Below are 57,671 nucleotides of genomic sequence, written 5' to 3'. Positions count from 1 at the left end.
GCCGGCGCCACCTTGTGCCCAAGCAACTCGAAGAGCACGGGTTGAGCAAAGACGACATCGACATTCCCAAGAAAACGATGGCCGCCATCATCGACTCCTACACCCGCGAATCGGGCGTGCGCGAGCTCGACAAGAAAATCGCGAAGGTCATGCGTAAGGTGGCTCGTAGAAAAGCGGCCGACGAAGAGTGGGAACACGAGTTGCAGGTCGACAGCCTGACCGAATATCTCGGCATGAAAGAATACACTCGCGACCGCTACGAAGGGAACGATTATGCCGGAGTGGTCACGGGCCTGGCCTGGACGGCCGTGGGCGGAGAAATTCTCTACATCGAGTCGAGCCTCAGCCGCAGCAAAGGCGAGAAACTCACCCTCACGGGAAATCTGGGCGATGTCATGAAAGAGTCGGCCATTATCGCCCTGCAATATGTCAAGGCCCACGCCGACGAACTGGGCATCGACAGTCAGGTGTTCGACCACTGGAACCTGCACATACACGTCCCCGAAGGAGCCATACCCAAGGACGGCCCGTCGGCCGGCATCACCATGGTGACCTCCATCGCCTCGTCGTTTACCCAGCGCAAGGTGCGCGCCCACCTGGCCATGACGGGCGAAATCACCTTGCGGGGCCGGGTGCTGCCCGTGGGCGGTATCAAGGAAAAGATACTGGCCGCCAAACGTGCCGGTATCAAAGAAATCATTCTCTGCGACGAAAACCGCAAAGACATCGAGGACATCAAGCCCAGTTACCTCAAAGGATTGCAGTTCCACTATGTCCACGACATCAGAGAGGTGCTCGACATCGCCCTGCTCCCCGAAAAGGTCGCCCACCCCGTCGACCTGTCCGTCAAAACCAAGGAGAGCGAAGAGAAGGAGAACAAATAACAAGAACCGACTTCCGCCACTTTACCACGGCGTTGCCCCACAAAAGGCAACGCCGTTTTTTATTATTCCGAAGAGCCGTTGTAACCTTTTCGGTATCCGACACGTCAAACGACAAAACATTTATTCAACCGACCCATAAAGGATACCATGATACGATTCATACCGGCGTTTCTCTGCTGCATTTTTTTACTCACCTTTCCCCTCTCGGCCCAAGAGGCGAGCATCGAAATCGAAGGGCACCTGCAAGACGAAAAGCGCTACGACCTCATCGGGGCAACCATACGCTGCTACGAGGCCGACAGCCTACTCATCGCAAACACGACAACCGACAGCCAAGGCAATTTTACACTGGAACTGCCGGCAAAGAGACAGACACATCTCCTGCGCATCAATTACATCGGCTACAAAGAGATGACCCTCGTACTGAACCCGACCGACGAAAAGCTCATACGGCTCGGCGACATCACACTGAGCACAAACGCCATACTCATGCAAGAAGTTACCGTCGTGGGCAGCCAGACGGTAAGCACCGAGGAGAAGACCATGGTCTACCCCACCCGCGAACAAATGCGCCACGCCTACGACGGATACAGCGCCTTGGCCGCCCTCATGATACCGGGAGTGCGAACACAGACATTCCAGTCGGCCCCCACCTATATGGACCAAGACATCTTTTTCTGCATCAACGGCATGGAGGCGTCGGAAGAAGAAATCAACACGCTGAACCCGCGCGACATCAAACGGGTGGACTTCTACCCCAACGGTCTACCCGATTACCCCGAAGCCGATGTCGTACTCGACTATATATTGAAAGAGCGCGACTATGCCGGAGCTGTGGCCTTCAACGGGAAACAACAACTGAACCGTCCTTACGGCAGCGGTCGCGGAACGGCTCAATACTTCCAAGACAAATCGGAGTTTGCCCTCTCTGTTTCGGACCAATATACCCATGCGCGTAATCACAACGAAGACTACACGATAACCACCTACACATTTCCCGAGCGTGTCGTTGTAAATACGACCGAGGCTCTCCCGTCGGACGAGAACGCCAACGACCTCAGCAGCTATTTCAACTACCTCTACAAAGACAAGCAGCAGACCTTCTACTCCTCGCTCCGCATGAACCGGACGATGGAAGAGCGCGACACATGGAGTCGCGAAACGTTCAGCAACGACACAAAAAATTATACCCGACAGGAAAAGACCCACACACTCGACCTCCTGCCCGCCGTGAGAATGCGGTATAACCGTGTACTGAAAAACGAGCAGCAGGTGCGGTTGGAGTGGTATGGCAACCGGGGCACCAACCATTACAAACGCTGGTATGCCTACCGCACCGACGACGAGACATCATCGACCTACAACAATGCCACCGACGAGAAAAGCTGGCACACCAGTTTCAAGGCCAATTACAGTAAAACGTTCAAAAACCGCTCTTCGCTCAGTGTGGAAGGTTATCAGGACTTCACCCGCACCGACAGTCGCAACACTCGGGAAGGTAGCGCATCGAACGTCTTTCTGAGCCGGGGCTACACGCGGCTGTATGCCACCTATAACTACAAAATAAAAAACAAGTTGAGTTTGCAAGTCCGCCTGGCCGAACAGCTATCCTTCTCGCGCACAGAGAAGAGCACAACCGTCGAGCACCAGTTCATACCGTTTTTCCAACTCACCTATACCCGGAAAGCACACAACCTGAGGATAAAATCCACCTTCCGCAGCACACAACCCGATGTATCCGACATGACCACCCCCGAATACAAGGAAAATGAATACATGGTAAGAAGAGGAAATCCCGATTTAAAAAACGTCTGGTCATTCAAAAACCAGATCAGCTACACTTGGACACACGGGCGGTTATCGATAATGCCACACCTGCAAGTCCACGGATATTCCCATATCATTTATGACAAAGTCGATTTTATCGGAGAGCGACAAATTTTTATCAAACAAAAAGAGAACGGAAAAATTTCCGCGACACAACAATATGGACTGAATATACAATACGACATCATACCCCAACGATTTTCCGTAGGATTGGCTGGCGTGTACGGTCATTTAAACGTCTCATTATGGAAAAACTTCACACTCGACGTCGTGGCTGCGGGCGGATATTCGACATTTATGTATAAAGGATTCTCGGCCAGCGTGAATTGCGTCTGTCTGAGCAGGAATTTCGATCCCACAACGGCGGTCTACACATCGCGGGATTTTCAAATCAATATGCAAGTTGCATACGCTATCAATAGCTGGAACTTCATACTGTATGCCTACAATCCGTTTTTCAAAAATGCGTACGACATGGTATATGAACAATCGGAATACGAATACACATCGCACATAAGCCGTCCACGGGTCGAGACGGGAAACATATTCGGCCTCACCATCAATTACCGTTTCACGTTCGGAAACAAGAAGCACAAATTCCACGAAGAAGAATAATCGGGAGGGAAAGCACGACCACCACCGGCACTTCATCTCGGAAACAGGAAAGAATAGCGTCGAATTTGTACCGGCGTCATACAAAAAGTTCCGTCACGATTTTGTATATTTGCGCTCAAATTGCCAATCTATGAGCGACAACAAATTATTAGAGAAGTTAGACGGTTTGTCATTGCGTTTTCAGGAAGTAAGCACACTTATCACCGACCCCGAAGTCATCAACGACCGCAAACGCTTTGCCAAACTCACCAAAGAATACAGCGACCTCGAAAAAATAGACAACGCCCGCAAACGCTATGCCGGCCTGCTGAGAAACATCGATGAAGCCCGCGAAATACTCGACAGCGAAAGCGACCCCGAAATGCGGGAAATGGCCCGTGAAGAACTCGACGAGAGCCAAGCCCAGATACCGGCACTCGAAGAGGAGATAAAACTCCTGCTCGTGCCCGCCGACCCGCAGGACGACCGCAACGCCATACTCGAAATACGCGGCGGGACAGGCGGCGACGAAGCCGCCCTCTTTGCCGGCGACCTCTTCCGCATGTATGCCAAATATTGCGAAATGAAAGGGTGGAAACTCGAAATATCGAGCGCCAGCGAAGGCGCCGCAGGCGGCTTCAAAGAGGTCATCTGCTCAGTATCGGGACAAAAGGTGTATGGCACCCTCAAATACGAATCGGGCGTGCACCGCGTGCAGCGTGTCCCCGCCACCGAGACCCAAGGACGGGTACACACATCGGCCGCATCGGTAGCCGTACTGCCCGAAGCCGAAGAGTTCGACGTCGTCATCAACGAAGGCGAAATCAAGTGGGACACCTTCCGCAGCGGCGGCGCCGGCGGACAGAATGTCAACAAGGTGGAGTCGGGCGTGCGGCTGCGCTACAACTGGAAAAATCCCAACACGGGCGAAGTCGAAGAGATTCTCATCGAGTGTACCGAGACCCGCGACCAGCCCAAGAACAAGGAACGGGCCCTCTCCCGCCTCCGCACCTTCATCTACGACAAGGAACACCAGAAATACATCGACGACATCGCCAGCAAACGCAAGACGATGGTATCGACCGGCGACCGCTCGGCCAAGATACGCACCTACAACTATCCGCAAGGGCGCATCACCGACCACCGCATCAACTACACCATCTATAACCTCTCCGCCTTCATGGACGGTGACATACAGGACTGCATCGACCACCTCATCGTGGCCGAAAATGCCGAACGCCTGAAAGAAAGCGAACTCTAACCGACAGCATCTATAAACATTCTTCGCATATGAACAAGCAACAACTTTTTGAGAATATCCGCCGCAAGAAATCTTTCCTCTGCGTAGGTCTCGATACCGACATCAAGAAGATACCGCAACATCTCTTGACGGAAGAAGATCCCATCTTCGCCTTCAACAAGGCCATCATCGACGCCACGGCCGACTTTTGCGTGGCCTACAAGCCCAACCTCGCCTTCTACGAAAGCCTCGGCCTCGAAGGGTGGAAAGCCTTTGAGAAAACCGTCCGTTACCTCAAAGAGAATCACCCCGACCAGTTTATCATCGCCGACGCCAAACGCGGAGACATAGGCAATACCTCGGAAATGTATGCCCGCAGCTTCTTCGAGCACCTCGACATCGACGCCGTAACGGTGGCTCCCTACATGGGCGAAGACAGCGTGAAACCCTTTCTCAACTACGAGGGACACTGGGTCATCGTGCTGGGACTGACCTCGAACAAGGGGTCGCAAGACTTCCAGTTCACCACCGACGCACAAGGCGAACGCCTCTTTGAGAAGGTGCTGCGCGTCACGCAAACCTGGGCTACCGACGACCAGCTGATGTTTGTCGTGGGCGCCACGCAGGGCAAGCTCTTCACCGACGTGCGCCGCATCGCCCCCGACCACTTCCTGCTGGTTCCCGGCGTGGGAGCCCAAGGCGGCAGCCTGCAAGAGGTGGCCCAATATGGCATGAACGACCGGTGCGGTCTGCTGGTGAACTCCTCACGCGGCATCATCTACGCCGACAAGAGCGAGGCTTTTGCCGAGGCGGCACGCCGCGAAGCCGAAAAAATCAGCCGGGAAATGGAAACATTACTGGCTCAAAAAGGGTTATTGGATTAAGGTGCACGCCGAGGTGCTAAAATAGTTAAAATCAAGCCTCCGTTTTGCAACAAATTGATAACTCAAAACAAAAATATTTTATACTTTTGCAGCCGAAAAAGGAAAAAAGAGTCTCATTAAAAAGATAAGAATATGCAAACACTTGACAACTTCAATTTCGCCGGTAAAAAGGCGTTTGTTCGTGTCGATTTCAACGTACCTCTCGATGAGAACTTGAATATCACCGACGATACCCGTATGCGCGCAGCTCTGCCTACGCTGAAAAAAATCCTGGCCGATGGCGGCAGCATCATTATCGGCTCGCACCTGGGACGCCCAAAAAAAGGTCCGGAAGACAAATTCTCCCTCAAACACATCGTCAACCACCTTTCCGAACTGCTGGGACAACCCGTCAAATTTGTCAATGATTGCCAAGGCGACGCCGTAAAAGCCGCTGTTGCCGAACTGAAACCGGGTGAAGTGCTCGTTCTCGAAAACCTCCGCTTCTATGCCGAAGAAGAGGGTAAACCCAGAGGACTCGCCGAAGATGCCAGCGACGAAGAAAAAGCCGCTGCCAAGAAAGCCGTCAAAGAGAGCCAGAAGGTATTCACCAAAAACCTCGCCGACCTCGCCGACGTTTATGTGAACGACGCCTTCGGTACCGCCCACCGCGCTCACGCTTCGACAGCCCTCATCGCCGACTACTTCTCACCCGAGAACAAAATGTTCGGTTACCTGATGCAGAAAGAGGTTGAAGCCGTAGAGAAAGTGATGAAAAATCCCGTACACCCCGTAACCGCCATCATCGGTGGCTCGAAAGTCTCGTCGAAAATCACCATCATCGAGAACCTGCTGAGCAAAGTCGACAACCTCATCATCTGCGGTGGCATGGCCTACACCTTCGCCAAAGCCATGGGCGGAAAAATCGGTACTTCACTCTGCGAAGACGACATGCTCGAAACGGCTATCAGCATCATGAACAAAGCCAAAGAGTTGGGCGTAAATCTCGTATTGCCCACCGACTGCATCATCGCCGACAGCTTCTCGAACGATGCCCAAACCAAGGCTTGCAAAAACAGCGAAATACCCGATGACTGGATGGGCCTCGACCTCGGTCCCGAATCGGCCAAGAAACTTGCCGAAGTCATCAAATCGTCGAAGACCATTCTGTGGAACGGTCCTGCCGGCGTATTCGAGTTCCCCAACTTCGAAGCCGGTTCGCGTGCCATTGCACAAGCCATCGTCGATGCCACCGCGGCAGGAGCCTTCTCGCTCATCGGTGGTGGTGACTCGGTTGCCTGCATCAACAAATTCGGCATGGCCGACAAGGTAAGCTATGTATCGACCGGCGGCGGCGCCCTGCTCGAATGCATCGAGGGTCGCGAACTTCCCGGTATCAAAGCCATTCGCGGATAAGCAATCAACCCTTCTTATATGCGACAGGCCGTCCAAAAATGGACGGCCTGTCTTTTTGAATAGCGGAACAAACTCCTATCTCCCAATTTTTCACGCTACTCAATAACTCCACACACCCGAAATCATACGCAGGTTGTAATCGCCCATCGTATAAAGGGTTACCAACGGATTCCCCCTGAAATTGAGCGACATAAGATTGGGACAATACGAGACGTCGATGATACTCAGCTGGTTTTGGCTGCAATCTACATTCTGCAACATTTGGAGATTGCTCAAATCGATACGCGTCAGGTTGTTATTGGAGCAATTGACCGTCGTCAGATTGCTCGAACCCGAAAAATCGAGCGACGAAAGATTATTGTACGAACAATCCACCGTCGAGAGTGCTCCGCAGTTTGTCATTTTCAATACCGACATATTGTTGCCGCTGCACGAGAAATAATACAGGTTGGACTGGCCCGAGGCGTAGAATTGGGCAATGCTGTTGTTGTCCATGTTCAATGTTTCGAGAGCCGGGACATCGATGAGGTGCAACTCCGAAATGCGGTTGTATCCGCAATACAGATTTTTGAGTTGCGTGCAACTGTCGACCGAGAGCCATTCGAGATGACACCCCTGCACATTGAGCGAGGTCAACGAGTCGGCATGAGCCACCGAAAGTTCGACAAAAAGATTGTCGGCACAATTGAGCGACACGATGCCCATCGACGAGGAGAGGTCGATGTCGGAAAGGCGGTTCTTAAAACAATTCAATGTCCGCAAAGCCGTACAGCCCGAGAGGTTTATCCCGGTAAGTTTGTTGCGCCCCGCCTCAATGTTCGTCAATGCCTTGCAACCTGAGGCCGAAAGCGTGGTCAGTTGGTTTGCGGTCACATCGACCCGCTGTAATTGGGTGAAGTTGTCGAGCGAAAGGTCTCCGGCCAAGCCTCTTCCCCGCCAATCGATGACAGTCACATGACCATTCTCCCAAGTGACGCCTTCCCATGTCGAAGGGTCGTTGAGATTGGTACGTTTGAAGAGGGCATAGTTGGGCTTCTCTTTGGCCGACGGCTGATTGAGAAATTGTTGCAAACTCTTTACCTCTTTTTTGTTGTAATTCTGTGCCGGAAGCACTGCACAACAGGCCAAGAGCGATAGGGCCAAGATAAAAACACGTTTCATTTCTTTTCTTATTTAGGGGTTGTTCTTCCCAAACAAGAAAAGGGGTCGATAAGTTTAAAAAACAAGCAAGATTAGGGTTTTGCTCCACAACCGTAAAAAGCATACGCCCCGATGTGCGTCAGGGTACCTTCGACGACGAGTTGCCGCAACTGCGCACACCCGTAGAAAAGGCGGGGGCCTACCGTTGTCACGCCTTTACCCAAGGTCACCTGGGATAAAGTCTCCTTGCGGTAAAAGGGGGCATACCCCGAATAGATGGTTTCGGGATAGCGCAACTCGCGACCGAGGTAAAGCTCCCGAATGGGATTGTCATAAAAAAGGGCATGACCCACACCGGCCGGCTCATACAGGTCGCAACCCAACGACAATGGCGTGTCTCCATCGTTGAAAATCAGACGCGAAAGGCTATGGCACCCCTGGAAGGCACGATTTCCGATTGTCGCGACACGCCCTCCTATCGTGACAGTTTCGAGCTGGCTGCAACGGGCAAAGAGGTCATCGGGTATGGTGGTGACAGTCGCCCCCACCTCGACACGGCGCAATGTCTTCAACGATGAAAAAGGAGCCCCGCCATACTCGATACCGGAGAGAAACTGCACGTCTCGTCCCAAATAGAGAGTCTCGACCGCCGTGTCATGGAAAAGATTTTTCCCGCCGACTTGTGAAAAGTGGTTATATCCCAACGCCAACGGTTCGGTACCATCTTTGAACACCAGTTTCCGTAACGCCGTGCAACCCGAGAATGCCGAATGGCCGACAGCCGACACGCCGCCGGGAATGGAAAGTTCGGTGAGTGACGTACAATCGTAAAAAAGATTTTGCGGGAGGAGCGTAACACAATCGCCCAACGTCACCGACGAAAGAGCCGCCTGCTGATAGAAAGGCGAGAAACCATAGAAACGGCTCACGTTATAAGACAAGGTCCGCCCCAAATAAACCGTGTGCAACGGGCTGTCGGAGAAGAGCGGCTCCCCTATCCCATCGGAAGCGAATTTGTTATACCCCACATAGAGGGGCAACACCCCGTCTCGGAACACGACTTCGGTAAGAGCGGCACACTCCTTGAATACATAATTGGCAATGAACTCCACAGAGCCGCCCACCGTCACATGCGCCAACGAATGACACCCGAAAAAAAGACGGTCGCCCAACGACACGACATGCTCGCCCACGACAACCGACTGCAAGCGTTGTTGGTCGTAAAAGGGGGCATAGCCGTCGAAATAACTGGTCGAATAGTCGAGCGTGCGCCCGAGATAGAGGGTTTCGAGCGGACAATCGAAGAAGAGCCCTTCGCCCTTTCTCGATGTGGTATGGAGATTCACGCCCAGCAACAGGGTCGAATCGCCATCCTTGATAAAAAGTTCACGCAGAGATTTACAACCCGAAAAGGCATAATTGCCAATGCGCTCGACTCGGCTCCCCACCGTGAACGAAACAATGGAACGACACCCCTGGAAAGCCGAAGAGGGAATCTCTCTCACCGCCTCGCCTATCGTGACGGTGCGCAGCGTCTCTTTCTGAAAAAAGGGATTGTATATCTGCCCCACACTCTCGGGATATTGCAAGTCCCGTCCCAAATAAAGGACTTCCACCGGGGCGTCACTCAGGAAATTTTTACCCGTCCCGTTGGTGCCGATTTCAAGTGGGACCTCCCCCTCTTTTATCACCAGTTCTTTGAGCGACTTGCAGGCGTAAAAAGCGTAATTGCCTATCGAAGCCACCCGACCGCCCAGGGTTATCGAAGTCAAATCCTCACAACCGTAGAAAGCCCGGTTTTCCAACCGGCGCACGCCCTCGCCGATTATCACCAACGAGAGATGTCTTTTCTTGTAAAAGGGCGAATAGCCGTAAAAAAATCCACCTTCATACTGCAATTCTCTCCCGAGATAGAGGGTTTCGAGCGGACAATCGTTGAAGATGGCCTCTCCGGCCGCAATACCTTGATAACTGTTGCAGCCCACACGAAGCGGTTTGTCGCCATCTTCCAACACCAAATATTTGAGGGCGGAACAAGCAAAAAAGGCCGAATCGCCGATTTCAACCACAGAGGCCGGAACCGTAAGTGAGGCAAGTCGTGAACACCCTTGGAAAGCATGTCTGGCAATGGCTGTCACCGCATAGCTTTTTCCTTCGTACACAACCGAAGCCGGAATGACCACCTCTCCACTATATGCAGACTCGTGTGGAGGAATTGCAACCTCAACCTGCCTTGTATTCTTTATCGTATAATAAATGTCATCGCTCTCGAAATCATAGGCACAAACGTCCAACGCCTTCGATACATAAACAAGAACGAAAACAAGAGAGAATATGTTTCTTATCATAACCTATCGACCTAAATCGTTGGCAAAGATACGAAAAAGCCGAAGCAGAGACAAAGAGAAACTCAGTTTTCGACGCATGGATTCAGCAAAGCACATCGAAGACTTCCCTGTCGAAAAAGGAAACGACGGAACTCATTCCCGGGAACGGAATGCACGCACAAATCGCACAGGTATTCGAAGCCGAGTCCAATGGGAATAAAAGCTCAACTCGCAGAAAAGAATAGAGAGCTTCAACACCGGACAGAGAGGTATCATATCTTATAAAAGGATTCCCCATACGCCCGATGCTTTACCGATACCTCGAAAAATCTCTCCATCAGAAGGGTATAAAAAAGCAGTGTCGGTAATCATTGATGATTACCGACACTGCTTGCGGAGTGAGGGGGATTCGAACCCCCGAACCGGTTTTGCCGATTACACGCTTTCCAGGCGTGCCTCTTCAACCACTCGAGCATCACTCCAAAGTGGTTTTCTCAAAATCGAGTGCAAATATACGAATTTTATTTTTATCTGCGTTTCTCTTTGCCGTTTTTTATGGAAAATCTTGACACAGGCATTTGTCGCGCATCGGTACTCATTCGACATCAACGACTTATCTTTATCGAAAAAAATTCTCCGACACATTACGTCAGAGGTCGAGCAGTCCTTCGGGAATGTTCATGACCAACTTCTTCTCCTGCTCATCAGCCGAAACGACCCAATCATCGATAGCGGGAATCAACAATTCTCCGCCTTTCTCCCGCTCCACGACAAAGAGCACATTGGCCGTCGACATATCGACATCGACAATATGTCCCAAAAAGCCTTTCTCGGTATCATAAACCGAGAAGTGAAGGAAGAAATCTCCCGGTGCCGACAATCCGCCATCTTCATCGTTCGTGATATAAGCCTTTGGATAGTAAACATCGAGATTGGTAAAGGGGCGTGCCTCTTCTTCGCTATCGACATCTTCGAGTTTCATGAGGGCCGTTGTATCGCTCCTGAACCGATACTCTTCGATAAAGAAAGGCACGAATATCCCGTCGATTTCGCACACGACATAGGGCGATTCGCAACGGTCGAAAATGTCGTCGGTAAACGTGAAGGCCAACTCGCCTTGCACCCCGTGAGGCTTGTTGAAGGTGCCTATTTTGATAAGTTCGTCGCGTTGAATCATATTTTCAGGACTGACGGGTGATGGAAGCGCCTATGGCGTTGAGCCGCAGGTCGATGCGCTGGTATCCTCGGTCGATTTGGTCGATATTGTGTATCGTGCTGGTACCCTCGGCCGACATGGCGGCGATGAGCAGGGCAATGCCCGCACGAATGTCGGGCGACACCATGGAAGCAGCCCGCAAAGGATAGGCTTTGGCCTGGCCGATGACGGCCGCACGGTGCGGATCGCAGAGAATGATTTGTGCCCCCATGTCGATGAGTTTGTCGACAAAGAAAAGGCGGCTCTCGAACATCTTCTGGTGTATCAGCACGCTGCCCTTGGCCTGCGTGGCCACCACGAGGAACACACTGAGGAGGTCGGGCGTAAGACCCGGCCAGGGGGCATCGGCAAAGGTCATGATGGAGCCGTCGATGAAGGTTTCTATTTCGTAACTGTCTTGTTGCGGTATGTAAAGGTCATCGCCTTCTTGCTCGACACGAATGCCAAGTCGGCGGAAACTGTCGGGTATGATACCCAAATCCTTGACCGATACATTTTTGAGACGTATGTCGGAGCCGGTCATGGCTGCCATGCCGATGAAGGAACCTATCTCTATCATGTCGGGCAAGATGGTGTGTTTGCAACCGCCGAGCGACTCGACGCCTTCGATTTCGAGCAGATTCGAACCGATACCCGATATGTGGGCTCCCATGGCATTGAGCATCTTCGAGAGCTGTTGCAGGTAAGGCTCGCAAGCCGCATTGTATATTGTGGTCTTCCCTTTGGCCAGCACTGCCGCCATCAAGATATTGGCCGTGCCGGTGACCGATGCCTCATCGAGCAACATATAGGTACCGATGAGTTCCTTGGCCGATATTTCATAAATCTGTTTTTGGGGATTGTAAGAAAACTCGGCGCCCAATTTCTGAATTCCCAGGAAGTGGGTATCGAGACGCCGGCGACCGATTTTGTCTCCACCGGGTTTGGCAATTACGGCTTTCCCGAAACGGGCTACCAACGGGCCCACAATCATCACCGAACCGCGCAGCGAAGCGCTCTGTTTGAGGAACTGGGGCGTTTGCAGATAATTCAAGTCGATATTCTCGGCCTTGAAACGATAGGCTCCCTCCCCTATCTTGGTGGTCTCCACGCCCAAGTCCCGGAGAAGTTGTATGAGGTTGTTGACATCGAGAATGTCGGGCAGGTTATACACTTCTACGGCCTCGGGGGTGAGCAACGTAGCACACAATATCTGCAAGGCTTCGTTTTTAGCGCCTTGCGGTATCAGCTCGCCGTGCATGCGGCGGCCGCCTTCTATAACGAATGATGCCATGTGAGAGAATTTTTGCTCAATATACAAAAAAAGCGGTTATCGTCCCGCTTTTCTTCCGTTATTTTTATTTTTTCTCTGCACATTTTCCTTGGGTACCTCTTTGAGGTGAAGTTGTTCCAAGGTAAGCGGCACTTCATGGTGGGTATATTCCAAGATGTCTTTGAGGATTTTCTCATCATCGACGGCCTCCTTGTTCCACGAAGTGAGCGCTTTTTTCATGTGATTGGCCAAGTAGACGATCAACTGGTCTTTCTCCTCTCCCTCGGGCATTTCCTGCCACTTTTGCAGCATCAGTTCGAGCAACTTGCCGTAATGACGATAGCGCATGTTGCCGGTGGTGTATGGCACGTTCTCGGGCTTGTCGTGAAGCTTCTCCTGGCGAATAACCTCATAGGGATAATCGATGTCGAGTTTGAAATCGGACATGATGGCCAAGTGGTCCCACAACTTGTGCTTGAAATCGTCGATGTCGCGCAAATGGGGAAAGAGGTTTCCCATGATGTTCACAATCGCATTGGCACAACGGGTACGTTCGTCTCGGTCTTCGAGACTCATGCAATACTCAATCATGCGATGCACGTTACGTCCATACTCGGGAAGGACCATTTTTTTCTTTTGGGTATTGTATGCGAGCAAATCTTCTTGTTCCATGAGAAGGGATTATTCGTTTGAAAGGACTTTATTTTTAGGTTTCGTGGCGACAAACTCTTTGAGATAGAAGGGCTCGAAATAGGCCACATTCTCAAAACGAGACTGCCGGAAAGCCATCTCCGAAAGAGCCAACATATCAGACGCCAAGGGGTGTATGCCGTCGATGAAATGGGCATGTTCCCCGACAATGACGTCGCGGCACTTTTCGGCTCCGTTGCCAAAAAACAGGACGGGTCGCTCGGCCAGAATATCGGCATAGGAATTTGCATCGATAATTTCGGCCGATACCGGCTTGACGGGATTCAATGCCCGGTCATACACGGCCGAATAGACCTCCATGCGACGGGCATCGATCATGGGGCAAAGCAAAGCCGTTTCGTCGATATTCTTTCTAAACATAACGGCACATGCCATCACCGCCAGCGTGTCGACGGCGATGAGGGGAACATCGAGACCGAAACAGAGCCCCTTGGCCTCGGAAACGCCGATGCGCAGGCCGGTATAGGAACCGGGCCCCCGGCTCACGGCAACAGCATCGAGAGTCAGATGCCGACTTTTGGCCTCGGACAAGGCTTCCTGCACATACCCGCCCAACGACGAGGCGTGCGACATGCTTTTGTAATTTTCCCGATTGAACAGGACCTCTCCGTCGCAAGTCAAGGCGGTAGAGCAGACATCGGTCGATGTTTCTATGTTAAGTATTACGGGCATATTCTTCTCTCTTTTACCTGACAAAGGTAGCCATTTTTTCTGATTTGAGAAAAAGGTGCATTTATAAAACCGTCCCAAACGCTCCGGGTTCCCCGTTTTGCTCCCATTTCAATAAAAATTTTTTGGCGGCGAGGCCACCGGCATATCCGGTGAGGGAATGGTCGGCTCCGACGACGCGGTGGCAAGGGACGATGATAGAGAGGGCATTGGCTCCGTTGGCATTGGCCACAGCACGCACGGCAGAGGGGGCTCCGATGCCGATGGCAAGTTCCTTATATGAGATTGTCTGCCCGTAAGGTATTCCGAGCAGAGCCTGCCATACCTTTTTCTGGAAATCACTTCCGACCCAAAGAAGTGGGAGGTCGAAACGGGTGCGTCCATGTGCAAAATAATCATCGAGCTGGCGGGCGGCCTCACGCAAGACATGCGAGTCGGCCTCGACACATTCAGCACCAAGCAACGACTGCAAACGCCGCCGCGTGCGGCCGGGGTGTCGACTTTCGACCCAGTCGCACAGGCAAAGGCTGTCGTGATAGCTTCCCAACAGCAACGTCCCGCAAGGTGACGTGTAGGGGCGTATCCGTATGACATTTTCACTGTTTTTCATTTGTCGGGTTTGTTCATGCTATTTCATCACGGCTGCTTCCCGTTGCACGGTCTATCTTGTCGACAACCCGCATGACCCCGGCCGGTGCTCTCCCGGCCAACAGTTCGTCACGCATGAAATTCATATAGGGTGCCACATGTTCGAAAAACCGGAAATATCCGTCACAGAGATAATTCAACCCCGGCTCTCCCGATGAAGTGCGCACAAAACGATTCTTCGGGCATTCGCCGTGACAGGCAAAAAGGTATCGGCAAGAACGGCATTGTGCCGGCAGCGTTCCGGTTTTGTCCCGACCGAATTGCAACTGTTCCTCCCCATAGAGCATCTCCACCAGAGTATGGGTAGTTATGTTTCCGCGCTTGTAGGCAGGGAAAACGAAATGGTCGCAGGCATAGACATCTCCGTTCCACTCCATCACGGCCGCATGTCCGCACGAGGAAGAAAGCGTGCAAACGCCGGGCGGTTCACCCACCCAGTTGGCCAAGGTGGCATCGAAATGCTGAATGAAATACTGCCCCACATCGGCTCGCACCCACTCGTCGAAAAGGGCGCACAGGAAATCGCCCCATTGCCGGGGCGTCACCGAAAGTGGGGTCAAGGCACAACCGTCGGCTTCTCCCACATGGGCCAAAGCAAGACCGTGCGGGGTGGATTTGATTCGCTCCACAACGGGCGCAAACTGTATGTATCTGCACCCTATCTCCTTGAAGAAACGATAAAACTCCAACGGATAATCGGCATTGAGTCTATTGACAACGGCCATGGCATTCCATTCCACTCCGTGCTTGTTCAAAAGCTCGATGCCTCGCATCACCTGAGCGAACGAGGGTTCTCCCCGATGATTGCAGCGGCAGGCGTCATGGAAACGCCGGGGACCGTCGATGGAGATGCCGACCAGCCACCCCTGCTCCTTGAAGAAGCGACACCAGTCGTTGGTGAGCAGGGTCCCGTTTGTCTGTATGCAATTATCAATCACCCGTCCTCGGGCATATCGGCGTTGCAAAGCCACGGCTTTGCGGTAGAACGACAACGGCCGCAGAAGCGGTTCGCCCCCATGCCAGGTAAAAAGAATTTCACGCTGTGTCTGAGACTCGATGTATTCGCGGGTGAAGCGTTCGAGCAAATCATCAGAGATACAATGAGGCGTCTTCTCATCGTAGAGCGAGTCTTTCCCGGTATAGTAACAGTATGAGCAGGCCAAGTTGCAACGGGCACCTGCCGGTTTCAACATCACATAAAGCGGACGGGCAAAAGGGCGACAAAGCGACATGCGGCACTACTCCTTGGCGGGTTGTTCTCCGGGTAAAGGCCAATAAGGCGACGGGGTGCGTGCCTGTTGCATCTGCCGTTCAAATTCGGCCACCTTCTCGGGGTACTTATCGGCCAGATTGTTCGACTCGGTCTCGTCCTCCCGAATGTTGTAAAGTTCGAGCGGGGCATTTTTCTTCACACTCACGGCTTTCCAATCGCCGCGACGTGCAGCGCGTTGCTTGCCGGGGAACTCCCAGTAGAGCAACCGGTCGTCGGTATCGAGTTGTCCTCCCAGTATCAACGGCCACAGGTCGATGCCGTCGCGTCGCGACGGCAGGTATTCGCTGGCTCCCGCCACAGCGGCCAAGGTAGGCATGACGTCGGGGAAGTATATCAAGTTGTCGAGTTGCCGCACGGGCACATGCCCCGGCCAGTTCACAATAAAAGGCACGCGTATGCCACCCTCGTAAAGTTGGCCTTTGATGCCTCTCAGATTGCCGTTGCACTCCACAACGGCAAGCGGGGCCTGCTTGGCGGCGCCATTGTCCGAGGCAAAGATGACGAGCGTGTTTTCCCGCAAGCCCAGGCTATCGAGCTCGGCAAGGAGACGGCCTATGGCCTTGTCCATGTGGGTAATGAGCGATGCGTAGCGTTTGGTATTGGGGTCCCAACTCTCGTCGTCGTACCAATGGGTATCGTCGATGTTGTAGGGCTCGTGCGGAGCATCATAGGCCAGATAGAGGAAGAACGGATTCTCCCGGTTGCGATGAATGAAAGCGATGGCATCGTCGGTCGAAATATCGGTATTGTGACGGAGGTGACGCCCATCGGCATTTTCCTCGATATGCCCCAATCGTTCGTTGTCGAACCGCCAATAGGGATAATAGTAGGGATCGTTGGAATATGAGGTGCTGATGAGCCAACCGTAAAACTCGTCGAAACCACGGTTTAGCGGCGTCGCTTCGGGATTGAAGCCATCGAGATGCCACTTGTTTACCAAGCAGGTGCGATAGCCGCCGGCGCCCAATACGGCCGCAATGGTGGTATCGTTGGGAAGCAGGTGCATGCGACGGATCGTCTGCTCGCCCTTCTTTCCTTCGATGCCGCCGGCTTGGGCAAAATTGTCGCGAATCGTGGTATTGCCCGTGTTGCGCCCGGTCATGAGGGAACAACGCGATGGCGAGCTCACGGCCGAGCCGGCATAACACTGGGTAAATCGGGTCCCGGTCTCGGCCAAGCCATCGATGTGTGGCGTCTCGACATGCCGGTTTCCATAACATGAAAGGTCGCCATATCCCAAATCATCGGCCAAGATAAAGATGATATTGGGTTTTTCACCATTACCGCCGAGGGGATTCCCGGCTGGATTCTGTGCTTCGGCATCGATATGAGGTGCCGCGATAATACCCAGGGCGCAAAGGCCCCTCCACCATTTGTCGTTATACATAGGAACAGTTTTGAGTAAAGATAGCTCCTTTCCTCGGCCTGTCCAAACGAGAAGCGATATTTTAACGATATTTTCCCAAAAGGAGTACCGTGCAGGAATTTCACATTGCCTTATCTCCGACTCGCAAAAATTCATTCAAAACTGAGGGGACGCAAAAAGAAATTTTTGATTCTTTTTTTGTAATATTGCACCCATAAAAATTACCTGGACCTATGCTTACGCTCGACAAAATCTATCATGCCTCTTTTGTCTTGAAAGAGGTCTTGCGACGTACCGATCTGATCGCCGCCCCCCAAATTCTTCCCGGCACTCCGATATTTCTGAAACCCGAAAACCTGCAACTCACAGGTTCGTTCAAAGTGCGAGGAGCCTACTATAAAATTTCACAACTCTCCGACGAGGAAAAAGCCAAAGGCGTGATTGCCTGCTCGGCGGGCAACCATGCGCAAGGAGTTGCCTTGGGTGCCACCAAAAACGGCATCAAATCGCTGATATGCCTCCCCTCGGGAGCCCCCATTTCCAAGGTCGAAGCCACCAAGAAATACGGCGCCGAGGTGTGCCTCGTCGACGGTGTGTATGACGATGCCTACCAGAAAGCCCTGCAACTGAAAGAGGAGAAAGGATACACATTCGTTCACCCCTTCGATGATGAGAACGTCATTGCCGGACAAGGAACCATCGGCATCGAGCTACTCGACCAACTTTCCGATGTCGAGGCCGTCATCGTGCCCGTGGGTGGCGGCGGACTCATCTCGGGCGTGGCCTTTGCCATCAAAAGTCTGAATCCAAACATAAAAGTCTACGGCGTACAGGCCAGCGGCGCAGCCAGCATGGTGGAGTCGCTGAACCACAAAAAAATCGAACGCCTCGACTCGGTGCGCACCATTGCCGACGGTATCGCCGTGAAAGAGCCGGGCACACACACATTCGACATTTGCAGCCACTATGTCGACGACATCGTAACGGTATCGGACGATGAAATTTCGACGGCGATTCTCTCGCTCATCGAGCAACAAAAACTTGTTTCCGAGGGTGCCGGTGCCGTCTCGGTGGCCGCCGCCATGTTTGGGAAACTCCCCATTGCCGGGAAAAAGACAATCTGTTTGGTTTCTGGTGGCAACATCGACGTCACGATTCTTTCCCGGGTCATCAACCGAGGCTTGCAGAAGTCGGGTCGTTCTTATGTATTAACCGTCGAACTGATGGACCGCCCCGGCCAACTGGTTGGCGTGACCAGCATCATCGCCCGCATGGGTGCCAACGTCATCTCGGTACATCACGACCGTGCCGGGAAAGCGACCGACATCAACGCCTGCTACCTGCAAGTCGTGCTCGAAACCCGCAACCAGGAACACATCGACAACATCTTGCAGGAACTCATCAAATCGGGCTATCATGTCATTTTATAACAGGAAAGGAGATCCACTCATTTTCAAAACATCATCGGCCGGGAATCCGGCCGATGATGTTTTGCCAAAAAGTAAATCCGAATTGGAATCTGAGTTTTCCCATGCCCGCTTGTGTATCCGCGGAATATGAATTAAATTTGCAGAAATAATCTCACTGATATGATATATTCCATGACCGGATTCGGCAAAGCCATTGTCGAACTTCCACACCGAAAAATCACTGTCGAAATCAAGTCGCTCAACAGCAAGCAACTCGACCTTTCCACTCGCATTCCCCAAATATACAAAGAGTTGGAAATGGACATTCGCAGTGAAATAGCCCGACAACTCGAACGCGGCAAAGTCGACTTCTCGATACAAATCGAGAATAAAAACAATGCCGACAGCAACGCCGGATTCAATGTCGACATTATCAAAAGCTATTACACTCAACTTCAAAGTCTCACCCAATCGTTGCAGATTCCCGAACCGGCCGACTGGTTACAAACGCTGCTGCGACTCCCCGACGCCTTGAAAAGCGACGTGGTCGAGGTCTCGGAAGAAGAGAGTCAGGCCGTGAAAAAAGCAGTCGATGAAGCCATTGCCCATCTCATCGAATTCAGAGCCCAAGAGGGTCTTATGCTGCAAAAACTCTTTACCGAGAAAATCGGCAACATTGCCCGCCTGCTCGCCGAAGTCGAGCCCTATGAAAAGGAACGCACCGAAAAAATCAAAGCCCGCATCATCGAAGCACTCAAAAAAATCGAGAACTTCGACTACGACAAAAACCGCATGGAGCAGGAGATGATTTTCTACATCGAAAAACTCGACATCAACGAAGAGAAAAACCGCCTCGACAACCACCTGCGTTACTTTATCGAAACAATGGAAGGCCGATATGGCCAAGGCAAGAAGTTGGGATTTATCAGCCAGGAGATAGGCCGTGAAGTAAACACGATGGGGTCAAAAGCCAACCATGCCGAACTGCAAAAAATCGTCGTTCGCATGAAAGACGAGTTGGAACAAATCAAGGAACAAATCCTCAACGTCATGTAAGGCCATGCAAACAGGAAAACTTATCATATTCTCAGCCCCATCGGGCTCGGGCAAATCGACCATCATTCAATACCTGCTCACACAGGGGCTGAATCTTGCCTTCTCGATTTCGGCCACATCGAGAGCCCCCCGCGGCACCGAAAAAGACGGAGTCGAATACTATTTCCTCACACCCGACGAATTTCGCCGACGCATCGCCAACGGGGATTTCCTGGAATATGAGGAGGTCTATACCGACAAATTCTATGGCACCCTCAAAAGCGAAGTCGAACGACTCACGGCATTGGGAAAGAATGTCATCTTCGATGTCGATGTCGTGGGCGGAGTCAATATCAAACGTTTTTACGGCGAACGGGCGTTGTCGATATTTATCCAGCCGCCAAGCGTCGAAGAGTTGCGTCGCCGCCTCGTGGGCCGTGCCACCGATGCGCCCGAAGTCATCGAAAGCCGACTGGCCAAAGCCGAATATGAGATGAGTTTCGCATCAAAGTTTGACCGGGTCATCATCAACGACGACCTGACAACAGCCGAAAACGAAGCATTGAACATCATACAGGATTTCCTGGGTAAATAAGCACAAGTCATCATGGGCAGAAAAGTGGGCATCTTCTCGGGGTCATTCAATCCCATACACAACGGGCACATCGCCATAGCCCGTTATATGCTCGAAAAAGAAGACCTTGATGAAATATGGTTCATCGCATCTCCGCAAAATCCGCTGAAATCACACGACGCACTGCTCGACGATGCCACCAGAGCGCACATGGTGCAACTGGCCATCGGCGACAACCCGAAACTCCGTTATTGCGACATCGAGATGCATCTGCCCCGCCCCTCATACACCATCACCACCTTGGAAGCACTCACCCGGCAAAATCCAGATGTCGATTTCGTGCTGCTCATCGGGTCGGACAACTGGGCCATTTTCGACCGCTGGAAGTCGGCCGAAAAAATCATCGCCCACTATCCCATATACATCTATCCCCGTCCCGGATATGAGGTCGATGCCACCACCCTGCCGAGCCGGGTGCACCTCACGCAGGCGCCCATGATGGAAATTTCATCGACCGGAATAAGGGCTCTTATTGCCAACGGTCAATCAACGGCAGGGCTCCTCCCCCAACCCGTCGAAAAATACATCAAAGAACACAAATTATATACACACATTTTGAAGTAACATGGACAAATACATATACGCCAAAAACAGTGTCGAGTTCGTGACCGTCGGCGTCGAATTCTGCGCGTTTCTCGAACGCGTGGAACAACTCACGCAAGAAGAGTTCGCATCGACAGCCATCAAACTGCTACCGTTGCTCTATCTCAAAGCCACGCTTCTTCCCATCGACGAAGAAAACGAAGACTATCTCGACGCCCCCGAACACTTTGTCACCGAAGACGAATATGATTACCTGCGAGGCGACATCGAACGCCTGATGGGAGAAAACGACGCCTACCTCGTGGTGCAAAGCGACGACATGAAATACAGCGACCTGCCGCTGGGTGCCAGCATCGCCGAAGACATGGCCGACCTGTATCAGGCCGTGAAAGACTGCATCTCGGCTTATCGCACCGAAAACGAAGATACGATGCGCGCCGCCCTCACCGAGTGCCGGGAAGAGTTTGCCAGTTATTGGGGGTCGAAACTGTTGAATGCCCTGGCAGCCCTGCACCGCATCTATTACAACACGTCGGACCTCCTCGACGACGAATATGAATGTGAATGCGGCCATCATCACGGGCACGACCATCATCACGACGAGAACGAGAACTTCTATCAAAAAAGACAATCGGCATGGTCGGACGATGATGAAGATGCCGACCGCTGGTTATAAATCACACACGTTCCCCGACATGGCATCACAAATCAGCACAGAAAGTCTGGCGGCCATGGAAATCATCAAATTTCCAGGAAAAATCGTCACCGTCAATACCGAAAACGAAGCCTTTTCAGCCGTGGAAAGCCTCAGAAAGGAGAGCGTTGTGGGCATCGACACCGAGACGCGTCCATCATTCAAGAAAGGAGTGATACACAGTGTCGCCTTGGTGCAAATATCGACATGGGACGTATGCTACCTGTTCAGGATATGCCGCATGAAAGACGTCTGCGGCATACGGCAGATTCTCGAATCGACCGATATTCTGAAAATAGGATTGTCACTAAATGATGATTTCACAGGATTGCGCCGTCTCACCCCCCTCACACCACACCACTACCTCGAACTGCAACAATATGCCACGGCGTTCGGCATCGAAGAGATGAGTCTCCAAAAAATCTATGCCCTGCTTTTCGGGAAGAAGATTTCCAAGAACCAACAACTCTCCAACTGGGAAGCGCCGGAACTCTCGACCGCGCAACAACTATACGCGGCCACCGATGCCTGGGCCTGCCTGCACATCTACAAAGCGCTCAAAGGCGAAGAGCTGCCCGCCGAATATCGCGAAATATGGCCCATCAAGAAAACAAGGAACAGCGAGAAACGTTTTATCCAAAAATAGCACGCCATGAAAAAATTGAGAAAATACAACCTCATATCGCTTCTATTGCTTATCTACACACTCGTGCTGGCAATATTCGGTTGGCATCAATTCGAGGGGAAACCTGCCGAATTTTTCGGCATTCTCTCGGCCAACATCGTGGTCATCGTGTTACTGCGTTTTGTATTGAAACGCCGTGAGAAATTCCGTGAAGAGATGAAAAAACGCGACAATGCCCTCGCCCAAAAAGCCGCAGAGGAAAAAGAGAATGGCAATGACTCAGCGGGCAATTGATTACGGCCTTACAAAACCGGCATAAAGCACCGTGGGGCAATCCTCGATAAAGGATTGCCCCACGGCCGTTATAGGGAAGAATCTTCAACGAGCGCACCGCAATGTAATGCAAGTAACCTCGGGCTCCATGCCCATGCGCATGGGAACGCCGACATACCCCAATCCACGATTGACATACAGCAACTGCTCTCCTTCACGGTAAAGGCCGTCCCACTCATCGTAAATCCAAGACGAAGGCGACCAATGCAGTCCGCCCCAGGAAATGCCGCACTGTGCAGCATGAGTATGGCCTGAGAGGGTAAGGTCGATAAAATCATGATGGAGAACCTCTTGCCGCCAATGCGACGCATCATGAGAAAGGAGTACCGTAAACTGCGTGGTATCGGCACCCGAAAGGGCTTGCGACAAATCGCCATATTGATGGAAAGGCGGTTTGCCGGTATTCTCAACGCCCACCAACAGGAACGACGTATCGCCCACGGCAATCGTTCGCGACTCATTGAGCAGCAAATCAAACCGGCACGTTCTAATCCGGCTCTTCGTCTGTTCGAGATTGATAGACTTTTCTTCTTCTGATTTCCATGTAAAATAGTCGCCATAGTCATGGTTGCCCAATATGGCATAAGAGCCATACTTCGGCGGAGCAATCGAGGTAAATATATCTATAATCTCCGGCGTAATCTCGGCCGAGAAATTATTGACAAAATCGCCGGTGAGAACCAATATATCGGGGCGACAACCATCTATCAACTCGGCGGTCTTGCGTACGACACGGGTATAATCGCCCCAATTACCGAGATGCAAATCCGAAATTTGCACAATTTTGAGACCGTCGAGTTGCTCGGGCAGGCGCACAAAGGTCATCTCGACCTCTTTGACATGCACCCGCGTGCGACCTATAAACGCCCCATATATAAACAGCACGAACATGACAATAGCAAGTCCGAATCCTACGCCGGAAATGCAACGTGCCACCTTCGCACTGACTCGACGAAACGCCCTGCCTGCAATATCAAATATCGTAAACAGGGTCTTGGGGATATATATGAGGGCAAACAGCCACAACAGCCAGGTTATGCGCGACATGAGCTTATAGTCGGGCACATCATTGGAAAAAAGGCGCATAGCACAGAAAAACAGCACAAAAAAGAATGCCGGCAACCAATATACATAACGCAAATAGGAATGAGCTATGCGTTTACGGATTTTGAAATAAATCCATATATCCGGACCAATAATCACCAAGAGCCCGATCAACATGGGAACGAGATAAAATTTCATAATGCAGTCTGCTTACAAAAGGGATTCATAGATAATAAAAATGCTTTTCGTCGCCGAGTCATTTACATTTGGAACTCAATCATTTTTTTGCTTTCAACTCTTCGAGACCATAGTGCGAACGGGCATCTTCTTTTTTCAACATCAAAGAGAGGAATATGGCAATGATTCCGAATGAGGCAAAGATAAGCATGGGCAAGGTATAATCATAAGATACCTGCCCGTCGGCAGCCGTATGAGTCGAAAAGGTCTCGATGACCCAACCGATGAGTACCGGGACCATGGAGAGACCGATGTTTTGAATGTAGAAAATCGTGGCATAAGCCGAACCGAGTTGCTTCATGGGTATAATCTTCGGCACACTGGGCCACAAGGCCGAAGGTACCAGCGAGAAGGCGATACCCAAAATCACCATTACAAAAATGGCAAACCACCAGGTGGGCAAAAACGGTGAGGCAAACAACAAGTGCACAAGCGTCAGCATCACCGAGCCGATAATCATGAGCGTGACACCTTTGCCTATGCGGTCGTAGAGAGAACCGAATAGCGGGGTGAGCAGAATTGTACCAAACGGCAACATGGCCGGAATAAGACCCGCCATCTCTTCTCCTACATGATATTTGGCAATCATGAGTTTGGTGGCAAATTTGAGGAAGGGGAACACCCCGGCATAGAACATGAGGCACAACAACGTAATCAACCAGAAACCCTTGTTGGTAAAAATAAGTTTCAGGTCTCTGAGGTGGAAACGTTCTTCGGGGTCACTGTCGACAGCTTCGAGCGAACGGTCGAGCTTTTTGTCCATCACGCAATATACAAGGTAGGCCAACAATCCCACACACAGACAGATGGCACCAAAGAGCACCGGATAAGAAACATGCCCCATGGCTTTTGCCAATGGCAGGCTGCATGCCAAAGCCACCGCGGTACCGATGCGAGCCATCGCCACCTGCAATCCCATGGCCAAAGCCATCTCTTTTCCTTGGAACCATTTTACAATCACCTTGGTCACCGTGATACCCGTAATCTCGGCGCCCATACCGAAGATGGCAAATCCCAAGGCCGCCAAAACGACTTGCAGATGATAGCCCAGGAAGGTCGCATCACCAAAATCGGTAGAGAGGGCATACCATTTGAGCAAGGCTCCCCCCAACATGAGCGAAGAACTCATCACGCCGGTGAAGCGCACGCCGCAACGGTCGAGAATGATACCGCCGAAGAAGAGCATCAACAGGAAGACGTTGATGTACCCGTAGGCTCCGGAGAAGAATCCATATTCAGAACTGCTCCACCCCAAGCCGCCTTCGGCAACAGGTGCGGTACACATCACTTCGAGTGAAGCCATCACGTCGGTGATAAAATAGCCGCACATCATGGTAAAGGAAACGATAAACATGGCTGTCCAGCGTGCTACGGGACTGTCGTTGAGTTTTTTTCTGATTAATTCGGTCATATTCTTTCTTGTTTTTGATTTCCTAAAACAGAGAAAAGAGAGGTCTCGGCAAAAACCTCTCTTTTCCTTTTCTTATTTTCGCTCCAAAAGCACGACATTCTCGACATGGTGCGTGTGCGGGAACATGTCGACCGGCTGCACGCGAGCCACCCGATAATCGGCATCGAGCAAGGCCAGGTCGCGGGCTTGCGTAGCGGGGTTGCAACTCACATACACGATGCGACGGGGAGCGGCAAAAAGAATTGTCTTCACCACATCGTCGTGCATGCCGGCCCGGGGCGGGTCGGTAATGATGACATCGGGGCGCCCGTGCTCTTCGATAAATTGAGGCGTGAGCAAGTCTTTCATGTCACCGGCATAGAAAAGCGTATTGTCGAGACCGTTGAAAGCCGCATTGGCCTTGGCATCTTCGATGGCTTCGGGCACATACTCGATGCCGATGACTTTGCGCACTTTGCGCGCCACGAAATTGGCTATCGTCCCGGTACCGGTATAGAGGTCATAGACCAATTCTTCTCCGGTAAGGGCGGCAAAATCGGCCGCCACCTTATAGAGTTCATGTGCCTGGGCCGAATTGGTCTGATAGAATGATTTGGGCCCAACCTTGAATCGGAGGCCGTCCATCTCTTCGAGAATGTAATCTCGCCCGCGGAAGGTGATGACCTCTCGGTCGGTGATGGTATCGTTGGCCTTGGTATTGATGATGTAAAGCAGCGAAGTAATCTGCGGGAAAGTATCGGCCAAGTGTTGCATGAGCGGTCGTATGCGTTCGGCATCATCTTCAAAAAAGACAACAATGACCATGATCTCGCCCGTCGACGCCGTGCGCACGATGATGTTGCGCATGAGTCCCGACTGCTCCCGCAAATCGAAAAACGGATAAGCGTGGTCGAGTGCATACTGCTTCACAGCCAGACGTATGCGGTTTGATATATCATCTTGCAACCAGCATTTCTTGATGTCGAGCACCTTGTCGAACATGCCGGGGATATGAAAACCCAAGGCATTGCGGTCGGTGCCTTCATCGGCAGCGGCCAGCTCTTCGGTCGTCAACCACGATTTGTTGGAAAAGGTAAACTCCAACTTGTTCCGGTAAAACTCCGTGCGGGCCGAACCTTTGATGGGGTCGAACTCGGGCAGGGGTATTTTGCCGATGCGTGTAAGATTGTCGAAAACTTGTTTCTGCTTATACTGTAATTGATATTCGTAGGGAATGTGTTGCCATTTGCAACCGCCACACACGCCGAAATGCTCGCAAAAAGGGGTTACCCGCAACGGTGAACTCTTGTGCATGTGAATGATGCGGCCCTCGGCATACTTGTGTTTCTTCTTGAATATCTGCAAATCAACAATATCTCCGGGGGCTCCGTATGGAATAAAGACCACCAAATCGTTGACGCGCGCCACCGCTTTTCCTTCGGCAGCTATATCGGTTATCTCCACCTGCTCAAAGACAGGCAGTTCTTTCTTTTTTCGAGCCAAAATAAACAGATTTTGAATAAAAACAAATTCGCTCAAAGGTAGCGATATTTCTTCAATTATCCGCATATATCAGACAAAAAACAACATTATTCACAAATAGCCGAAACTATTTTTTGCACATCTCGATATTCCTTATATTTTTGTCTTTTCGAAAATAAAAAAACGAACTTTTATATATCATTTTTTATAGCTCATTTGTTATTACGAAACATAAAACCAACCTTATTTTTATATGAAACAAGTCTATACTTTCGGTAACGGCCAGGCTGAAGGTCGTGCCGACATGAAAAACTTATTGGGAGGAAAAGGCGCCAACCTCGCCGAGATGAACCTTATCGGCGTCCCCGTACCTCCGGGATTTACCATCACTACCGAAATTTGCACGGCATATAATCAACATGGAAAGGACGCCGTGGTAAAAATGCTGAAAAGCGACGTTGAAAAATCCATCGCCCACATCGAGAACCTCATGGGTACGAAATTCGGTGATGCCGAGAACCCGTTGCTGGTTTCCGTGCGTTCGGGTGCCCGCGTGTCGATGCCCGGCATGATGGATACCGTCCTCAACCTCGGCATGAACGACTCTGCCGTCGAAGGCATCGCCAAGAAATCGGGCAATCCCCGTTTTGCCTGGGACTCTTACCGTCGTTTCGTGCAAATGTACGGTGACGTGGTTTTGGGCATGAAACCGCAAAACAAAGACGACATCGACCCCTTTGAAGAGGTCATGGAAGAGGTAAAAAACAAAAAAGGCATCAAGAACGATACCGAACTGACGGTTGACGACCTGAAAGAACTGGTCGTACGGTTCAAAGCTGCCGTCAAAGATCGCACAGGGAAAGACTTCCCCTCCTCCCCCTGGGAACAGCTGTGGGGAGCCATCTGCGCCGTATTCGACAGCTGGATGAACGAACGCGCCATACTCTACCGCCGCATGAACCAAATCCCCGAAGAATGGGGAACGGCCGTAAACGTGCAGGCCATGGTATTCGGCAACATGGGTAACACATCGGCCACCGGTGTGGCATTCACCCGCGACGCCGCTACCGGCGAAGACATTTTCAACGGCGAATACCTCATCAATGCACAAGGCGAAGATGTGGTTGCCGGTGTACGCACTCCGCAACAAATCACACTCGAAGGTTCTCGCCGCTGGGCCAAACTTCAAGGTATCGACGAAGCTACCCGCGCCGCACAATATCCGTCGCTCGAAGAGTCCATGCCCGAATGCGCCAAAGACCTCATCGAAACACAACAGAAACTCGAAGACTACTTCAAGGACATGCAAGACCTCGAATTTACCATTCAAGACGGTAAACTGTGGCTCTTGCAGACCCGAAACGGCAAACGCACCGGTGCCGCCATGGTGAAGATCGCCATGGATATGCTGCGTGCCGGCATCATCGACGAAAAGACCGCATTGAAACGCATGGAGCCGCAAAAACTCGACGAGTTGCTCCACCCCGTCTTCGACAAAGACGCCCTGAAACGGGCTCCCGTCATGGCCAAAGGTCTCCCCGCCTCGCCGGGTGCCGCTGCCGGACAAATCGTATTCTTTGCCGACGATGCCGAAGCATGGGCCGAAAAACGCAAAAAAGTGGTCATGGTGCGCATCGAGACCTCGCCCGAAGATTTGCGCGGAATGAGTGTCGCACAAGGTATCCTCACCGCCCGCGGCGGTATGACCTCACACGCCGCCGTTGTTGCCCGAGGCATGGGTAAATGCTGCGTGTCGGGAGCCGGTGAAATCAAAGTCGACTACAAAGCCCGCACTCTCGAAATGAGCGGAAAGACATATAAGGAAGGCGATTGGATTTCGTTGAACGGTTCGACCGGAGAAGTTTACGACGGTCAAGTACCGACCGTAGAAGCCGACATGAGCGGCGACTTCGCAGCCATCATGAACCTGGCCGAGAAATATACCAAAGTCGACGTCCGCACCAATGCCGACACGCCGAGAGATGCCATGGTAGCCCGCAAATTCGGAGCCAAAGGCATCGGCTTGTGCCGCACCGAACACATGTTCTTCGAAGGCACCCGCATCAAAGCCATGCGCGAAATGATTCTCTCGAAAGATGAAGACGGCCGTCGCCACGCCCTCGACAAACTCCTGCCCATGCAACGCAGCGACTTCGAAGGCATCTTCACCGCCATGGACGGCTTCGGCGTAACAATCCGCCTGCTCGACCCGCCCTTGCACGAATTTGTACCCCATCAGCTGGCCACGCAAAAAGAGCTCGCCGAAGAAATGGGTCTCACCATCGAAGAAGTAAAACTGGCCTGCGACTCGCTGGCCGAGTTCAACCCCATGCTGGGTCACCGCGGTTGCCGCTTGGGCTGCACCTATCCCGAAATTACGGAGATGCAGGCACGCGCCATCATCGAGGCCGCCCTCAACGTGAAATCGCACGGTATAAACGTATTCCCCGAAATCATGGTTCCGCTGGTGGGTGTAGTAGAAGAGCTGAAACTGCAAGCCGAAATCATTCACCGCACCGCCGCACAGGTATTTGCCGAACGTGGCGACAGCGTTGCCTACAAAGTGGGCACGATGATTGAAGTCCCGAGAGCCGCCGTAACGGCCGACCAAATTGCCGAAGTGGCCGACTTCTTCTCGTTCGGTACCAACGACCTCACCCAAATGACATTCGGTTACTCTCGCGATGATGCCGGGAAATTCCTCAAAATCTACAAAGAGAAAGGCATTCTCAAAACCGACCCGTTCGAAGTGCTCGACCAGAAAGGTGTGGGTCAACTCGTACGCATGGGTGTAGAAAAAGGCCGCTCGACCAAACCGACACTCAAAGTTGGTATCTGTGGCGAACACGGAGGTGAACCGTCATCGGTAAAATTCTGCGCCTCACTCGGCATGAACTATGTAAGTTGCAGCCCCTATCGCGTGCCCATCGCCCGCGTAGCTGCCGCACAGGCTGCTGTGGAATAAGGTCTGCTCTCCTACCAATCAAAAAAGCCTCCGCGTTGATTCGTGGAGGCTTTTTTTGCACCACTGTGCCACCCACGCAATGTTAATTATTGCAAAAATTTAATATTTAATTCTTTGTGTTATTTGTATATATTTATCTTTGCAATACAAACACAAAAACGAAGGAATATGAAAAAAATCATTACAGGAGCAGCACTGTGTGCAGTGCTTGCCTTGCCGGGTTGCGGTGTATATGGAAACATGACAAGCAACCAGAATCAGAATCAAACGAGTGTCGTGCTGAACGAAGCGAACTTCAAATTTGTAGGGAACGTCTCGGGAGAGGTTTCTCAAACCTACGTCTTGGGCTTTGGCGGATTGAGACGCAGCGCACTGAGAAACAATGCCGTCGACAAAATGATGCAAGAGGCCCGCGAGAAAAATCCGGGGTTGATGAGCGGTTCAAAAGCTGTCATCAACGTGTCGGTCAATGAAAATGTCAAAATCATTACGCCCTTGTTTGTAAAGCGCACCGTAACGGCTCATGGAACAATCATCGAGTTTACAAAGTAAGCGACCTTTACCTCGCCGGTAACCGAAATATATTTTTGCATCGGCTGCAAACCTTTCTGCCGACAGGTAACAAAAAAAAGAGAAGCCCGAAGAAAATCTTCGGGCTTCTTTGCTTACGAAATCGGGTTCTATACACCAAGTGAGGCGGCAACGGCCTTGATTTTCTCTTCGGCGGCAGCAACCACTTTGTCGTAGTCGGCACGCGACGGGAGTTCACCGCTAACCTCAATATAGAATTTGATTTTGGGTTCCGTTCCCGAAGGACGAATCGAAACTTTGGTTCCGTCCTCGGTGAAATATTGCAGCACATTCGAAGTGGTGGGCATATCGAGCGTGTATTTTTCTCCGGCCACGAAATCTTGTGCAACCAATGTGGCATAATCCTTGGCCAAGATTACTTTTGAACCGGCCAGCTCGGTAATGGGATTTTCACGATAATTCTTCATCATGGCCTCGATTTCTTCTGCGCCCGATTTTCCTTTGCGCACAACCGAGATGCCTTTTTCCTTGGAGAATCCATATTCCACATAGATGTCTTGCAACATTTCATACATGGTTTTGCCGTTGTCCTTGGCCCAGGCCGCAATCTCGGCCATCATGGCGCATGCCGACACGGCGTCTTTGTCGCGCACGAAATCTTCAACCAAGAACCCGTAGCTCTCCTCACCGCCACCGATATACTGGCGTTTGCCTTCGAGTTCACGCATGATGGCGGCAATCCACTTGAATCCGGTATAGACATCGAAGCATTCGATACCGTTGCAATCGGCAATTTTCTTTATCAATTCGGTGGTGACAATGGTCTTCACCATGTATGCGCCCTTTTCGATGCGGCCGGTGGCCTTATATTGCGAAATCAAGTAGTTGGTAAAGAGCAGGGCGTTTTGGTTACCGTTCACAAGTATCCACTCGCCTTTGTCGTTCTTGATGGCAATACCCATGCGGTCGGCATCGGGGTCGGAGGCAAGGACTATGTCGGCCTCGACCTCCTTGGCCTTGCTGATGGCCAAATCGAGTGCGGCAGGCTCTTCGGGGTTGGGCGATTTTACCGTGGGGAAGTCACCACTGATGACGTCTTGTTCGGGGACGTGTATCACGTTGGTGAACCCGAAGGCGGCCAAAGTACGAGGGATAAGTTTCACACCGGTACCGTGAATGGGGGTGTAAACGATTTTCAGGTCTTTCTGGCGGGCAATGACTTCGGGATTGAGCGACAGAGCCTTGATGCGGGCAATGTATTTTTGGTCGATTTCCTCCCCTATCGTCTCGATGAGAGCCGGATTTCCGTTGAAGTTGATGTCGGATACCGAGCGCACTTTGTTTACTTCGGAGATGGTGTTCTTGTCGTGCGGCGAAATCATCTGTGCGCCGTCGTCCCAATAGGCCTTGTATCCGTTGTATTCTTTGGGATTGTGCGATGCGGTGAGGATAATACCGCTCTGGCAACCCAGTTCGCGAATGGTATAAGACATCTCGGGGGTAGGACGCAACGACTCGAAGAGATAGACTTTGATGCCGTTGGCCGAGAAAATATCGGCCGATATTTCGGCAAACTTACGGCTGTTGTTGCGGCAGTCGTGTCCGATAACGACCTTGATCTGGGGCAACGAAGCGAATTCCTTCTTCAAATAATTGGCCAAACCTTGCGTGGCGGCTCCTACGGTGTAAATGTTCATGCGGTTGGTACCGACGCCCATGATACCGCGCAATCCGCCGGTTCCGAATTCGAGGTCCTTATAGAAAGCCTCTATCAGGTCGGTCTTGTCTTCGTTGTCGAGCATACGCTGCACTTCGGCGCGTGTTTCGGCATCATATCCTTCGCCCAGCCACACTTGTGCTTTGGCGGTTACTTCTTTGAGCAATGCTTCGTTTTCCATATCGTATTGAGATTTAAAAAATTTGTGTCATCGGTTATTTTCAAAAATGCAGTGACAGGCAAAAGCAAAGACAAGAAGGAAATCGAGTTTTCACGTTTGACCCTGCCAAACCGGTTCCTACATTCTACAAATATAGTGAATTTTTTTCTAAATCGCCAAAGGTTTGTTTTTATTTTATCTGTCAAAAAGAGACTTTGAGACGCTCTCCGGCATCTTCTACGATGGCTCGATAGTAATCATCGGAGTATCCGGGGAAATCGGGATACTCGGGAAGTCCGTAGGGATTATAGAGGAACTGGCCGTCTTTTTCGCGCTTGCGATTCCCGTCGAGGTATTTCACCATCAGATATTCGCCCAATTCGCGCCAACGCACGGTCGATGAATCGGCTGCCTCTCGGCTGTATTGGTCGAGGGTGGCAAGGGCTTTCGCGGGTTCGTCATAAAAGATGTCGAGGACGCTTTTTTCGAGTTTCGGCTGTTGCTCGTTGAAAGCCGTCTCGATTTGCCGCTGCAAGGGCCGTATGTCTTCTATCATCTGGTCATAACGGGCATAAGCCATGTTGGCCACCCAGTTGTAAATCCAGAAAGCCGATGTCCAAGACACCTTGTAAAGCGAACCGTTCCCTTCACGGAAACAGAGTGGCACCTCGGTCAAGGCACCCACATAGATGGGTACATAGACCGACGTGTTGGCGTCGTCGACACCAAACCACAGCACGCCTCCGAGTGCCGAAGGCAACCACTCCCGCTGCTGGGCAACAAGAGAAAAGCCGGTCTGCTGGGTGGCAATGGCACGCTCATTGATATATTCCTGACTGTCGACCTCGAATGTCATGGGACGGAAACGATAAGGCACCTTGAAAGGGCCGGCACCTGCATCTCGGGTCATGTCGAAAGGAGTCCCCTCGAAATGGTCCCGCATGGCATCTTTCATGTCCTGCACCGACAACTTGCGATCGGGCTTGATATAGAGAGGCAACGGTTGCGACGACTCGCCATAGATATAGGGGAGATAGGCCGTCATGGTCGAGTCGTATCGGTTGTAGAAACTCCATACGCGCGCTTCGCAGGCCCGCAATTCCTCAAAACCGGCCGGGGCATAGGCCGAGGAGAAACTGAAATCGCGGTTGAGGCCGTTGAAATATTTCTGCTCGCGGGCAAAAGAGATGACATCGGGTGAATAGAGGCAGTTCTCGGGGTCATCGAGCGGGAACTGATGAATGCGGGAATGGTTGGCATGAGCCGCGATGCAATCGTCGGGAATGCGCACGGCCACCCACACGGCGCCCTTCGACAGGCCACCCTTACCTATCATTTCGAGAATCCACACCTCTTGGGGGTCGGCTATCGAGAAACTCTCCCCGCTGCTGTAATAGCCATACTTCTGCACCAAATCGGTCATGACCGCAATGGCTTCGCGCGCCGTGGTGGCACGTTGCAAGGCCAACTGCATGAGCGAACCATAATCGATCATGCCCGTGGTGTCGACCAACTCGGGACGGCCACCGAATGTGGATTCGGTAATCGAAACCTGATGTTCATTCATGTGTCCTACGACCTTATAGGTATGGGCGACCTGGGGGATTTTCCCCAACGGTTTATTGGTATCGCAATCGCGTATCTCGACTTCGGTGCCCACAGGATAATCGGCTGCGGGGGTAAAGGAGAGTGTTCCATATAGGGTATGAGAATCGGCGGCATAGGTAATCATCGTCGAACCGTCGGTTGTTGCCTTGCGGCCGGCCAGGAGACTGGTGCAGGCATAGACTGCCGCTGTGGCGGCAAACATCATCATAAGGGTAAGTAAACCTCGTCTTTTCATGTTATCTTTCGTTGTCTTGGGTTATAGGTTTGTGGAGAGTAAAGATAACGAGTTTCGCGAGAATCTCAAAATTTTTCGACGGGGATAAATGACTCCCTATATATTTTCAGCCCTCCCCTCCACGCCATTCTCTACCCAAGGATAGGGACAAAAAAAATTGATTGTCTCACGACAATCAATCTCTGTTAACCTTAAATCTAATACCATGAAAAACACGATGCAAATATAGGGCATTTTATGTTGTAAAACATATTTTTCGGGCATAAAATTCCATATATTAACATTATTTAATATTTCGGTGTTAGAAATGTGGTTGATAAATCACTTATATCCATCATATTCTTCCCGGTTAGGGAAAATACTGTCCCAAATGGTATCTTCCCGGGAAATATACTCTTGATAAAATATCGAAAATCCTCGTTTTTCATGGTAACCCTTGGCCACACACCACTCGGTGTAGGTATCTTTCAACTCGTCATCGGTATCGAGCAGGGATTGGAAATGGGCCTCGGCCGATTCTATATCGGGATATTTTTTTACAATATCCACCAGCAGTTCTTCCATGTCAAAATAGTCCATAAGCAAAAATTAAGATTCATAGAAATCAGTTAATGAAACACCTTTTGCCCCATTTTGTTCAGTAATTCAAGGTTTCGGTTTCAAATATACGCAAAATCTATCGATTTCCACATAATTCTGCCGAAGATTTTCAAACAAAACGCCATAGGACATATCGACAACGGGAAGGAGCCCGGTGTTGACATACGAAGCCATTAGAAGCGCACCATCAATTCGACCACGATTTTGTCACGCTCCGAGACCGCGGCCAACGCGTTGTTATCGTAAAAATAGTTTTCGTAATTGACTCTGAGGTCGGCAACGAACGGTTTGACCAAGCTCAATGTCGTACCCACGGTGAGGCGCTTGCGGGCAGCATCATCGACGACAAGGGTCCCCCCCTCTCCCGCTTCGCCATTGCTGTGGTCGCTCATACAATCGAAACGACCGAGGAATGAGATTTTCTCAAAGACCTTGGGCAAGGGTTGGTCGTAACAAACAAAACCATCGAAAGCATTGACGGGTTTGAAAGCGCCTCCTGCATAGTGCTTCCGCAAAAACTCGGCCTCGACATGCCAACGGCCGGCATGATAGTAGGCACCGATGTCGTACATCTGAATCGAAATGTTTTCGGGCGATATTTTCTGCACGCTCCCAACCAAGTTGAACCCCTTGGGCAACTGCAAATGAGCCTTGGCCGAGTAATTGATGCGGTTGGTCCAGAAATCCTTCTGGTTGGTCAATCCAGAACCGTTGAAAATGCCCGCTTCGAGACGGACGGGGATACCGATTTTCCAGGTATAAGCCAACGTCGCCCCCACATCGCGCACATTTCCCACCTGTTTGGCAATAAACGAGCGATTGGCAAAATACTGTTGGTGCGGCGAACGATGAGCGTCTATGGTAAAGGGGACGCGCATCTGACCGATGGTGATGTCGAATGTCGGCAAAGGAGTAATGCGGGCGTATGCATCGAGCATCTTTATCGCGCCCTCGTCAGAGAGGTCGATTTCGGCCTTGTAAGAGACAATCGGCGCCACTTTGCCCGAGAGGCTGAAACGGGCATTGCGCACTTGGAAGCGCCCCTTGTTATCTTCGAACTGATATTCGTACTTTCCGCGTATCGTACCGTGAATTTCGGGAATGTATTCACTCTTTTTCTGAGCGTACATCTCCCCTGCAAGCCCCCATAAGAGGCTTGCACACAAGAGAAGATTTTTCATCATAGTTGTCTATTTCGGGCGAGCTATGCTTGATTCAGTTTACGGTCGGCTCGAAGCATGTGTCTCAACAAGGAGACGCTTTCCTGGGATTCTTGCAACAAGTTGAGGTAGACATAAAGGACACTGATGTATTCGCTCCGCTCCTCATTTTGTATTTCCTCCACGAGGTTCTTTCGTTTCCGGGAGAAAAGGTCTTTCATTTTCTCGCAATCGGCGCGCAACGCGATGGTTTCTTCGTAACGGCCGTTCCGCAAAATCGCGAGAGCCTGCTCGAACAGCAGCATGACACCGTTCCTCATCGGAATGAATTCGTCGACGAATTTTTGAGGCAGGGGGGTAAAATTGTTGTCGACATGTTCAAGACAGGGTTCGCAAATACGGCGCATGCAATACATAATCTGTTCGCAACTGTTGCAACCCAAGTGGAACCAAGTATTCTTTTCGATGGCAATCTCTTTCGATACCCGATGCATTCCCAACGTCTCTTTGCGCCGGAGATTCTTCAAGATACTTTTTTCCTGACGCAACGAGGAGTCGGCCTTGCGCAAGGAGCGCAACTCTTCATACATGAAACCGTCGGTAATGGAATAGTATATCTGCATCGTATCGGAAATAAATATGCAACGGTTCTCGACAATGTGCTGATGGAGCAGTTTCCAGGCCTCCGTTTTGTCCTTGGTGGCCAACATTTCGCTGAAAATCGTATCTTTTTTCTCAGTTTTCGATTTCTTGCGATAAACGATGTTGCTGCGAATGAGTATGCCCACTCCAAGTGCCACGATGGCAATAGAGGCCCACACACCGCCGAAATACATGATGAGGGCGATGACAAACGTTATCAGGAAGGCCGCCCCGGCGGTTATGAACCAACCCCCGATGACCGATAGCACCCCGGTAATGCGGTAGACGGCACTTTCTCGACCCCAAGCCCGGTCGGCCAAAGAAGAGCCCATCGCCACCATGAATGTCACATAAGTGGTCGAAAGAGGCAATTTGAGCGACGTACCCAATGCGATGAGAAGGCCGGCCAATACCAGGTTGACCGCAGCTCTTACCATGTCGAAAGCCGCCCCGTTCTCGATTTGCATCTCATCTTGATTGAAACGGCTGTTGACCCAGCAACGCACCCGTTCGGGGGTGACATCGACCACCCATGCACTCACCGTGGTAAACCAGCGCACCAAGCTGCGAGCCACACGGGAGGAACCGAACACCTCATCGCCGGTTTCCTGACGAGAAAGGTCGACCGAAGTCTTCACCACATTATGTGCCTTTTTTGACGTTGCCAACGAAAAGACCATAATGGCTCCGGATGCCACCAAGAAAACAAGAGGCGTCTTGGCCGGTCCGTTCAATGACCCCATCAAGAATCCCGTAGGATCACCGGCTCCGTTTGCCATATAATCCTGGTAGGAAGAAAATCCGGCCAACGGCACTCCGATGAAATTGACCAAGTCGTTACCGGCAAATGCCATCGCCAGGGAAAAAGTCCCGATAAGGACGACAACCTTGAATACATTCACCTTGCACCAATGCAATATTTGCATCAGGACGGTAAAGAACACCAGGCAACCCACCATGATGAGTGCCGTGTTTTCATGCACCCACAATTTATTTTCAGGTGTCATGAAAGAGAGGTCCTTCACTCCTTTGATAAGCATGAAATAGACGATGGCCGTCACTGCCACTCCGCCGAACAATCCGGCTTTCCAGCGCATCTTGGCCTTGTAGTTGAACGTAAATATGATACGCGTCAAATACTGCACCAAGGCTCCGAAGAAAAACGCAATGGCAACAGAAAAGAAGATTGCCAATATCACCGACAAAGCCTTCTCGGTATTGAGCAAATCGGCAAAGGTAAGCCCCGTCGTATCGGAAGCCAGTTTCACCATGGCTACCGCAAACGATGCACCCAACAATTCAAACACCATCGAAACGGTGGTCGATGTGGGCATTCCCAACGAATTGAATATATCAATCAAAACAATGTCGGTCACCATCACCGCCAAGAAGATATACATCAGTTCATTAAAATAGAATTGCTCGGGACGGAATATTCCATGCCGGGCGACATCCATCATACCGTTACTCATCGATGCTCCACAGAAGACACCGATGGCGGCGATGATGATTATGGTCCTGAACTTGGCCGCTTTCGCTCCGATTGCCGAGTTGAGGAAGTTTACGGCGTCATTGCTCACCCCGACCCACAAATCAAAAACGGCCAAGAGGAACAAGAAGACGACAAATCCTAAAAATATTGAATCCATACTACTAAATTTTGCCGCAAAGATAAACGCATTATATGAGGGAAAAATAACAAACATGTTACATTTCTGTTACAAAAATAGCAACAAAAGACAGTGAGAAGAATCAGCACCCATATTTTATCCTCACCGGCAAAGTATCACCAAGAATTATTATATTTGCATCGCGTAAATTACATATATTATGATTATCAACGAGAGAGACGCACGCAAAGAGTACATGCTCCAAGCAGCCAAACAGATAATGCTGGCAGCCCGGACAGCCCCCAAAGGGAAAGGTGTGGACATTATCGAAATCGTCACGCTGACCGACGAAGACATCGACGCCGTGTCGGCAAAGATGTTGCAACTGGCCGAAGAGACCGGCATGAAATTCCTCATCAGGGACAGTGAAAACATACAACAAGCCGATGCCATGATTGTCATCGGCACCCGTCAGGCTCCGCAAGGGCTCAACTGCGCTTATTGCGGATTTGCCACATGCGCCGAAAAACCGTGGGCTACACCCTGCGCCATCAACTCGATAGATGTAGGCATCGCTGTGGGCTCGGCCTGTGCCAAGGCCGCCGACCTGAGAGTCGACAGCCGGGTCATGTTCTCGGCTGGTTGGGCCGTTGAACAGTTGGGACTGCTGAAAGATTGCCGACAATGTATCGCCATACCCATCAGTGCCTCCTCAAAGAACCCCTTCTTCGACCGTAAACCCAAAGAGAACAAGTGAAAACCTCCGATTATAGATTGCCGGCCGAATGGTACCCGCAATCGGGCATACAACTCACTTGGCCTCACGCCGGAACCGACTGGTGCGACATGCTCGACGAGGTCGAGGCGTGCTTTACCACCATCGCCCGGGAGATTTCCAAGCGGGAACCGTTGCTGATTGTCGCGCCCGACACCGACAAGGTGCGCCGTCATCTCGAAGGGAAAACGACCGCTGAAAACATCGGATACCTCACCTGCCCCACCAACGATACTTGGGCCCGTGACCACGGAGGCATCACCCTTGTTGAAGGGAATAGCGGGAAAGCACGGATTCTCGACTTCGCATTCAACGGTTGGGGACTGAAATTCGCGGCCAATCTCGACAACCTGATAACGAGAGCCATGTATCAAAACGGACGGCTCAACGGTGAATACGTGAACCGTCTGAACTTCGTTCTCGAAGGCGGCTCCATCGAGTCGGACGGGAAAGGGACCTTGCTCACCACTTCGGAATGCCTGCTCTCCCCCAACCGGAACGGAGAGTGGAACCGCTCCCAAATCGAACAATACCTGCACGAGACCTTCTCGGTCGCACAGATTTTGTGGCTCGACCACGGTTTCCTGGCCGGCGACGATACCGACAGCCACATCGACACCTTGACCCGTCTGTGCCCCGACGACACCATCGTGTATGTGCAATGCAACGATAAAGCCGACATGCACTACTCTGAACTCGCCAAAATGGAAGAGCAACTCCGCTCTTTCCTGACGCGGGACGGCAAGCCGTTCCGGCTCCTGCCATTGCCCATGGCCGCCCCCATCTTCAACGAAGGGGAACGGTTGCCGGCCACCTATGCCAACTTCCTCATCCTCAACGATGCCGTGCTCTACCCCACCTATGCTCAGCCCGACAATGACGCTGCCGCGGCACGCATCTTGCAAGAGGCTTTTGCCGGATATGAAATCATCGGCATCGACTGCCGGGCTCTCATCAAGCAACACGGGTCGTTACACTGTGTCACCATGCAATATCCGCAAGGTGTTTTAAAAATATGACATCGCAGATTATGGAAAAGAAAATCATAGCAGGTCTCATACAACAATCGAATACTCCCGATCGGGAAGTAAACATGCACCGTCTGAAAAGCCGCATCGAAGAGTGTGCCCGACAAGGCGCCCGGCTCGTCGTGCTCCAAGAGCTGCACAACAGCCTCTATTTCTGTCAGACCGAGAATACCGACTGTTTCGATTGGGCCGAACCTGTTCCCGGCCCATCGACCGAGTTTTACGGCAACATTGCCCGAGAATCGGGCGTCGTGCTGGTCACGTCGCTCTTCGAGCGTCGCGCCCCGGGGCTGTATCACAACACGGCCGTCGTCTTCGACAAGGACGGCTCGATAGCGGGGAAATACCGCAAAATGCACATACCCGACGACCCTGCCTATTATGAGAAATTCTATTTCACCCCCGGCGACCTCGGATTTGAACCGATTCAGACCTCGATAGGCCGTCTCGGCGTGCTGGTATGCTGGGACCAGTGGTATCCCGAAGCCGCCCGACTCATGGCCCTGCGCGGCGCCGACCTGCTCATCTATCCCACCGCCATCGGCTGGGAGAGCAGCGACACCCCCGAAGAGAAAGAGCGGCAACGCAACGCCTGGATCATCTCACAACGCGGTCACGCCGTTGCCAACGGATTGCCGGTCGTCTCGGTCAATCGCGTAGGTCATGAACCCGACCCAAGCGGACAAACCCGCGGCATACAATTCTGGGGCAGCAGTTTCGTGGCAGGCCCGCAAGGAGAGATATTATGGCAGGCTCCCTGCGACGAAGATTGCGTGCAAACGGTCGAAATAGACCTCGCCCGCTCCGAGACCGTGCGACGCTGGTGGCCCTTCTTGCGCGACCGCCGTATCGATGCTTATGAAAACATCTCCCGCCGATTTATCGACTAATCTCAAAATAAACCTCAATCATATGAACCATTTTGCTGAAATTGCACCGAACATCTACTATGTGGGAGCCAACGATCGCAAAACCCACAAATTCGAGGCACTGTGGCCCCTCCCTTATGGAGTCTCCTACAACTCCTATCTGATTGTAGACGAAAAGGTAGCTCTCATCGACACCATAGAGGCCAGCTGCACCGAAGCCTACCTCGAAAACATTCGCCACATACTCGACGGCCGCGCCATCGATTATCTGGTCATCAACCACATGGAGCCCGACCATTCGGCCTCCATCGCCGCCGTGAAGCGGGCATACCCCGACATGCAGATTGTGGGGAATGCCAAGACCTTGGACATGGTCAAAGGGTTTTATGGCATCGACCGGGACACCATAACCGTCAAAGAGGGCGAATCGCTCTCGCTGGGCACAAAAGAGCTGGTGTTCTACCTTGTTCCCATGCTGCACTGGCCCGAGACCATGGTATCGTATTGCCCGCAAGAAAAAGTCCTTTTCTCGGGCGATGCCTTCGGCTGTTTCGGCGCCCTCGAAGGAGGTATCGTCGACAACCAGCTCGATTGTGAAATCTACTGGGACGAAATGGTGCGTTACTATGCCAACATCGTGGGCAAATACGGTGCTCCCGTACAAAAAGCCCTGTCGAAACTGGCCGGCGTCGCCATCGAGACGATATGTTCCACACACGGTCCGGTGTGGAAAGAAAATGTGGCAAAAGTCATCGGCATCTATGACCGTCTCAGCCGCTATGAGGCCGAGACCGGTGTTGTCATCGCCTATGGCAGCATGTACGGGCACACGGCCCAGATGGCCGAGGAGATTGCCCGCGAACTGGCCGCCAACGGCATCAAGAACATCGTGATGCACGACGTGTCGGTGTCGGACAAATCATATATCTTGCGAGACATCTTCAAATACAAAGCCTTGATTATAGGCAGCCCCACCTACAACACGCTGCTCTTCCCCGATGTAGAGTTGCTGGTATCGGCTCTGCGCAACCGCGAAATCAAATCGCGCATCTTCGGTTGCTTCGGCTCATACAGTTGGGCTTGCCGTTCGGTAAAGGAGCTGACGGCATTTGCCGAACAAATGCACTGGGAAATGCCCGGCTGCCCCGTCGAGATGAAACAAGGCGGTTGCGAAGCCTCGATGCAACAATGCCGGGAGTTGGCAAAAGCCATCGCACAACGGCTGCAAGAAAACGAATAAATCCATCACGAAAGAGGAGGTTCTCGGAACCCCCTCTTTCATTATTGATAAATTGCTCCCACGCCGGCCTAAAATATATGCCACAAGGCAGAGCGTGTTCAAAAAATTTATCCGTATATTTGGAGAGATGTGGCAGATGGCTCATTCATCACATAAAAGCCTCATTGACAGTCCTGCCGACCCTCATCGCACAAAAGCATGGTCGGCTCCCGGCACACCGGCCTGTTCCGGCATCGACACCTACCGCGTCTCACCGTGAGATGCCTTTCAGACACCTATAAACACACAAGTCATGGATATGCCCACCGTCATTCACAAGACACTCCTGAAACTATCCTGCACGATGCTGTTTCTCATTATGGCATCACCCACAAGCCACGGCCAAGAAAAATTCTGGCATCTGCAAATCATCGAAACGCCCAATTATGTCATCAAGGGTGTCATGCAGGACAGTGTGGGACTGATATGGCTGGGGACAAACGAGGGACTGTTCCGGTACGACGGGAACAACATCAAGGCTTATTATCCGACCGAAACCGTATCGCCACATATCTCAAAATTCAACCGCGTCGACCGGATACAAGAATATACCACGCACGACATCGTGTGCCAGCAACGCAATATCCTATTCCTGTTCGACAGGGAAAACGAGAGATTCGAGGAGCTCCCCGAAGAATTAAAATGGATAAAAGACGTGAGGGATTACAAACGCCCGGTTCCTGTTCACAACGACCCGTGGAAGGAAATCATCGCCTCTCTCGATTGCCCCGAGGTAGACCGCATCTACATGCACCACTACGACCGCGACAGCAACCTGTGGGTGGGAACCAGCAAAGGATTGTGGCTCATCACGCAACGTCTTTCTTTTTTTGAGAACGTCGACCAAAAAGCCGAAGTGGTTTCATTCTTCCGGGACAACTACAACCGCATCTGGTCCGTATCGACCGACGGCCGACTGAGAATCCACGATACCGGCATGAACCTGCTGGGCTACCTCTCGGCCGACGGCAACATCGTAAGAGAGGACGTGCAGTTCCCCTATCCTATCCGCTCCATCAAGCATGACCGTTTCGGCCAAATCCTGATGGCCGGCAGGGATTGCGGCGTGGTGCTCCTGCGACCGAAAGACCAAGGGAACAACTTCGACATTCAGTTGTTGAAGCCCGATGCCACCGACCCCCATTGCCCCGAATTGGAGAATGTTTATGAAATATACATCGACCGGGTTGAGCCGGGTACAAGGCGACTTGCCCGACTATGTGCAGAACTTTCTGGAACTGCGGGATAGCGGCATGATCATCTCATCGGCCAACGGATTGTATATATGCAACACCGACTTCGAAGATTTCAGCAGCCTCCGCTTCCGCCATTACACACAGGACGACAACGACGAGGCATCGCTTCCTCAAAACAACATCTTCGGCATGACCCAAAGCGATAACGGGACCGTTGTCCTCTCATGCGGAGGCCAGTTGTGCGAGATTGAAGGAACCGACTTTTTCTCCGAGGCCCTACGTTTCAAAACGGTCGACACGAAACTGATTACTCCGACTGTCGCCGCCCTCTATAACGACACCGACGGCCTAGTGTGGGGTGTTACCGACCGCTCGATATTCAGTTACGACCCCGAGACAAAAAATCTGTGCCACTACCCACCTCTGTACGAAAAAGAGATGAGGCACTTCTCGTTCAACCCCTTCTTCAAGTTGAACGACACTTGTCTCATGAAAGGGTGCCGCGAGGGCTGGATACAATTCGACCCACACAAAGTATTCAAAAAGAGCCATTCAGCCCCCATTTACATTTCCCATATTCAGCCGGTCAAGAGCCGGCATTCCATCACGGTCGATATGGATACCCTCATTACGTTGAATGCCGAACAAAGAGAATTTACCATACATTTCTCGGTTCTCGATTATAACCGCACATCGCCGATATGGTATGCCTATCGCATCGTAGGGAATGACCGCAACTGGATTTACACCTCCCAAAGCCATACCAATCCATATGTCGATTTACCGGCCGGAACATACACGTTCGCCATACGCTCGACAAACGGAGACGGACAATGGGTCGACAACGAACACCATCTGCATATCAAGATTCTGCCATATTGGTACGAAAAAACAGGCATACGCTGGTGCATGGCCATTCTTTTCCTTCTGTTACTGGTCGGTATCGGTTGGCTTATCGACCGATACATCAAGAAACAGACGCAAAAAGCCATGGAAAAACTCCGTGCGCTGCAACAAGAAGTAAGCGCTCCCGATACCGCTCCGGCGGCAATCAACCACCAGTTGCCCGAACCCGCCATAACCGACAAGAACGACACGTTCAGTCGCAAACTGCTGGCTTACTTGGACACACACATCAACGACAGCGAACTCAAAGTCGATGACTTGGCATTGCATTTGGGCATGAATCGGAAACTCCTCGTAAAAAAAATGAAACAGCTTTTCAACTGCACGCCGATAGACTTCATCATTGCCACACGCATCACGCGGGCCCTTCAATACATGCAGAAAGACAAGGAGATGAGCATCTCCGAAATCGCTTATTGCTCGGGATTCAACGACCCGCGTTATTTCAGCCGCTGCTTCAAGAAGCACACCGGGAAATCTCCGCGTGAATACCTCAATGATATGCATAAGGAAAAATAACCGGGAAGCGACCTTCCGCTTAGATACGAGAATCCCATTTTCTTGCATATATAAAAGGTGGGTAAATCATGTTTACCCGCCTTTCCCATAAAAACTCCTCATCAAAGAGTCATGAAATCATTCATACACCACTTTACTTTTGTATGAATTTTTTCCCTTTCTGTATATAGATGCGATTAGGTTCGACTTGGAAGACCCTGCGTCCCATTATATCATATATGGGTTCATCATTCGTCAACACTTCATCATTTTCAACACATTCTATCGCGGAGCCTTCGGTCTCACCCGAGAGGAGCATATCGGCCACATACAAGAAATAAGTATTGATGTCGGCATCGCCAGAAGCCTGGGCCGGGGTCATCGTCCGGCCGGCCGAAACATCGGCAATCACACGCAACCAAACTACCTCTTTGCCTTCCAGAGCCGAAGGCAGTTGGGCATCGAGCGGGAACCAAAGAGCCTGTCCCATCATATCGGGATTCTGAGAATCGGCCGCCTCTTCTATCGTAGCTGAGGTAAGGGTGGTCCACAGAACGCCATCGAGAGAATATTCCAAATTGATTTTATCGGAGCAATATCCGTCGGTACCTACCACAGCATGGAATTTCACCGAGGAGAGACCTACGGTCGGGAACTTCACATAGATATATCCGGGTGTCGAAGTGGTATCGAGCATTCCCGAACTTTCTCTGATAGCGAAACAGTTGCGAAGGTCCAAAACGCGGGAAGAGAATTTATTGGTGCGGGTATTCACATAGTCCATGTCGGTACCGTCGTTGCTGGCATAATTCAATACATATTCGCCTTCGCCGGTGACATAATTGGCTGCCAACGGAGATGTAAGGACGGCATTGTTCTGGGTAAGTTGGTCGAGATTCCATGCAGCCAAATAATCGGTTTCGGTGAAACGGGCCGTTATCGACAAATCGCCTTCCAAGGTAATGGTGCGTTGCGCTTCGGTATTGCCGTCGCTCCAACCTTCAAACGTATTCAGGCCGTTGCAATCGGCGGTAAGTTTTATTTCATCACCGACAAAATACTGATCTTTCACCGGGTCAACAATCACTTTGGCCGACTGGGACCCCTCGACACTGCAAGAGAACGAGGCTTTCACTTTCTGGGCATCGGTGTACCAGCTTTCGGGGGCCTACACAAGCGCCCTCCACACCGGCCGTGTAGAGATAATGACCGTTCCATATCGAAAAGTCACCGCTTTCACACGACGCGAAGTCGCTCCATTCGAGATGAGCCTCGGCCATCGTCATATTGTCGGAGATACCCAGCACTTCACCGGTCGCTTCGTCATAATTGAGCCAAGCGCCCTCGCCTTCTGCATCGAGTTGCATGCCCGACGTCCAGGGCTGGAAATTCTCCATCACGTTGTTAGAAGCATAAACCGAACCATACGAGCCGCTGAATATGCGGGGCTGTGTGCCTTCGGGCAGAGCTTTGTTCCACTCGTTTTCCCAACTGGGGTACAGGATAATGTTATTATTGATGTAATACTCCGACAACATACCGGCACATTGTCCGAATTGCAACAAAGGTATCGTCTGCGCATTGGCCACAAAGACATCGTTGTTTTCAAAAGTAAATATCAGATTCATTTTGCTGGTCTCATCGGGGACACGCGTCAAGGCAAAGATGGCTTTTATATTGGGCAAATTATAAAAGGTGTTATTGACGATGACAGCCTCGACGATGCTTTGGGAGAAGCGGAACATCTCCTGTTCACCGTCGGCATTGTGGATAGAACAGTTCGTTACCTCGAAGTAATTGATGTTTCCTCCGGGGCAGATCGACCGGTAAGGCCAACGGCCGAACTCCAATATGTCACAGTTGCGGAAAGCCAAAGTGTCGATATAAGTGGGAGCAGTACGGCTCGCCACAATTTCACCGGTTCCCGTACTGCGGCGGGAAAGCGTAAGGTCTTATACTCATAAAAATGGGTCGGTATCTCGGCCATGGACGCCCAACCTATGTCGGTGGGAAGAATCTCCATGACGGTGTTGAGGAAATAGCAACGCGGCTCATTCTGCCAGGGACGTCCGAGCGAATAACTTTTATCGGGTGTCGTCTCGGCATAGGTACCGGGTTTTACGGTGCAATCCCGGAATACATAGCCCCACTCGGTAGAGACCTCGTGACCGGGTGCCGCGATGACGGCATCGCCCTCGATGAGCAAATCGGTGTGATAGAAATAGTTATCACCTCCGCCGCAGATAAAATCTACGGTCCCGTGTATGGTACAATCTTCGTGACAAGCCCGGGTACCGGTCACATAGGTATCTTGTCCGCCTATCTATTCGACGTTTTTCAATATGGACTTGTTACCTCCGCTGTAAGCGACATACACGCCGCGGAAATTGCCTTTACGGAGAGATTCGGCATTTTCTATCGTGAGATCCTGCATATAGAGTTGCTCACTCTCATTGTTGATGGTCGATGATGTTTTTATGCCATCGAGACCGTCATTGTAGATGCGTACGCCCGATTTGCTCTGTCCAATCATCGAGATGTTATACCCTTTGACTGCCGTTTGTACCTGCCCCATGTAATAATCGCCGTTCAGGAGCAAGATGCGTTTGCGAGGCGATTCGGCCGAGGTATTGCTTTGAGCGATTTCACTGAGAGCGGCATTCAACTCATCGACATTGGCCACGATGTAATCGAAACGGCTCATCTCTACAACCGGCTTCTCACCGATGCTGAACCGTATGGTAATATCCTCATCATAGGTATTGCCGAAAATATCCGACACGGCAGCGGCCGGCAGGGTCAGGGTGTGGGTCGACCCATAAGGAAGTTCCCAATAATATCCGGTAACGGCCGTACCGTTGGAAACGGTTCGTATCGATTCGCCGTCGATTTGCATTCGGGCCCCTTCGTTCAAGGTTACCTCACGGTCGAACGAGAGGGTGAAACTGCCCGATGCGTCGAGAACCGCGTCCTCTTCGACAGAAGCACCGACATACTCGACGGCATCATCGTTCATCTGCGCATATTCAACGATAATACTTCCACATGCGAACTGGGCACATTTCTTGATTCGGAACAAAATGGGGGTTCCGGCCGTATGGTTTTGTATCGAAGCCGTAATGTTTTTCGCGGAAGTAATCTTCATGTCATCGGAGACGATAACCGTGGCACCTTCGGACTTGATATAATCCCATTCCGAATCGGTATTTGCCCCGGTCTCGGCATTGTAATAGTTGTCGCACGCATTTACGAATGTCAACTTGGTCACAATCGCATTCGCGGGGACACAAATGGCAAACTCACTGCCCGCAGCCATTTTATTTTAAAGCGGGAATCGGAATATACGGTATTCTCGCCCTTGATTTGGAAGGCAGGATTGAGGTCGGAAACTCTGACATACTTATATTTGGGGTCACCCGTCAAGTCGACCGTCGTTCCATCGCCGGGAGCAAACGTAAAGGAAAATCCGCCTTGGGTCTTGAAATGGTCGACAACCTTCTCGGCCACTTCGGAATCTTCGAAGTTGAACACCCGTGCCGTGGCAATCGCTTTTATCGTGCAGTTGCCGGAAATCATGAAGCGACCCGTGTAGCGGTTCGACGAGGGGGTAGGTTCGGTACCGTCGAGCGTATAATATATGATGGCATTTTCGGTATCGGACGTCAGGGTTATCGTATCGGAGACATGGCCTTCCTCCACATATATCGAAGGAGTAGCGACGACTTTCTTATCGGCCACAGACGTCAGTTCGATGTAATTGATTACCTCACCCCACAAGTCGATTGTAAGAGCCACGGTATCTCCGGCCTTGTAATCAAGCAGCTTGAAAGCAACGGTCTGATTCTCTTCGGAGAGATAGAGCGAATCGGCGGCCGTCGTCCGGGTCGTTTCGTGCGAAGTGATGACATAAGGTATTTTGCAGTTACCATAGACAGGAGCTCCGACAAATCGTATCTCATCGATAGTAAAATCGGCCGGTACCGAGATTTTATAATCGGCATTGAACCCCATCTTCAAGCCCCAAATGCCATTCATCGACTGTATGGTCGGTGCGGGCGATATGGCTACCGTCCCGTCGGTATAAACCCCGTCTTGCACCGAACCGGTGGCAGCATCACCGCCTTCGACACGGAGCACGGTTCCTTGTGCCGGCTCACCAGGCACAAAATTTATGGTATAAGTCGCCACCAACTTGTCGGTACCATTATCTATCAATTGCACTTCGGCCTTCATCGTGTCGCCGGTAGGTTGCACGATTTCCACGCGGCCCTTGTCATCGGCCGTCGCAGCAATTTCGGGGAACGAGGTGGTACCATAGGGCAACTCCACCGTGCAACTGTTGTCGACAAGACGGTCGAAACAAGAGACTCCACCTACCGTCAAATCGGTAAGTTGCGTATATTCAATAGGGTCTTCGTCGGCAACCTTGCCTTGCAACATGAAGGAGACAGGCAAATGGGTCTTGACCGAGCCATACCACTGGTAGCTATACAGCAAAAGGCGATAAGTTCCTTCGGTAAGGAGGAGTCCGCTTTCCGACAAATCCACATCGAGATTCTTGATGGCCTCTTTGTCTTGCGGGGTCTCTCCTATCTTATACAACTCTTCGCCATTGGCGTCTTGCAACACGACCTTGTAAACGATACGGCCTCCGCCAAGCACTATCGACGAATAGAAGCGGGTCGGTTCCAGCGTTACGCCGGCGGGAATGGTCATCGTAAAGCCGAAATAGTCGGTATCGAGATAACCTCACTCGGCTTCTTCCAAGACGCCATAGTATTTATAGGCCGTCTGTCCGTTGGAAGTCGAATATTCCACCCCGTCGATTGTGTACTTAAACACTCCGGTCAGCGGTTGTATGCGGCCACTCTCAAAACTCTCTATCCAATTTAAGGAAATCTTTTCATAACTCGACTCCAACGCGAAGTCTGAAAACAGTCCGCTCGACGCATCTTTTGTGCGTTCGAAGCCGAACGAATCGTCAACAGCCCGAGCTGTTGTTGCTGTCGTCGCAATGAGCAGGACAGCCAAAAAGTTTTTCAGAATATTTTTCATCACTATATGATTTAAGGTTCTTTTTTCGCGTCAAGGTATCTGTGTAAATTCCCTTCTTTCCACCTTCAAATTTACCGATGCGCAATCTGTATCATGCTTCTCTCGCCAATATTTCCCGTGGAAGAATCTGCGATAAAAGTAGATTTTCACACCTGAAATGATGTGGATTCTATGGTAAAATCTCGTGGATTTTTTGTCCGGACGGGAAAATCCCCTAAAATCATACACATTGGGGCCAATTGTTCTCACAAGGGAGCAATCGGCCACATGAAAAAACGAGGAGACCCGTTTCCCGGTGTCTCCTCGTTTTTTATTATAAAGGAATAAATCTCTATCGGCGAATATGTATCTGAATGGCTTTTTCGACAGGCTTTTCACTGACAAATATCAGATAGCCGCCGCCTCCCGCTCCACTCAATTTCCAACCCAGGACAGAGTCTTTGTGACGATCTATCTCGACTTGAATATCGTCATACATCATGTGGGGAAACATGGCAATCTGGGCTTCAAAGGCTTTTCGCACCTGTTCGCCAAAGGCTTTGGCATCACGGGCATGAATGGCGTCCCAACAAGCATGGGCGGCATCGCTCAGTGCTTTGGCGTTTTCGGGATTGACCTGTGTATCGGCCAGGACGTCGTAGGAAGCCCGCCGGGGATAGAGCGGATAGAGCCAAAGACGCTCTTCTATCCATTTCAAGAGTTCGGGGTCGGTATTGCCATCGATTTTCTCGGGCCAATAACCGCCATTGTATTCGAACTTGTTCAGCCCCGGCATGACAATGCCCAACGAGTCTTGCGACCCGCTTACATATTTTGTTCCGGGGGGATTCTCAAAGCAGAAGAGTGTCTTGGCCAGTTTTTCCTTATCGCCTTCGGGAATATCGGTCTGCCACAACTCTATGGCTTTTTTACGGGAAGATGTAGACATGCCGCTTCGGTCGTTGAATTCATATTCGGGTTCAATCGATATGGTCAATACCGGACCTGGATAGCAACTGCTCACAAAGGGCTGGTCGAGCCAACCGCCGGCAAGGTCGATGCGGTAAGGTATGCGGCACTCACGACGCAGCATGGTCGTGGAGCGCGTGGGCAATCCGCTATGGGGAAGCCGGGTACTCACCATGTATTCGATTCCCAATTCCTTACATAGCTGTTCTTTCAACGGCGTAGCGCCATCGGAATTGACAAAGAAGATATCGGGCTTCAACTCCCGCAACTCTTTCTCGAAATCGAGCAGACCGCTACCGCTGTTTATCCACGCATCTTTGACCACGCGCAGCGCCTTTACCATATAAAGGCGTTCGGCTTCGGTATTGATGGTTTTACGGGCTTTCAACTCGAATATCGTCTTATCCGAACCGATGCCGACGTAGAGGTCTCCGTGCGACGCCGCCTCAGTAAAGAAAGCTACATGACCGCTATGGAGCATGTCATAGCACCCCGAAACAAAGACTTTTTTCTTTTCCATTCTTAAATATATTTTTTCGATTCATAATTTAGAATACTCTTTTATGTGTTGCTCATCTTGCAACCGGCAGATGAGCAAGGTTCCATCTTTCTCGGCCACGATATAACCGTCGAGTCCCTGCACGACAACCCGTTTTCCCGACGGGACATGCACAATGCAATTACGGGAATCGACCAACCTCGCGCCATCGCCGACACAGGCATTGTCGGAATCATCATGCGGCAACAGCGTGTGAAGGGAGCCCCAGGTACCCAAGTCGGACCAACCGAAATCGGCCGGGAAGACATACATGTCGGCCGCTTTTTCCATAATGGCGTAATCGACCGATATATTTTCGCAAAGCGGGAAATTTTCATCGACAGCCGCCTGTTCGCCCGATGTGTAGAATTGCGGAGAAAGGCGGTCGAATATATCGGCCACTCCGGGACAATAAGAACGGTATGCCCTTTCGAGCGTCGCAGCGCTCCACAAGAAAAGACCCGAGTTCCAGAAATAATTTCCGGCGGCGACATATTGGCGCGCAACTTCAAGGGAGGGCTTTTCCCGGAACGAATCGACGGGAAGTATCTCCTCTCCTGCCGGCATGTCGCCATTGCGCGCAGCAATATACCCGTACCCGGTTTCAGGCCGACTGGGTTTCATGCCCAACGTGAGTATGGCAGGGCGACGGGTGACGAAATCGAGTGATCGGGCTATCACCCGCTGGAATTCGGACACGTTGGTCACCACATGGTCCGACGGCGTAACGACAATGGCGGCGTCGGGATTTTTCGTCTTTATCTTCCAACCGGCATAAGCGATGCAGGGGGCTGTGTTACGCATGCAGGGTTCGAGCAAGATATTCGACGGCGGCACTCCGGGAAGTTGTTCCCGAACCAAATTTTCATACCGCTTCGACGTCACCACCCACATGTTCTCGGGAGATACGAGCGATGCGAAACGGTCGGCCGTAAGTTGTATCAGGGTACGGCCACAACCGGTAATATCGATAAACTGCTTGGGAACCTCGGGGGTACTCATCGGCCAAAAACGGCTGCCGATGCCTCCGGCCATAATGACGAGATGTGCCTCTACTGCCATTGTCTATGACTGTTTTTATATAATGTGGGCTAAGATAGGACTTTCTTTTCTTTCAAACAAACAAAGTCAGGAAAAAGAGACTTCTTGAAAGGCCGTATTCAACAAAATAGTGCGATTGTTGTTCTATATTACGAATAGGATTCAAACGAAAACGCGCCGTAATGTACTTATTTTAAAGACATAAACACACTTGCGTGTCATATATTCGGGCAAGGCCGAAGAGAAAAAAATCGGCATCGTATGATTTATTGCACAAAATGCCCTATATTTGTGCAGTTTTTTTCGATATCAATCATCAAATGACCCCGACCGAAGTCGCCCTCAAAGAAAAAGAGGCTGCCATACTCTCCTCATTCAACGGCATATTTCCCACCATCGACGCTTTTTATGCTACTTGTTACCTCATCGTGCGCAACGGACACGAGTGGGAACAGGAAAAGTCGGAAATGTGGGAACGGAAATGCGAGACCGTCGCCTGGTTCCGGCACAAAATCGAGCAGGTGCTCACCGCACACCAACTGCCCGGTGAGGATATTGTCGCCGATATTGCCAGTGATTATTTCGAGGATTATGCTCATTATATCGACCGAGCCTTCGATATGCAAAATGAGGAATACATAAACTACATCAAGCAACTGCAACTTATCTAAAAACACTCTGACAATCGAACAAAATGGACAAAAGTTTCAACGCATATATCGAGAACTCCATTCGTGAAAACTGGGAACTGACGGCACTTAGCGACTTCAAGGGTGTGTCTTACAATTATAAAGACATTGCCCGCAAGATAGAAAAAATGCACATCTTGATGGAAGCTGCCGGTGTAAAGAAAGGCGACAAGATTGCCATCTGCGGCCGCAACTCCTCCCACTGGGCCGTCGCCTTCTTCGCCACCCTCACCTACGGAGCGGTGGTCGTACCCATACTGCACGAATTCAAGCCCGACAACATACACCACATCGTAAACCACTCCGAGTCGAAACTCCTTTTCGTGGGCGACGTCGTGTATGAAAACATCGACAAGAGCAAAATGCCCGGTCTTACCGGCATCATTCTCATCAACGATTTCTCGGTACTGCACAGCCAAAGCAAGAAACTCATCGATGCCAGAGAACACCTCAACCAATATTTCGGCGACAAATACCCCGAGCGTTTCCGTCGTGAAGACGTCTCCTACCACAAAGATTCGCCCGATGAACTGGCTCTCATCAACTACACATCGGGGTCGACCGGATTCTCAAAAGGCGTGATGCTCCCCTACCGCAGCTTGTGGACCAACCTGAAATTCTGTTATGACAACATGACCTACATCAATCCCGGCGACCAAGTGGTGTCGATGTTGCCCATGGCCCACATGTACGGACTCATGGTCGAGCTGTGCAACTGCTTTGCCAAAGGCTGCCACATACATTTCCTTACCCGCATACCATCGCCGAAAATCATCATGGACGCTTTTGCCGAAGTGAAGCCACGCGTCGTCATCTCGGTACCGCTCATTATCGAGAAAATCGTCCGCGGCAAGGTATTCCCCCTGTTAGAGAAACCGCTCATGCAACTCATGATGAAAATCCCGTTTCTCAACACCCAACTGCAACAACAGATTCGCGCCAAACTCGAAGAGGCATTCGGCGGGAATATGCAAGAAATCATCATCGGTGGAGCTGCTCTCAACCACGAAATCGAATTGTTCCTGCACAAAATCGGATTCCCCTTTACAATCGGTTACGGCATGACCGAATGTGCCCCCCTCATCTCCTATTCCCCGTGGCAGAAAGCCCGTCTGGGCTCCTGCGGAAAGGTCATCGACCGCACCGAAGCCCGCATCGACTCGGCCGACCCCTTGAACATCGTCGGGGAACTCCACGTCAAAGGCGACAGCGTGATGCTGGGCTATTATAAAAACCAAGAAGCCACCGATGCCGTTTTGAAAGACGGCTGGCTCAACACCGGCGACTTGGCCGTTCTCGACAAGGACAACTACATCTACCTCAAAGGTCGCAGCAAGAGCATGATTTTGGGTCCCTCGGGACAAAACATCTACCCCGAGGAAATAGAGGCCCGCATCAACAACTTACCCTATGTAAACGAGTCGATTGTCATCGAGCAGAACGGGAAACTCGTCGCCCTCATCTACCCCGATTTCGAGAACGCTGAAAAACAGGGATTGGCTTCGAGTATCGAAGAATTGATGGAAGAGAACCGCATCGCAGTAAACAAAAGCCTGCCGGGATACAGCCAAATCACCAAAATCAAACTCTTCTATGAAGAATTTGAAAAAACGCCCAAACGCAGTATCAAACGCTATCTCTACCAGAATGCCTGATGCGTATTGACAGACAACAAAAATGGAGGACGCCCGCACGGACGTCCTCCATTTTATTTTCAAGGAATCCCTTCTCTACAACGGAGGCAAGCCCAATTTCTCGCGAAGGAAGCGCCCGGTATATGACCCGGCACAAGCCGCTACCTCCTCAGGCGTACCGCAACAGACCAAATGACCGCCGGCATCGCCCCCTTCGGGTCCCATGTCGATGATGTGGTCGGCACACTTGATAACCTCCATATTATGCTCGACAATGACCACCGTATGTCCGTTGGCAATAAGAGCATCGAATGCGGCCATCAGGGTTTTGATGTCATGTATATGCAACCCGGTCGTCGGCTCGTCAAAGACAAAGATGGTAGGCTCCTGTTTCTCGTTGCTCAGGAAATAGGCCAGTTTCACCCGTTGGTTTTCACCGCCGGAGAGGGTCGATGAGGTCTGCCCCATCTTGATGTACCCCAAGCCCACGTCCTGCAAGGGTTTGAGCCGGCGGACGATTTTTTTCTCGGTCGAACCTCCGGCCTCGGAGAAAAACTCCACAGCCTGGTTGACCGTCATGTCGAGCACATCGGCGATATTTTTCCCGCGGTATTCCACTTCGAGAATATCGGGCTTGAAACGTTTTCCGTGACAAGACTCACAAGGGAGAACAAGGTCGGCCATGAATTGCATTTCGACCGTGATGGTACCATCGCCTTTACATTCTTCACAACGGCCACCCTCGACATTGAACGAAAAATAGGCGGGCGAGAAGCCCATCTGCTTGGCGGCCTGCTGCTCGGCAAAGAGCTTGCGTATCTCGTCGAAGGCTTTCAGATAGGTCGCCGGATTGGAACGGGAAGAGTGCCCGATGGGATTTTGGTCGACAAACTCGATGTGCTTCATCAGCGACACATCGCCCGACAAACGTCCATAAGTGCCCGGCATCTCGCCTTCTTCGTCGTAACAACGGGCCAAGGAACGGTAAAAGACATCACGCACCAACGAAGATTTGCCCGAGCCGCTCACACCGGTCACAACCGTCATGGCATAGAGCGGGAAACGCACATTGATATTTTTCAGGTTATTATGCACGGCTCCTTCGATCTCGATATAGTTATGCCACAAACGCCGGTGTGCCGGTACGGGAATTGTCTCCTGGCCGGTAAGGTACTTGGCCGTATAGCTATGCTCGGCCTTTTCGAGGCCGTCAAAAGTTCCTTGATAGACAACCTCCCCGCCCAGGCGTCCGGCCTGCGGGCCGATGTCGATGATGTAGTCGGCCGCCCGAATGATGTCTTCATCGTGTTCGACGATAATCACCGTGTTGCCCAACTGTTGCAAACGCCGCAACACCCGCACGAGCAATGCCGTGTCGCGCGAATGCAATCCGATGCTCGGCTCGTCGAGTATATAAAGCGAACCGACCAAGCTGCTGCCCAAAGAGGTAGCCAGGTTGATGCGCTGACTCTCACCGCCGGAGAGCGTCGATGAGAGACGATTGAGCGTCAGATAGTCGAGCCCGACATCAGAAAGGAATTCGAGACGGTTGTTTATCTCGGTGAGCAAACGCTTGGCCACCGCGGCATCGTATGGGTCGAGTTGAAGTTCGCCAAAGAAGCGTCTCAACTCGCCGATGGACATCTCGACCAACTGTGAGATGGACTTGCCGCCGACTTTTACATACTGAGCCTCGGGCTTCAACCGGCCTCCATGACACTCGGGACAGGTCGTTTTCCCGCGATAGCGGGCCAACATGACCCGATACTGTATCTTATACTGGTTCTCTTCGACCATGCGGAAGAAATCGTTGATTCCATGGAACAGGGCATTCCCGTTCCAAAGAAGCGACTTCTGGGCTTCGGTCAGTTGATAATAGGGACGATGTATCGGGAAACGCGACGCCTCGGCCACACTTATCAGGGCCTTTTTCCATTCGCTCATCTTCTCCCCCTTCCAGCACACGACGGCATCGTCATAAACCGAAAGCGACTTATTGGGTATGACCAAATCTTCGTCGATACCGATAACTTTTCCGAATCCTTCACACTTGGGACAGGCTCCCACGGGACTGTTGAAGTTGAACATCAAATCGTTCGGCTCCTCAAACGTCATACCGTCGGCCTCAAAACGATTGGAGAAGGTGTGCGACTCGACCCCCGACGAGGTATAGAAGCGCAACAGGCACTCCCCATGGCCCTCATAAAAGGCGGTCTCGACAGAGTCGGAAAGACGGCTCACGGCATCGTTGGTGTGAGAAACGACCGTGCGGTCGATGAGCAAAAACAGTTCATCGTCGTGCCACGACGACTCGTCGCCTTGCAACAAGTCTTCAATGCGGACAATCTCTCCGTGATGTTCCATGCGGTTGTAACCGCCTTTGAGATAGACATCGAGTACCGTGCGGGCATCACGGTCGGCAGGGAACTTGACGGGGGTGAAAAGAGCCATGCGCGTACCATCGGGATAAGACTGGGCACACTCCACGACATCTTCGACCCGGTGTTTCTTCACCTCTTTTCCCGAGACGGGAGAATAGGTCTTCCCGATGCGGGCGAAGAGCATTCGCAGGTAATCGTAGATTTCGGACGAAGTACCCACCGTGGAACGGGGATTCCGGGTATTTACCTTCTGCTCGATGGCAATGGCGGGCGGTATGCCGCGGATATAATCGCACTCGGGCTTGCTCATGCGACCGAGGAACTGACGGGCATAGGCCGAAAGGCTCTCGACATAGCGGCGTTGTCCCTCGGCGTAGAGGGTATCGAATGCCAACGAAGACTTGCCCGAGCCCGAAAGGCCGGTAATGACAATCAGTTTATTACGGGGTATCTCCAAGTCAATATTTTTCAGATTATTGACCCGGGCGCCTTTAATCGATATGGTTTGTTCCGACATTTCTGCTCGCAATTATTCAGTTTGCAAAGATAGTGAAAGGCGAGAGCAGAGGCAAGGAGAAAACGAAGTTTTCATCATTGACTATGCCAAGCCGACTCCTGTCTTCTGAAAAGATAGTGAAAGGCGAGAGCAGAGGCAAGGAGAAAACGAAGTTTTCATCATTGACTATGCCGAGCCGACTCCTGTCTTCTGAAAAGATAGTGAAAGGCGAGAGCAGAGGCAAGGAGAAAACGAAGT

At 51.4% G+C, this 57,671-nt stretch carries 47 protein-coding genes and 1 tRNA gene (1 of these 48 running past the window's edge); 22 read left to right on the top strand and 26 right to left on the bottom strand.

The window, feature by feature from the left end:
• The 5 genes from lon to IAD09_08800 form a co-directional block, all read left to right on the top strand.
• Positions 1-884, top strand: partial view of an endopeptidase La gene (lon, locus tag IAD09_08820; protein ID HIT82321.1) — the end only. 1,603 nt of this gene lie to the left of the window's left edge; only the last 884 of its 2,487 coding nucleotides appear in the window; the start codon falls outside the window, past its left edge; the stop codon is at positions 882-884.
• 147 nt (positions 885-1,031) lie between these two features.
• Entirely contained in the window at positions 1,032-3,326 is a 2,295-nt protein-coding gene (locus IAD09_08815; GenBank protein HIT82320.1) for a carboxypeptidase-like regulatory domain-containing protein, read from the top strand.
• Between the two features lie 130 nt (positions 3,327-3,456).
• Positions 3,457-4,566: a peptide chain release factor 1 gene (gene prfA / locus IAD09_08810; protein HIT82319.1), complete on the top strand. Its 1,110-nt coding sequence runs from the start codon at positions 3,457-3,459 to the stop codon at positions 4,564-4,566.
• A gap of 29 nt (positions 4,567-4,595) precedes the next feature.
• Positions 4,596-5,429, top strand: a complete 834-nt coding sequence (gene pyrF / locus IAD09_08805; protein ID HIT82318.1) for an orotidine-5'-phosphate decarboxylase — start codon at positions 4,596-4,598, stop codon at positions 5,427-5,429.
• Between the two features lie 132 nt (positions 5,430-5,561).
• Entirely contained in the window at positions 5,562-6,824 is a 1,263-nt protein-coding gene (locus tag IAD09_08800; protein HIT82317.1) for a phosphoglycerate kinase, read from the top strand.
• Between the two features lie 99 nt (positions 6,825-6,923).
• Here the strand turns inward: IAD09_08800 and IAD09_08795 are convergent, their stop codons facing one another.
• The 10 genes from IAD09_08795 to IAD09_08750 all read right to left on the bottom strand — a co-directional run bounded on the left by IAD09_08795 (position 6,924) and on the right by IAD09_08750 (position 17,447).
• Positions 6,924-7,985: a hypothetical protein gene (locus tag IAD09_08795; GenBank protein ID HIT82316.1), complete on the bottom strand. Its 1,062-nt coding sequence runs from the start codon at positions 7,983-7,985 to the stop codon at positions 6,924-6,926.
• A 71-nt stretch (positions 7,986-8,056) separates the two neighbouring features.
• The gene (locus tag IAD09_08790) at positions 8,057-10,312 is read right to left on the bottom strand and encodes a leucine-rich repeat domain-containing protein (protein ID HIT82315.1); all 2,256 of its coding nucleotides are present in this window, start codon (positions 10,310-10,312) and stop codon (positions 8,057-8,059) included.
• A 373-nt stretch (positions 10,313-10,685) separates the two neighbouring features.
• Positions 10,686-10,773: transfer RNA gene (locus IAD09_08785), tRNA-Ser, on the bottom strand.
• A gap of 167 nt (positions 10,774-10,940) precedes the next feature.
• Positions 10,941-11,468 (bottom strand): 16S rRNA processing protein RimM, encoded by a 528-nt coding sequence (gene rimM / locus IAD09_08780; GenBank protein HIT82314.1) that lies wholly within the window; start codon positions 11,466-11,468, stop codon positions 10,941-10,943.
• 4 nt (positions 11,469-11,472) lie between these two features.
• Positions 11,473-12,780, bottom strand: coding sequence for a UDP-N-acetylglucosamine 1-carboxyvinyltransferase (murA, locus tag IAD09_08775; GenBank protein HIT82313.1), 1,308 nt, complete (start codon positions 12,778-12,780; stop codon positions 11,473-11,475).
• Between the two features lie 36 nt (positions 12,781-12,816).
• The gene (locus IAD09_08770) at positions 12,817-13,431 is read right to left on the bottom strand and encodes a DUF4290 domain-containing protein (GenBank protein ID HIT82312.1); all 615 of its coding nucleotides are present in this window, start codon (positions 13,429-13,431) and stop codon (positions 12,817-12,819) included.
• Positions 13,432-13,440: 9 nt separating this feature from the next.
• Positions 13,441-14,142 carry a tRNA (adenosine(37)-N6)-threonylcarbamoyltransferase complex dimerization subunit type 1 TsaB gene (tsaB, locus tag IAD09_08765; GenBank protein ID HIT82311.1) on the bottom strand — a complete coding sequence of 234 codons (702 nt, stop codon included), beginning with the start codon at positions 14,140-14,142 and terminating at the stop codon, positions 13,441-13,443.
• Positions 14,143-14,203: 61 nt separating this feature from the next.
• Positions 14,204-14,749 carry a methylated-DNA--[protein]-cysteine S-methyltransferase gene (locus IAD09_08760; GenBank protein HIT82310.1) on the bottom strand — a complete coding sequence of 182 codons (546 nt, stop codon included), beginning with the start codon at positions 14,747-14,749 and terminating at the stop codon, positions 14,204-14,206.
• A 13-nt stretch (positions 14,750-14,762) separates the two neighbouring features.
• Positions 14,763-16,019, bottom strand: a complete 1,257-nt coding sequence (locus IAD09_08755) for an anaerobic sulfatase-maturation protein (GenBank protein HIT82309.1) — start codon at positions 16,017-16,019, stop codon at positions 14,763-14,765.
• A gap of 6 nt (positions 16,020-16,025) precedes the next feature.
• The gene (locus IAD09_08750) at positions 16,026-17,447 is read right to left on the bottom strand and encodes a sulfatase-like hydrolase/transferase (GenBank protein ID HIT82308.1); all 1,422 of its coding nucleotides are present in this window, start codon (positions 17,445-17,447) and stop codon (positions 16,026-16,028) included.
• A gap of 212 nt (positions 17,448-17,659) precedes the next feature.
• On the opposite strand from IAD09_08750, the gene IAD09_08745 reads away from it, so the two are divergent.
• The 7 genes from IAD09_08745 to IAD09_08715 all read left to right on the top strand — a co-directional run bounded on the left by IAD09_08745 (position 17,660) and on the right by IAD09_08715 (position 22,660).
• Positions 17,660-18,856 (top strand): threonine ammonia-lyase, encoded by a 1,197-nt coding sequence (locus tag IAD09_08745; GenBank protein ID HIT82307.1) that lies wholly within the window; start codon positions 17,660-17,662, stop codon positions 18,854-18,856.
• Positions 18,857-19,015: 159 nt separating this feature from the next.
• The gene (locus IAD09_08740; GenBank protein ID HIT82306.1) at positions 19,016-19,891 is read left to right on the top strand and encodes a YicC family protein; all 876 of its coding nucleotides are present in this window, start codon (positions 19,016-19,018) and stop codon (positions 19,889-19,891) included.
• Positions 19,892-19,895: 4 nt separating this feature from the next.
• Positions 19,896-20,465: a guanylate kinase gene (gene gmk, locus IAD09_08735; protein HIT82305.1), complete on the top strand. Its 570-nt coding sequence runs from the start codon at positions 19,896-19,898 to the stop codon at positions 20,463-20,465.
• A gap of 12 nt (positions 20,466-20,477) precedes the next feature.
• Entirely contained in the window at positions 20,478-21,068 is a 591-nt protein-coding gene (locus IAD09_08730; protein ID HIT82304.1) for a nicotinate-nucleotide adenylyltransferase, read from the top strand.
• A 1-nt stretch (position 21,069) separates the two neighbouring features.
• Positions 21,070-21,723, top strand: a complete 654-nt coding sequence (locus IAD09_08725) for a DUF5063 domain-containing protein (protein ID HIT82303.1) — start codon at positions 21,070-21,072, stop codon at positions 21,721-21,723.
• A 19-nt stretch (positions 21,724-21,742) separates the two neighbouring features.
• Positions 21,743-22,387, top strand: coding sequence for a 3'-5' exonuclease domain-containing protein 2 (locus IAD09_08720; GenBank protein ID HIT82302.1), 645 nt, complete (start codon positions 21,743-21,745; stop codon positions 22,385-22,387).
• 6 nt (positions 22,388-22,393) lie between these two features.
• Positions 22,394-22,660 (top strand): hypothetical protein, encoded by a 267-nt coding sequence (locus IAD09_08715; GenBank protein ID HIT82301.1) that lies wholly within the window; start codon positions 22,394-22,396, stop codon positions 22,658-22,660.
• An 84-nt stretch (positions 22,661-22,744) separates the two neighbouring features.
• Here the strand turns inward: IAD09_08715 and IAD09_08710 are convergent, their stop codons facing one another.
• The 3 genes from IAD09_08710 to rlmD all read right to left on the bottom strand — a co-directional run bounded on the left by IAD09_08710 (position 22,745) and on the right by rlmD (position 26,873).
• Positions 22,745-23,941 carry a metallophosphoesterase gene (locus tag IAD09_08710; GenBank protein ID HIT82300.1) on the bottom strand — a complete coding sequence of 399 codons (1,197 nt, stop codon included), beginning with the start codon at positions 23,939-23,941 and terminating at the stop codon, positions 22,745-22,747.
• A 79-nt stretch (positions 23,942-24,020) separates the two neighbouring features.
• Positions 24,021-25,391, bottom strand: coding sequence for an MFS transporter (locus tag IAD09_08705; protein ID HIT82299.1), 1,371 nt, complete (start codon positions 25,389-25,391; stop codon positions 24,021-24,023).
• A gap of 72 nt (positions 25,392-25,463) precedes the next feature.
• The gene (gene rlmD / locus IAD09_08700) at positions 25,464-26,873 is read right to left on the bottom strand and encodes a 23S rRNA (uracil(1939)-C(5))-methyltransferase RlmD (GenBank protein HIT82298.1); all 1,410 of its coding nucleotides are present in this window, start codon (positions 26,871-26,873) and stop codon (positions 25,464-25,466) included.
• 232 nt (positions 26,874-27,105) lie between these two features.
• Here rlmD and IAD09_08695 point away from each other — a divergent pair, with 232 nt between their 5' ends.
• Together IAD09_08695 and IAD09_08690 are read left to right on the top strand one after the other, a co-directional pair.
• A complete protein-coding gene (locus tag IAD09_08695) occupies positions 27,106-29,817 on the top strand; it encodes a pyruvate, phosphate dikinase (GenBank protein HIT82297.1) in 2,712 nt (903 codons plus the stop codon).
• Positions 29,818-29,985: 168 nt separating this feature from the next.
• Entirely contained in the window at positions 29,986-30,369 is a 384-nt protein-coding gene (locus tag IAD09_08690) for a hypothetical protein (protein HIT82296.1), read from the top strand.
• A 128-nt stretch (positions 30,370-30,497) separates the two neighbouring features.
• On the opposite strand, the gene IAD09_08685 is transcribed toward IAD09_08690, so the two are convergent.
• From IAD09_08685 to IAD09_08665, 5 genes are all read right to left on the bottom strand, one after another.
• On the bottom strand, positions 30,498-32,246 hold the full coding sequence (locus IAD09_08685) for a phospho-sugar mutase (protein HIT82295.1): 1,749 nt from the start codon (positions 32,244-32,246) through the stop codon (positions 30,498-30,500).
• Positions 32,247-32,427: 181 nt separating this feature from the next.
• Positions 32,428-34,068, bottom strand: coding sequence for a C69 family dipeptidase (locus IAD09_08680; protein HIT82294.1), 1,641 nt, complete (start codon positions 34,066-34,068; stop codon positions 32,428-32,430).
• A gap of 321 nt (positions 34,069-34,389) precedes the next feature.
• Positions 34,390-34,647, bottom strand: a complete 258-nt coding sequence (locus IAD09_08675) for a hypothetical protein (GenBank protein HIT82293.1) — start codon at positions 34,645-34,647, stop codon at positions 34,390-34,392.
• A gap of 194 nt (positions 34,648-34,841) precedes the next feature.
• Positions 34,842-35,849 (bottom strand): porin, encoded by a 1,008-nt coding sequence (locus IAD09_08670; protein ID HIT82292.1) that lies wholly within the window; start codon positions 35,847-35,849, stop codon positions 34,842-34,844.
• A gap of 23 nt (positions 35,850-35,872) precedes the next feature.
• Positions 35,873-38,119, bottom strand: coding sequence for an inorganic phosphate transporter (locus IAD09_08665; protein ID HIT82291.1), 2,247 nt, complete (start codon positions 38,117-38,119; stop codon positions 35,873-35,875).
• 181 nt (positions 38,120-38,300) lie between these two features.
• On the opposite strand from IAD09_08665, the gene IAD09_08660 reads away from it, so the two are divergent.
• The 6 genes from IAD09_08660 (at position 38,301) to IAD09_08635 (ending at position 44,652) form a co-directional block, all read left to right on the top strand.
• A complete protein-coding gene (locus IAD09_08660; GenBank protein HIT82290.1) occupies positions 38,301-38,837 on the top strand; it encodes a ferredoxin in 537 nt (178 codons plus the stop codon).
• On the top strand, positions 38,834-39,874 hold the full coding sequence (locus IAD09_08655) for an agmatine deiminase family protein (GenBank protein HIT82289.1): 1,041 nt from the start codon (positions 38,834-38,836) through the stop codon (positions 39,872-39,874). The genes IAD09_08660 and IAD09_08655 overlap by 4 nt, the downstream gene beginning before the upstream one ends.
• Positions 39,875-39,885: 11 nt before the next feature.
• Positions 39,886-40,773 (top strand): carbon-nitrogen hydrolase, encoded by an 888-nt coding sequence (locus IAD09_08650; GenBank protein HIT82288.1) that lies wholly within the window; start codon positions 39,886-39,888, stop codon positions 40,771-40,773.
• Between the two features lie 22 nt (positions 40,774-40,795).
• Entirely contained in the window at positions 40,796-41,992 is a 1,197-nt protein-coding gene (locus IAD09_08645; GenBank protein ID HIT82287.1) for an FprA family A-type flavoprotein, read from the top strand.
• Positions 41,993-42,284: 292 nt separating this feature from the next.
• Positions 42,285-43,280 carry a hypothetical protein gene (locus IAD09_08640; GenBank protein ID HIT82286.1) on the top strand — a complete coding sequence of 332 codons (996 nt, stop codon included), beginning with the start codon at positions 42,285-42,287 and terminating at the stop codon, positions 43,278-43,280.
• The gene (locus IAD09_08635) at positions 43,198-44,652 is read left to right on the top strand and encodes an AraC family transcriptional regulator (protein HIT82285.1); all 1,455 of its coding nucleotides are present in this window, start codon (positions 43,198-43,200) and stop codon (positions 44,650-44,652) included. Before IAD09_08640 ends, IAD09_08635 begins: the two co-directional genes overlap by 83 nt.
• A gap of 133 nt (positions 44,653-44,785) precedes the next feature.
• On the opposite strand, the gene IAD09_08630 is transcribed toward IAD09_08635, so the two are convergent.
• The 7 genes from IAD09_08630 to IAD09_08600 all read right to left on the bottom strand — a co-directional run bounded on the left by IAD09_08630 (position 44,786) and on the right by IAD09_08600 (position 52,234).
• Positions 44,786-45,703 (bottom strand): hypothetical protein, encoded by a 918-nt coding sequence (locus tag IAD09_08630; protein ID HIT82284.1) that lies wholly within the window; start codon positions 45,701-45,703, stop codon positions 44,786-44,788.
• Positions 45,704-46,414: 711 nt separating this feature from the next.
• On the bottom strand, positions 46,415-46,933 hold the full coding sequence (locus IAD09_08625; GenBank protein HIT82283.1) for a hypothetical protein: 519 nt from the start codon (positions 46,931-46,933) through the stop codon (positions 46,415-46,417).
• A gap of 21 nt (positions 46,934-46,954) precedes the next feature.
• Positions 46,955-47,947: a hypothetical protein gene (locus IAD09_08620; protein HIT82282.1), complete on the bottom strand. Its 993-nt coding sequence runs from the start codon at positions 47,945-47,947 to the stop codon at positions 46,955-46,957.
• Positions 47,896-49,347 carry a chitobiase/beta-hexosaminidase C-terminal domain-containing protein gene (locus tag IAD09_08615; GenBank protein HIT82281.1) on the bottom strand — a complete coding sequence of 484 codons (1,452 nt, stop codon included), beginning with the start codon at positions 49,345-49,347 and terminating at the stop codon, positions 47,896-47,898. Before IAD09_08615 ends, IAD09_08620 begins: the two co-directional genes overlap by 52 nt.
• Positions 49,348-49,380: 33 nt before the next feature.
• Positions 49,381-49,686, bottom strand: coding sequence for a hypothetical protein (locus IAD09_08610; GenBank protein HIT82280.1), 306 nt, complete (start codon positions 49,684-49,686; stop codon positions 49,381-49,383).
• Between the two features lie 331 nt (positions 49,687-50,017).
• On the bottom strand, positions 50,018-51,154 hold the full coding sequence (locus tag IAD09_08605) for an adenylyltransferase/cytidyltransferase family protein (GenBank protein ID HIT82279.1): 1,137 nt from the start codon (positions 51,152-51,154) through the stop codon (positions 50,018-50,020).
• 21 nt (positions 51,155-51,175) lie between these two features.
• Positions 51,176-52,234, bottom strand: a complete 1,059-nt coding sequence (locus IAD09_08600; protein HIT82278.1) for a mannose-1-phosphate guanylyltransferase — start codon at positions 52,232-52,234, stop codon at positions 51,176-51,178.
• A 299-nt stretch (positions 52,235-52,533) separates the two neighbouring features.
• On the opposite strand from IAD09_08600, the gene IAD09_08595 reads away from it, so the two are divergent.
• Together IAD09_08595 and IAD09_08590 are read left to right on the top strand one after the other, a co-directional pair.
• Positions 52,534-52,884: a hypothetical protein gene (locus IAD09_08595; GenBank protein ID HIT82277.1), complete on the top strand. Its 351-nt coding sequence runs from the start codon at positions 52,534-52,536 to the stop codon at positions 52,882-52,884.
• 23 nt (positions 52,885-52,907) lie between these two features.
• Positions 52,908-54,557, top strand: a complete 1,650-nt coding sequence (locus IAD09_08590; protein ID HIT82276.1) for an AMP-binding protein — start codon at positions 52,908-52,910, stop codon at positions 54,555-54,557.
• A gap of 75 nt (positions 54,558-54,632) precedes the next feature.
• Here the strand turns inward: IAD09_08590 and uvrA are convergent, their stop codons facing one another.
• On the bottom strand, positions 54,633-57,434 hold the full coding sequence (uvrA, locus tag IAD09_08585; GenBank protein ID HIT82275.1) for an excinuclease ABC subunit UvrA: 2,802 nt from the start codon (positions 57,432-57,434) through the stop codon (positions 54,633-54,635).
• Positions 57,435-57,671 lie beyond the last annotated feature (237 nt).

Source organism: Candidatus Caccoplasma merdavium, from assembly GCA_018715595.1.
Lineage (GTDB): Bacteria > Bacteroidota > Bacteroidia > Bacteroidales > UBA11471 > Caccoplasma > Caccoplasma merdavium.
The sequence above is the reverse complement of the archived record's forward strand: the minus strand, read 5'-3'. Positions and strand labels throughout refer to the sequence as shown.

What these genes read in the sequence shown, in the direction of transcription:
- IAD09_08815 (HIT82320.1), top strand. Translation starts at nt 1,032, where the DNA reads ATGATACGATTCATACCGGCGTTTCTCTGCTGCATTTTTTTACTCACC.
- prfA (HIT82319.1), top strand. Translation starts at nt 3,457, where the DNA reads ATGAGCGACAACAAATTATTAGAGAAGTTAGACGGTTTGTCATTGCGT.
- pyrF (HIT82318.1), top strand. Translation starts at nt 4,596, where the DNA reads ATGAACAAGCAACAACTTTTTGAGAATATCCGCCGCAAGAAATCTTTC.
- IAD09_08800 (HIT82317.1), top strand. Translation starts at nt 5,562, where the DNA reads ATGCAAACACTTGACAACTTCAATTTCGCCGGTAAAAAGGCGTTTGTT.
- IAD09_08795 (HIT82316.1), bottom strand. Translation starts at nt 7,985, where the DNA reads ATGAAACGTGTTTTTATCTTGGCCCTATCGCTCTTGGCCTGTTGTGCA.
- IAD09_08790 (HIT82315.1), bottom strand. Translation starts at nt 10,312, where the DNA reads ATGATAAGAAACATATTCTCTCTTGTTTTCGTTCTTGTTTATGTATCG.
- rimM (HIT82314.1), bottom strand. Translation starts at nt 11,468, where the DNA reads ATGATTCAACGCGACGAACTTATCAAAATAGGCACCTTCAACAAGCCT.
- murA (HIT82313.1), bottom strand. Translation starts at nt 12,780, where the DNA reads ATGGCATCATTCGTTATAGAAGGCGGCCGCCGCATGCACGGCGAGCTG.
- IAD09_08770 (HIT82312.1), bottom strand. Translation starts at nt 13,431, where the DNA reads ATGGAACAAGAAGATTTGCTCGCATACAATACCCAAAAGAAAAAAATG.
- tsaB (HIT82311.1), bottom strand. Translation starts at nt 14,142, where the DNA reads ATGCCCGTAATACTTAACATAGAAACATCGACCGATGTCTGCTCTACC.
- IAD09_08760 (HIT82310.1), bottom strand. Translation starts at nt 14,749, where the DNA reads ATGAAAAACAGTGAAAATGTCATACGGATACGCCCCTACACGTCACCT.
- IAD09_08755 (HIT82309.1), bottom strand. Translation starts at nt 16,019, where the DNA reads ATGTCGCTTTGTCGCCCTTTTGCCCGTCCGCTTTATGTGATGTTGAAA.
- IAD09_08750 (HIT82308.1), bottom strand. Translation starts at nt 17,447, where the DNA reads ATGTATAACGACAAATGGTGGAGGGGCCTTTGCGCCCTGGGTATTATC.
- IAD09_08745 (HIT82307.1), top strand. Translation starts at nt 17,660, where the DNA reads ATGCTTACGCTCGACAAAATCTATCATGCCTCTTTTGTCTTGAAAGAG.
- IAD09_08740 (HIT82306.1), top strand. Translation starts at nt 19,016, where the DNA reads ATGATATATTCCATGACCGGATTCGGCAAAGCCATTGTCGAACTTCCA.
- gmk (HIT82305.1), top strand. Translation starts at nt 19,896, where the DNA reads ATGCAAACAGGAAAACTTATCATATTCTCAGCCCCATCGGGCTCGGGC.
- IAD09_08730 (HIT82304.1), top strand. Translation starts at nt 20,478, where the DNA reads ATGGGCAGAAAAGTGGGCATCTTCTCGGGGTCATTCAATCCCATACAC.
- IAD09_08725 (HIT82303.1), top strand. Translation starts at nt 21,070, where the DNA reads ATGGACAAATACATATACGCCAAAAACAGTGTCGAGTTCGTGACCGTC.
- IAD09_08720 (HIT82302.1), top strand. Translation starts at nt 21,743, where the DNA reads ATGGCATCACAAATCAGCACAGAAAGTCTGGCGGCCATGGAAATCATC.
- IAD09_08715 (HIT82301.1), top strand. Translation starts at nt 22,394, where the DNA reads ATGAAAAAATTGAGAAAATACAACCTCATATCGCTTCTATTGCTTATC.
- IAD09_08710 (HIT82300.1), bottom strand. Translation starts at nt 23,941, where the DNA reads ATGAAATTTTATCTCGTTCCCATGTTGATCGGGCTCTTGGTGATTATT.
- IAD09_08705 (HIT82299.1), bottom strand. Translation starts at nt 25,391, where the DNA reads ATGACCGAATTAATCAGAAAAAAACTCAACGACAGTCCCGTAGCACGC.
- IAD09_08695 (HIT82297.1), top strand. Translation starts at nt 27,106, where the DNA reads ATGAAACAAGTCTATACTTTCGGTAACGGCCAGGCTGAAGGTCGTGCC.
- IAD09_08690 (HIT82296.1), top strand. Translation starts at nt 29,986, where the DNA reads ATGAAAAAAATCATTACAGGAGCAGCACTGTGTGCAGTGCTTGCCTTG.
- IAD09_08685 (HIT82295.1), bottom strand. Translation starts at nt 32,246, where the DNA reads ATGGAAAACGAAGCATTGCTCAAAGAAGTAACCGCCAAAGCACAAGTG.
- IAD09_08680 (HIT82294.1), bottom strand. Translation starts at nt 34,068, where the DNA reads ATGAAAAGACGAGGTTTACTTACCCTTATGATGATGTTTGCCGCCACA.
- IAD09_08675 (HIT82293.1), bottom strand. Translation starts at nt 34,647, where the DNA reads ATGGACTATTTTGACATGGAAGAACTGCTGGTGGATATTGTAAAAAAA.
- IAD09_08670 (HIT82292.1), bottom strand. Translation starts at nt 35,849, where the DNA reads ATGAAAAATCTTCTCTTGTGTGCAAGCCTCTTATGGGGGCTTGCAGGG.
- IAD09_08665 (HIT82291.1), bottom strand. Translation starts at nt 38,119, where the DNA reads ATGGATTCAATATTTTTAGGATTTGTCGTCTTCTTGTTCCTCTTGGCC.
- IAD09_08660 (HIT82290.1), top strand. Translation starts at nt 38,301, where the DNA reads ATGATTATCAACGAGAGAGACGCACGCAAAGAGTACATGCTCCAAGCA.
- IAD09_08650 (HIT82288.1), top strand. Translation starts at nt 39,886, where the DNA reads ATGGAAAAGAAAATCATAGCAGGTCTCATACAACAATCGAATACTCCC.
- IAD09_08645 (HIT82287.1), top strand. Translation starts at nt 40,796, where the DNA reads ATGAACCATTTTGCTGAAATTGCACCGAACATCTACTATGTGGGAGCC.
- IAD09_08640 (HIT82286.1), top strand. Translation starts at nt 42,285, where the DNA reads ATGGATATGCCCACCGTCATTCACAAGACACTCCTGAAACTATCCTGC.
- IAD09_08635 (HIT82285.1), top strand. Translation starts at nt 43,198, where the DNA reads ATGAAATATACATCGACCGGGTTGAGCCGGGTACAAGGCGACTTGCCC.
- IAD09_08620 (HIT82282.1), bottom strand. Translation starts at nt 47,947, where the DNA reads ATGGCTGCGGGCAGTGAGTTTGCCATTTGTGTCCCCGCGAATGCGATT.
- IAD09_08615 (HIT82281.1), bottom strand. Translation starts at nt 49,347, where the DNA reads ATGACCATTCCCGCCGGCGTAACGCTGGAACCGACCCGCTTCTATTCG.
- IAD09_08610 (HIT82280.1), bottom strand. Translation starts at nt 49,686, where the DNA reads ATGAAAAATATTCTGAAAAACTTTTTGGCTGTCCTGCTCATTGCGACG.
- IAD09_08605 (HIT82279.1), bottom strand. Translation starts at nt 51,154, where the DNA reads ATGGAAAAGAAAAAAGTCTTTGTTTCGGGGTGCTATGACATGCTCCAT.
- IAD09_08600 (HIT82278.1), bottom strand. Translation starts at nt 52,234, where the DNA reads ATGGCAGTAGAGGCACATCTCGTCATTATGGCCGGAGGCATCGGCAGC.
- IAD09_08595 (HIT82277.1), top strand. Translation starts at nt 52,534, where the DNA reads ATGACCCCGACCGAAGTCGCCCTCAAAGAAAAAGAGGCTGCCATACTC.
- IAD09_08590 (HIT82276.1), top strand. Translation starts at nt 52,908, where the DNA reads ATGGACAAAAGTTTCAACGCATATATCGAGAACTCCATTCGTGAAAAC.
- uvrA (HIT82275.1), bottom strand. Translation starts at nt 57,434, where the DNA reads ATGTCGGAACAAACCATATCGATTAAAGGCGCCCGGGTCAATAATCTG.